The organism is Pseudomonas sp. MLB6B (assembly GCF_054508135.1).
Map to the genome: position 1 here is coordinate 3,867,185 of NZ_CP199313.1, position 56,833 is coordinate 3,924,017.

A 56,833-nucleotide genomic window follows, 5' to 3' on the forward strand; every position below is an offset into this window, starting at 1 on the left:
CATCGGTACGCCCGGCGCACGAGACGCTGATCGGTTCGTCGGCCACCTTTGACAGCGCCTTTTCCAGCGCTTGCTGCACGCTGGCGACGCCGCTGGCCTGACGTTGCCAGCCGCGGTAGCGCGAGCCTTTGTATTCCACGCCCAGGGCGATGCGGGTCATACCTTCGGCGGCTGATTCGGCCGCGTCATTGTCGAAGTTGTTCAAGAAAACCAGACCTGTGGATCGAACGAGCCCCGGATTATATCAGCGACACGCACAAGGGAAACGCTTGCCGGCCAGATCGGGGACAACGCCGATGCCCACGTGCAGGCCCACCGGCATCGGCTGAGCCGATCAGACCAGGCGAGCGAGCAGCTCTTGGGCCTCCTTGCGCTGCCCTTCGTCACCGTCCTTGACCACTTCGTCGAGGATGTCGCGCGCGCCCTGATGGTCACCCATGTCGACGTAGGCACGGGCCAGGTCAAGCTTGGTGGTCACTTCGTCGGTGCCGGAGAAGAAATCGAAGTCGAGGTCGTCGACCGGATCGGCCGCTTGTACGGCGCCCGTGTCCAGCGGCGGCGACTCGAGGTCCTGGGACAGCTTGTCCAACTCGGCATTGACGTCGTCGACCTCCGAAGCGAAGTTGCGCGCCGCTGGCGAATCGTCGTCCAGCGACAGCGACAGATCGAAATCGTCGGACAGGTCGGCAACTGGCTCGGTGCTGGCAGCCGGTGTTTGTGCCTCGGGCGAAGCATTGGCCAGATCGGCCGAATCGGTATCGCTCAGGTCGAAATCGGCAAAATCGTCCAGGGCCAGCGGATCATCGGCGCGTGGCTCCTTATCGGCGACGGGCGCCAGGGCTTCGAGTTGCGCCTGGGCCAACAAGGTTTCGAAATCGTCATCGGCTTGCGCGTCGGCCTTCGCGGCAACAGGCTCGGCCGCCGCGCCCAGCGCCGGCCCGAAGTCGGCGATCGGCTCGACCTCATCCAGGCGGGTGTCTACCGCCGTGGCACTGCTAGCGGAGGTTGCAGGCTTGTCCAGGTTCAGGTCGAAGTCATCGCCTAGTGTTGGGCTGTCTGTGGCATTCGAATTCCGCGCTGCGTCCTGGCCCGGCTCGGCAGTGGCTCGAGCCGCCGCGACAGGCGCCTGAGCCGCTGCTGCCTCGGTTTGCTCATGGAGCAGTTGCTGAACGTACTGCTGGTCCATTTCGGCCGCCAGGGCCGCTGCGCTCAAGCCCGTCGCCAGTGCCAACATGGCCGGGTAACGCGCTTTCAGGTCGTCGACCTCGGCGCGGTGGCGTCCGTCTTTGGGCAGCAGTTGCTCCTGACCCGAGAACGCGTCCTGATCGCCTTGCCGGGCGTAGACCTCCATCAACACCAAGCGCGCTTCGCTGCGCCGCGGATAGTACTGCACCAGAGGCTCGAGCAACTGCGCAGCCTGGTTGAGCTGACCGGCCCTGAGGTGCTGACGTGCCTGGGCGATGGTCTGGCCCACTGGGTCCGGTTCGGCGCCAGGCGCGGCATCGGCCGACGCAGCGGCAGCCGATGCCGCCACCACGGCCGGCGACAGCGTGACGGTAGGAGCGTGCAGCGCATCGTCGTCCAGCGGCATGTCGAAATCGGGGTCGCGCGGCCCTTCCTCTTCTAAGGCACGGGCCATGCGCAGGTGCTTTTCGGCTTCCTGGTCGGCCTTGCGTTTACGCAGCAGCAACAGCACCAGCAACAGCAGCACCAGGAATAGCGAACCTGCGATCAGCCCGAGCAACAACGGGTTGCCAAGCAATTCGTCGAGTGTGTCGCCACGGGCCGACTCCTCGTCCGCGGTGGTGTGTTGTTCGGCATCGGGCGTGGTATCGACCGCAGCCGGGGCGGGTTCGACCACCGGCGCGATCGGCGCTGGATCGGCCACCACCGGCGCCACCTGGCCGGGTGCCGTAGCCTGTGCTTGCACCGTGGCCTGGGCAGGGTCGGTCGCCGGCGCAGCGCCCTGCGCTTCGAGCCGCGCCAGCTGATCATTCTTCAGCGCGATCAGCTTTTCCAGCTTGTCCAGCTGGCTCTGCAGATCGCCCATGCGGCTTTTGAGTTCTTCGTTGTCCCGGCGGCTGGTGTCGAGGCTTTCCTGCGCCACGGCCAATTGGTCGCTGAGCGCTTCGGTGCTGGCGCTGCCTGGCTGGTTGCCCGGTGAGACCAGGCGCAGGTTGTCGCCTTGGGCGATGCGCTCTGGCGTCGCCTGGGCCTCGCCGCGACGGGTGGCGTCCAACTGCCGCGCACGCGGCCCCAGACGCCGGCCTTCGCGCCACGCGGCGTACTGCTCGGCCACTTCGGCCACCGCCTCGTTTTGCGGAATGCTCTGGATCTGCTGCCGGTCGGGCAGGCGCAACACCTGGCCGGTCTTGAGCTGGTTGATGTTGTTGCCGATGAACGCGTCGGGGTTCAGCGCCTGGATGGCCACCATGGCCTGCTGGATCGAGCCGCCGTTGCTGTTGCGCGCGGCGATCTGCCACAAGGTGTCACGGCGCTTGGTGGTGTAATTGGCTGCCTGGCTCTGCGCCGGCGCGATGGCGGCGTCAGCCTTGGGCCGTTCGGCGACCGGACGGTTCAGCGGCAGGTTGTAGTCGCGCAGCAAGCGGCCCTGGGGCCACATGACCTGAACCAGGAAACGTACCACCGGCGCTGGCAGCGGCTGGGTTGAAGTCACTCGCACGATGCTGCGGCCGTTGGGCGTGATGACCGGCGTGAATACCAGATTCTGCAAGTAATCGGGGTAGGCCACGCCGGCTTTGTTGAAGTCTTCGGGCGGCGCCAGGGTCGGGACGATTTCGGCGGCGGTGGTATCGCGCACGTCGAGCAACTCGATCTCAGCGTCCAGCGGCTGGTTCTGCGCCGAGTTCAGGGTCAACTCACCCAGTACCAGGGCGTTGGCCGCACCCGACGACAATGCCGAAGCTGCCGCGATGGCGAGTAACCGTTTGCGAAATCGAAGCATGACCCAGTCCTTGTAAGAATCGTCCCGAAACCCGCGCGGCTTCGAAGCAAAATAGCGATCCAGTATCTTTTACAGCATGTGTTTAAGCAACAATTGGGCAACTTGCACAGCGTTCAGTGCCGCACCTTTGCGTACATTGTCCGTGGTCAGCCAGAGGTTGAGCTGCTCCGGCTCATCGATGCCCAGACGGACCCGTCCAACATAGACCACATCCTGGCCCACCGCGTCGCCGACCGGCGTGGGATAGTCATCGGCCTCGACCCGTTCGATGCTGGCCGCGCCGTCGAGTTCGGCGAGCACGGCAGGCAAATCGACCGGTTGGCGACTCTGCACGCTGACACTGTAGCTATCGCCGAAGAACACCGGGACTTGAATGCAGGTGACCGAGATCTTCAGCGATGGCAGGCCGAGCAGCACGCGCAGCTCACTCACCAAGCGCCGCTCGAGCACGGTATGGCCCTGCCCGTCTTCGGTGCCGACGCGCGGCAACAGGTTGAAGGCCACTTGCCGATCGAAGAACTGCGGCTCCAATGGACGAGCATTGAGCAGCTCGGCCGTTTGCCGCGCCAGCTCGTTGACCGCCTCGCGGCCCTGGGCCGACACCGCCACGCACGCAGTGACCTGCACACGCTCGATGTCCAGTTGCCGCTTGAGCGGCGCCAACGCCACTGCCAGGGCCACGGCGGCGGCGCTCGGGCTGGTGATCCAGGCCGGCTGCGGCAACCCCTCCAGCACTTGGGCATTGGCTTCGGGCACCAGCGGCACGGCACCGGCCAACGCGCCGGACAGGTCGATGACCGCGCAACCCGCTTGCCGGGCCTTTTCGGCGAAGCTATGGCTCACGGCCGCGCCAGCGGCGAAGAACACCAGGCGCACTTGACTGAAATCGAAACTATCGACCTCGCGCACGCGCAGCTTCTTGCCAGCGAACATCACGCTGCTGCCGGCCGATTCCATGCTGGCCAACAGATGCAACGTCGCGACCGGAAAGGCCAGCTCTTCGAGAATCTGTACAAGGGTTTCACCGACGCTGCCGGTGGCGCCGACGACGGCAATGTTGAAAGCGGGGTTCATGCAGGCATGGCCTCTGGCGAAACGGGACCGGCACTGTACCCGCATTGGCCGAACCTAGCCAAGGCAAGGCCCCTATCCTCTGGCGCAGCCCGGCACCGGCCATAAAGAAAAAAACCCGCTCTGGCACTGGCCGGAGCGGGCTTTCTCTACGATGCTAGGCGCTTCGATCAACGCTCCAGCAGGATACGCAGCATGCGCCGCAGCGGCTCGGCCGCACCCCACAGCAGTTGGTCGCCCACGGTGAAGGCACCCAGGTAGTGCGAACCCATGTTCAGTTTGCGCAAGCGCCCTACCGGGACGTTCAGCGTGCCGGTGACCTGAGTCGGCGACAGCTCCTGCATGCTGATGTCGCGGTGGTTGGGCACCAGCTTCACCCAGGGGTTGTGCTGGCTGATCATGCCTTCGATATCGGCCAGCGGCACGTCCTTGTTCAGCTTGATGGTCAGGGCCTGGCTGTGGCAACGCATGGCGCCGATGCGCACACAGATCCCGTCCACCGGAATCGGGTTCTTGAAACGACCCAGGATCTTGTTGGTTTCGGCCTGGGCTTTCCATTCCTCACGGCTCTGGCCGTTGGGCAGCTCTTTGTCAATCCAGGGGATCAGGCTGCCGGCGAGCGGCACACCGAAGTTTTCCGTTGGATAGGCATCGCTGCGCATCGCTTCGGCGACCTTGCGGTCGATGTCGAGGATGGCACTGGCCGGGTTGGCCAGGTCGTCGGCGACCGTGGCGTGGGTCGAGCCCATCTGCAGGATCAGCTCACGCATGTTCTGCGCACCGGCGCCGGAGGCCGCCTGGTAGGTCATGGCGGTCATCCACTCGACCAGCCCTGCCTCGAACAGGCCGCCCAGGCCCATCAGCATCAGGCTGACGGTGCAGTTGCCACCGATGTAGTTCTTGGTGCCGATGTCGAGTTGGTGGTCGATGACCTTGCGGTTGACCGGATCGAGCACGATCACCGCGTCGTCCTGCATGCGCAGCGACGAGGCAGCATCGATCCAGTAACCCTGCCAGCCCGCCTCGCGCAGCTTGGGGAACACTTCGTTAGTGTAGTCGCCGCCCTGGCAGGTCAGAATGACGTCGAGGGTCTTGAGCTCATCAATGCTATAGGCATCCTTGAGCGGGGCGGTTTCCTTGCCGACATTGGGGCTTTGGCCACCCACGTTGGAAGTGGTGAAGAAGACCGGTTCGATCAGATCGAAATCCTGTTCTTCGAGCATCCGCTGCATGAGCACGGAACCGACCATTCCACGCCAACCGATCAGACCAACACGTTTCATCGCAACTACACCTTTGCTAAAAGTGGGCCGCCACCGACAGGGAAGAGGTGGCGGGCCAGAGAGATTACAGATTCCGCAGGGCCGCGACTACTGCATCGCCCATTTCTCGGGTACCGACCTTGCGGCTGCCCTTGGAGAAGATGTCGCCGGTACGCAGACCCTGGTCCAGTACCTGGCTGACGGCCTGCTCGATGGCGTCGGCGGCCTGGGCCTGGTCGAAGCTGTAGCGCAGCATCATCGACACCGACAGGATGGTCGCCAGCGGGTTGGCGATGCCCTGACCGGCGATGTCCGGCGCCGAACCGTGGCAGGGTTCGTACATGCCCTTGTTGTGGGCGTCGAGCGAGGCCGAGGGCAGCATGCCGATGGAGCCGGTGAGCATTGAGGCTTCATCGGAAAGGATGTCGCCGAACATGTTGTCGGTGACCATTACGTCGAACTGCTTGGGCGCGCGCACCAGTTGCATGGCGGCGTTGTCCACGTACATGTGGCTGAGCTCGACGTCCGGATAGTCCTTGGCCACCTCCTCCACCACTTCTCGCCACAATTGGCTGGAAGCCAGGACGTTGGCCTTGTCGACCGAGCAGAGCTTCTTGCCGCGTACGCGCGCCATGTCGAAGCCGACACGGGCGATGCGGCGGATCTCGCTTTCACTGTACGGCAAGGTGTCGTAGGCCTGGCGCTCCCCGCCTTCGAGCTCGCGCTGGCCGCGCGGCGCGCCGAAGTAGATGCCGCCGGTGAGCTCGCGCACGATGAGGATGTCGAGCCCCGAAACGATCTCGGGCTTGAGCGACGACGCGTCGGCCAGTTGCGGATAGAGGATCGCCGGGCGCAGGTTGGCGAACAGACCGAGCTGCGCGCGGATCTTCAGCAGACCACGTTCAGGGCGGATGTCGCGCTCGATCTTGTCCCATTTCGGCCCACCGACCGCGCCCAGCAACACCGCATCGGCGCGACGCGCCCGCTCCAGGGTTTCGTCGGCCAGCGGCACGCCGTGCTTGTCGATGGCCGCGCCACCGATGACATCGTGCTCGAGGGAGAAGCCCAGTTCGAACTTGTCGTTGGCGACGTCCAGCACCTTGACGGCCTCGGCCATGATTTCCGGACCGATGCCATCACCTGGGAGAATCAGAATCTGCTTGCTCATGCGTTCCTCTATGCCTTGGATCGGAGCGGCACAGGTGGCCGCGCCGGGAAAGTCTAGTGCGGTCGACGCCGTCAGCTCTCAGAGCCGAACCGACGCTCGCCGTCGATCTACTGATAGTGCAGTAGCGCTGCGCCCAACGCACGGGGTGGTTGGGCAGGATATGGCGCTGTGTGCAGGCCGCAGTGCGGCATCACGCACGCACCGGTAGCCTTGGAGCCCTCACGCGTCGCGGAACAGCCAAGGCTGGCTGGCGCGGTGTTCGCGCTCGAAAGCCTTGATCGATTCGCTGTCCTGCAAGGTCAGGCCGATGTCGTCGAGGCCGTTGAGCAGGCAGTGCTTGCGGAAGGCGTCGATCTCGAAATGCAGCACCTTGCCATCGGGACGGGTTACGGCCTGCGCCTGCAAGTCGACCACCAATTGATAGCCAGGAGAGGCCTCGACTTGCTTGAACAGCTCATCGACCTCCTCGTCACTGAGAATGATCGGCAACAGGCCGTTCTTGAAGCTGTTGTTGTAGAAGATGTCGGCGAAGCTCGGCGCGATCACGCTGCGGAAGCCGTATTCGTCCAGCGCCCAGGGCGCGTGCTCGCGGCTCGAGCCACAGCCGAAGTTCTCGCGCGCGAGCAAGACGCTGGCGCCTTGGTAACGTGCGTGGTTGAGGACGAACTCGGTGTTCAGCGGACGCTTGCTGTTGTCCTGATAAGGCTGCCCCACGTCCAGATAGCGCCATTCGTCGAACAGGTTCGGACCGAAGCCGGTGCGTTTGATCGACTTGAGAAACTGCTTGGGGATGATCTGGTCGGTGTCGACGTTGGCGCGATCCAATGGCGCGACCAAACCGGTGTGCTGGGTAAAGGCTTTCATGCTGCGCTCCCTTGGATCAACTCGCGGACATCGATGAAGTGGCCGGTCACGGCCGCAGCGGCGGCCATCGCCGGGCTGACCAGGTGGGTACGGCCACCGGCGCCCTGCCGACCTTCGAAGTTGCGGTTGGAGGTGGACGCGCAATGCTCGCCACTTTCCAGGCGGTCCGGGTTCATCGCCAGGCACATCGAGCAGCCCGGCTCACGCCATTCGAAGCCCGCTTCGACGAAGATCTTGTCCAGCCCTTCGCGCTCGGCCTGGGCCTTGACCAGGCCCGAACCTGGCACCACCAGCGCCTGCTTGACGTTGGCGGCCACTTTGCGCCCCTTGGCGATGGCCGCAGCGGCGCGCAGGTCTTCGATGCGCGAGTTGGTGCACGAGCCGATGAACACGCGGTCGAGCTTGATGTCGGTGATCGCCTGGTTAGCGCTCAGGCCCATGTAGCGCAGCGCGCGTTCGATGGAGCCACGCTTGACCAGGTCAGGCTCGGCGGCAGGGTCCGGCACGCGCTGGTCGACGGCCAGGACCATCTCCGGCGAGGTGCCCCAGCTGACCTGCGGCTTGATCTGCGTGGCATCCAATTCGACCACGGTGTCGAACACGGCGTCGGCGTCGGATACCAGACCCTTCCAGGCGGCGATGGCCAACGGCCACTGCTCGCCCTTGGGCGCATACGGGCGGCCTTCGACGTAATCGACGGTGGTGTCGTCGACGGCGACCAACCCAACCCGGGCACCGGCTTCGATCGACATGTTGCAGATGGTCATGCGCCCTTCCATCGACAGATCGCGGATGGCGCTGCCGGCGAACTCCATGGCGTGACCGTTGCCGCCCGCCGTGCCGATTTCGCCGATCACGGCGAGCACGATGTCCTTGGCGGTGACGCCGCCCGGCAACTGGCCTTCGACACGTACCAGCATGTTCTTCATTTTTTTGGCCACCAGGCACTGGGTGGCCAGCACGTGCTCCACTTCGGAGGTGCCGATACCGTGGGCCAGCGCGCCGAAGGCGCCATGGGTGGAGGTGTGCGAGTCGCCGCAGACCACGGTCATGCCCGGCAAGGTGGCGCCCTGCTCGGGGCTGATGACGTGGACGATGCCCTGGCGCTCGTCGTTCATCTTGAATTCGACGATGCCATATTCGTCGCAGTTCTCGTCGAGGGTCTGCACTTGCAGACGCGAGACCTGGTCGGCGATGGCGGCGATACCGCCCTTGCGCTCTGGCGTGGTCGGCACGTTGTGGTCGGGAGTGGCGATGTTGGTATCGATGCGCCAGGGTTGGCGCTTGGCCAGACGCAGGCCCTCGAAGGCCTGGGGCGAAGTCACTTCATGGATGATGTGGCGATCGATGTAGATCAGCGACGAACCATCGTCACGGCGCTTGACCTCATGTGCTTCCCAGAGCTTGTCGTAGAGCGTTTTGCCAGCCATCGGACTGTTCCTCATCAGCGTCTTTCTATGCCAAAGACCACTTGGCTTGTATGGGCGAATGCTATGGGGTTACATTGAATAACTCAAATTCATATTTTTCATACTTTGCATAACCGTTAGGAATTCCGATTTCCATGGACTTGGCCAACCTCAGCGCCTTCATCGCCGTTGCCGAGTGCAGCAGTTTTTCCGGGGCCGGCGAGCGCCTGCACCTCACCCAGCCGGCGATCAGCAAACGTATCGCCGGCCTCGAGCAGCAGCTCGACGTGCGCCTGTTCGACCGCCTGGGCCGCGAGGTGAACCTGACCGAGGCCGGCCGTGCGCTGCTGCCGCGGGCCTATCAGATTCTCAATGTGCTCGACGATACACGACGCGCACTGACCAATCTGACCGGCGAAGTCGGGGGCCGCCTGACCCTCGCCACCAGCCATCACATCGGCCTGCATCGTCTGCCCCCGCTGTTGCGTACGTTCACCCGCCAGTACCCGGAAGTGGCACTGGACATTCAGTTCATGGATTCGGAAGCGGCCTACGATGAAATTCTCCATGGTCGCGCCGAAGTCGCCGTCATCACCCTGGCCCCCGAGCCACACCCACTGGTGCGTGCCGTACCGGTCTGGACCGATGCCCTGGATTTCGTCGCCGCGCCCGAGCATCCGCTGGCGCGCGGCAGAGGGGTCACACTGGCCGAGGTCGCGGCGCATTCGGCGGTATTTCCCGGTGGCAATACCTTCACCCACCACATCGTGCAGCGCCTGTTCGAAAGCCAGGGTTTGGCGCCGAACATCGCCATGAGCACCAATTACCTGGAAACCATCAAGATGATGGTTTCGATCGGCCTGGCCTGGAGCGTGTTGCCCCGCACCATGCTCGACGAGCAGGTCGCCTCCATCGCCTTGGACGGTGTGCAGTTGTCGCGGCGTCTGGGCTATATCCAGCACACCGAACGAACGCTATCCAACGCGGCCAAAGCCTTCATGGCGCTGCTCGACAGCTCTGCCGACGTGGCCTGAACTTCTGCCAGAACGCCATTCACCGCCAGGGACGCCGCTCGGCCAAGGTCTGCTACCGATGCCCAACTCCACCGATCACCTCGTGCGCCTGCCGCGCATCCCCGCCATCGACCCACAGGCCTCGGAGCAAGCCTGGCAGAACGCTCCGCAATTGCTCGCCGCGCTCAACGGCGCGCACCTGGGCGCCTGGCTGTGGGACATCGACAGCGGCCGCGTAAGCTGGTCGCGCGGCACCCATGCGCTGTTCGGCTTCGATCCGCAATGCGCGCTGCCCCACGACCTCGACTACCTCGACCTGCTGCCCGAAGAAGACCGCGAGCGCACCCGCCAGGCGTTCCAGGCCGTGCTCGACGGCCAGCCGGTGCGCCAGGCCATGCGCCACCGCATCCGCTGGCCCGACGGCAGCCTGCACTGGCTGGAAATCAGCGGCAGCCTGACGCTGGACGACAACGGGCGGCGGCAGATGATTGGCGTGGTGCGCGAAGTCACCCGCCAGCGCGAACGCGAAACCGCGCTGATGAATTCGGAAAAGCGCTTCGCTACGCTGTTCCAGCTTAGTCCGGACGTCATCCTGCTCAGCCGCCGCCACGACGGCATGATCTTCGAAGTCAACCAGCACTTTGAACACACCCTGGGCTGGCCGAGCGCCCATGTCATCGGCAGGACCACGTTGGAGGTGGGGCTGTGGGTGGACCTGCGGCACCGCTTGCAAGTACTGGAAGCCACGCGCGACAACAGTGGCCCGGTGACCCTCGAGGTGCAGTTCCGAGCCATGGACGGGCAAGTCCACGATGGCATTCTCTCGACCCAGAGCATCGAACTCGAAGGCGTCACGCACCTGATCAGCACCTTCGTCGACACTAGCGAACGCAAGCGCGGCGAACAGGCTTTGCTGGACAGCCAGGAACGGCTCGACCTGGCACTGGACTCGGCGCAATTGGGCACCTGGGATTGGCACATTCCCAGCGGCCTGCTCTATGGCTCGGCCCGTGCGGCGCAGTTGCACGGGCTCGAGCCGGTGGCGTTCCACGAATCGTTCGAAGCGTTTTTCGAAGGCGTATCCGAGCCTGAGCGCACGGACATGCGCAAGGCCTACCGCAGCCTGCGCGAGGGGCCGGCCGGCAATTACCAGATCACTTACCGCGTGCAACTCCCGCAAGGCGCGTCGCGCTACATCGAAAGCCGCGCGCGGCTGTATCGCGACGACCAGGGCCAGCCGCTGCGCATGGCCGGCACCCTGCTCGACATCACCGAACAGGTGGAGCGCGAGCAGCGCCTTAGCGCTTCGGAGGAAAAATTCGCCAGCCTGTTCCTGGTCAGTCCCGATCCGATCTGCGTCACTCGCCAAGACACGGGCCAGTTCGTCGAAATCAACCCGGCCTTCACCCAGACGTTCGGCTGGCACGCCGACCAGGTGATCGGCCGTACCTGCGAACAACTCGATCTATGGGTGGGTGCGGCGCAGCGCATCGAGCACCGCGAGCGAGCGCTGCTGGGCGAGAAGCTGGACAACGTCGCCGTGCAGGTACATCACCGCGATGGCGCTGCGCTGACCTGCGTGATTTCCAGCCGCTCGATCCGTGTTGGCGACCAACCCTGCCGTGTGACCACCCTACGCGACATCACTCAACAGCAGCGCGCCGAGGCAGCGCTCAAGGCCAGTGAAGAAAAGTTCGCCAAGGCCTTCCACTCCAGCCCTGACGCCATCACCATCACCGAATTCGCCACGGGCCGCTACGTCGAGATCAACGACGGATTCTGCCGCCTGACCGGCTATAGCGCCTACGAAGTGCTCGGTCGCACTGCGCGCGACCTGGGTATCTGGGCCGATGACGAGCAGCGTGCTGGGTTGATCTCCGAAGTGAGAACCAAGGGCCGGGCGCTCAATCGGGAAATGCTGGCGCGCAGCAAACGCGGCGACATCCTCAACGTGGAAGTGTCGGTGGAGCCGATCACGCTCAACGACGTCGAATGCCTGTTGCTGACCGCACGCGACGTCAGCCTGCTGCGCGCGGCCCAGGCGCAGATCCGTCACCTCGCCTACCACGACCCTTTGACCAACCTCCCCAACCGCGCCCTGCTGATGGATCGCCTCAGCCAGCAGATCGCCTGGTTGCGCCAGCGCGACCTGAGAGGCGCCCTGCTGTTTCTCGACCTCGACCACTTCAAGCACATCAACGATTCCCTGGGCCACCCGGTGGGCGATGCAGTGCTCAAGATCATCACCGCTCGCCTGGAAGCCAGTGTGCGCCAGCACGACACGGTCGCACGCCTGGGCGGCGACGAGTTTGTGGTGCTGATCAGCGGACTGCAAGGCTGCCGCGAGACGGTCGAGCGCACCGTCCGAGAGTTGGCTGACACCTTGAGGGGCCTGCTCGCCGAGCCAATGTCGCTCGAAGGCCAGTGCTTGCAGGTGACGCCCAGCATCGGTGTGGCGCTGATACCCGACCATGGCACGACGCCTGCCGACCTGCTCAAACGCGCGGACATCGCCCTCTATCGCGCCAAGGATTTCGGGCGCAACACGACGCAGCTCTTCCACGACACCATGCAAAAGGCCGCCAGCGAGCGCTTGCGCATGGAAAACGAACTGCGCGCGGCGTTGGCCCGGGATGAGCTGGCGCTGCACTACCAGCCCCAGGTCGATGCGCGCGTACAGCGCATCATCGGTGCTGAAGTGCTGCTGCGCTGGCATCACCCGCAACTGGGCCAGCAATCGCCGGGGCAGTTCATTCAGGTGCTCGAAGAGAGCGGGCTGATCGTCGAGGTGGGCCACTGGATTCTCGATCAGGCCTGCGCGGCCTGCGCCGCTCTGGTCGAAGGCGGCCTGGTCGATGCGCAGACGTTCAGCCTGTGCGTGAACATCAGTCCGCGGCAATTCCGCCAAAGCGACTTCGTCGAGCGCGTGTTGCGCAGCCTCGCGGCGTATCGTTTGCCCCCTCGCGTACTCACATTGGAGATCACCGAGGGCATCGTCATCCGCAATCTGGAGGACACCATCGGCAAGATGCATGAACTCAAACGCCAGGGCGTGGGCTTTGCGATGGACGATTTCGGCACCGGCTACTCCTCGCTCACTTACCTCAAGCGCTTGCCCGTCGATGCCTTGAAGATCGATCAGACCTTCGTACGCGACGCAACCACCGACCCCAACGACGCCGAGATCGTCCGGGCCATCGTGGCCATGGCGCACAGCCTGGGCTTGGCAGTCATTGCCGAAGGCGTGGAACAGCCCGAGCAACTGGCCTTCCTCGAGCGTTTGGGCTGTCACTGTTACCAAGGCTACCTGCACAGCCGACCGCTGCCGCTCGAGCGATTCCGCGCCTTGCTCGAACAGACGAGGTACTAGCGGCAATGAAAAAGGGCACCCGAAGGTGCCCTTTCTTGCAGCGTGCTACCGGGAAGCGCTCTACCGGATCAGTTCAGCACGTTGGCCTCACCATTGATCGGGATGCGCTTGGCCTTGGCTTCTTCCGGTACCAGGCGCAGCAGCTCGATATTGAGCAAGCCGTTGGCCAGGCCTGCGGCCTTGACCTCGATGTGGTCGGCCAGGCGGAACGACAGTTTGAAGGCGCGTTGTGCGATGCCTTGGTGCAGGTAGGTCACCTCATTGGCGCCCGCGTCGCGCTTGCTGCCGGTTACCGTAAGCACACCCTTTTCCACTTGCAGGTCCAGGTCTTCTTCGAGAAAACCTGCCGCAGCAATGACGATGCGGTATTGATCGTCACCGTGGCGTTCCACGTTGTAGGGTGGGTAGCTGCTGCCCGACTCATTACGGGCGGCCGATTCGAACAGGTCGTTGAAGCGGTCGAAGCCAACGGAATGGCGGAACAGGGGAGCGAGAGAGAAAGCGGTAGTCATGGTCATAAACTCCTGAGATTCAGCAAGTAAAGTCACTGCGCGACCCGACTTCGGCATCGCGTACTCAAATAGATAGGGGCCGACAAACCGCTTTCAAGGCGTGTGCTGAAAATTTTTTCGCTTGCCCTCAGGCCACATGCATATCGTCGTGGTGCTTGGAAGTGATAGGCAGATCCAACAGCTGGGTGATGGCCTGGCAGTCGTCGCTGCGCCGTACCTGCGCGAACAGCACCACCGCTTCGGGGTAGCTGCGCGTCAGCATGGCCAACCATTGCTTCAACCGGCCTGGCGCATAGCGTGGCGACAATTTGTCCTGGGCCTGCTTCCAGAAGCACTGCAGCAGTGGCAGCAAGGCGGTCCATTGCAGCGGTTCGTAAGCCTGCCCGCTGCGGGCTGCAGCGATCTGCAGGGCAAGGTCCGGACGCGACACCAGGCCACGGCCCAGCATGATGTGCTCTGCGCCACTGACCTCGCGACAGCGCTGCCAATCTTCGACGGTCCAGATTTCGCCATTGGCGAACACAGGCACCCGGACCACGTCCTGCACCCGCGCTACCCACTCCCAATGCGCAGGCGGCTTGTAGCCCTGGACCTTGGTACGGGCATGCACCACCAGGTGCTGCGCCCCGCCCTCCGCCAATGCCGTGGCGCACTCCAAGGCGCCGTCCGGCGTCTCGAAGCCCAAGCGCATCTTGGCCGTGACGGGTATGTGCGAAGGGACGGCGCGGCGCACCTCACGGACGATGGCATGCAGCAGTTCGGGCTCTTTGAGCAGCACGGCGCCACCGCGCGATTTGTTCACCGTCTTGGCCGGGCAACCGAAGTTCAGGTCGATCACCGGTGCACCCAGCTCGCAGGCCAAGGCGGCATTATCGGCCAGGCAAAGGGGATCGGAGCCGAGTAGTTGCACGCGCATGGGCACCCCTGCCGCCGTCTGCGCGCCGTTGCGCAGTTCGGGCGCCAGCTTGTGGAACGAAGATGCCGGCAGCAGACGATCGCTGATGCGGATGAATTCGGTGACGCACCAGTCGACACCCCCGACTCGCGTCAGCACGTCGCGTAGGATGTTGTCGACCAGCCCCTCCATGGGGGCCAAGGCAATTTGCATAAACGACTCTCGGGGAAAAGACGACCGCGCAGGGCAGTCGTTCAAGCACTGGCCATGGCCGGCCCGTAGCCTTCGATGAATTCTTTCGGCATGCGCTTGGGCTTGCCGGTGGACAGCTCGATACAGGCGAATGTGGTTTGCGCACGCAGCAACGTAGCGCCATCACGCGGCCGTTTGAGCTGAAAGCGTCTCTGCATGCGTAAGCGCTGGTCCCATTCGACGATCCAGGTCGCCAGTTGCAGCTCGTCGTCTTCGTAACCGGCCGCCAAGTAATCGATTTCGTGGCGAACCACGGCCATGGCGCGATCCAGCCGACGGTATTCGACCAGGTCCAGACCCAGACGCTGGGAATGGCGCCAGGCGCAACGCTCCAGCCAGGTGACGTAAGCGGCATTGTTGGCGTGGCCGAGGCCGTCGATGTCTTCCGCGCCGATGCGCAGCTCGATGATGAATGGCGTTGGCAAGTCCCAGCTCATGGCGGCTCCGACGATCAGGTGAACGACCGAGTTTAACGGATGTATCTTCGGGTTGCAGACCGCAAGCCAAGGCGGAGGCATGACCGGATGCCGGAAAAAACAAAAGGCCCATTCAATATGCGAATGAGCCTTTGAAGTCTCGCAAAACGCGAGTGAAAATGGCGTCCCCTAGGGGACTCGAACCCCTGTTACCGCCGTGAAAGGGCGGTGTCCTAGGCCACTAGACGAAGGGGACTTGTAACCTTCGTGCAGACGCGTATTCACGCATCCTGGCAGAAATGGTGGAGCTAAGCGGGATCGAACCGCTGACCTCCTGCATGCCATGCAGGCGCTCTCCCAGCTGAGCTATAGCCCCGAAAACAAAAGACTCACTCAATCTGCGAGTGAGCCCCTTTAAGTCCCACAAAACGCGGGAAAAAGTGGCGTCCCCTAGGGGACTCGAACCCCTGTTACCGCCGTGAAAGGGCGGTGTCCTAGGCCACTAGACGAAGGGGACTTGTAACCTTCGTGCAGATGCGCGCTAACGCATCCTGGCAAAATTGGTGGAGCTAAGCGGGATCGAACCGCTGACCTCCTGCATGCCATGCAGGCGCTCTCCCAGCTGAGCTATAGCCCCGGATTTCTAGCCTCTCGGCCCAGCGACGAAACGACCATCGCTTGTGTAAAACTGGCGTCCCCTAGGGGACTCGAACCCCTGTTACCGCCGTGAAAGGGCGGTGTCCTAGGCCACTAGACGAAGGGGACGAACCTTCTTACCTTCAAGACCAGGCGCTGTACCGGGTCTTGCTTCATGGTTTCAATCATGAAGCGGAATGTGGTGGAGCTAAGCGGGATCGAACCGCTGACCTCCTGCATGCCATGCAGGCGCTCTCCCAGCTGAGCTATAGCCCCACAATGTCTCGATCAACCGAACCGCTGGCTGGGTGCCTGGCGCTTCATGGTGGTTCATCGCTGTGGACGGGGCGCATGTTAAGTTCAGAGCGCTAGCCTGTCAAACTTATTTTCGAAAAATATCAAAAAAAATTTCTCAGATAACAGTCACTTACCGCCCTGCCCTAGCGCGAACGCCCTTGGCTGCGCAGACCGCGGCTTTCACCACGGCCTGTTGGGCACAAAGCTCACCTGCATGCATGCCTTCAGGCGATGGTCGCCAGCAGCTTTTCCCACTCCTTGTTCTCTTTCTTGGACACGCCGCCCAGCAGGTCCAACGCCTGGCGCAGGCGATAACGGGTAAGGTCCGGCCCAAGGATTTCCATGGCGTCGAGCACCGAGACCGAACTGGCTTGGCCAGTGATGGCGGCGAACATCAGCGGCATCGCATCGCGCAGCTTCAACGACAATGCCTCGACTACGGCCTGAATGCAGGCGGTGATGCGCTCCTTCTCCCACTGCCGTAAGCCTTCGAGCTTCCACAGAATCAGTTGCACGACCTGGCGGACCTGATCGGCACTGAGTTTCTTGCTTTCGAACAGCCTGGCATCGGGCTTCACGCCACCTTCGAAGAAGAAGCCACCCAGGGGCACGACCTGACTGAAGGTTTCCACACGACCCTGCACGTGCGGAGCGATCTGCATCATGTAGTCGCTGTTGAAGGCCCACTTCTGCAAGCGCGCGGCAAACTGCTCGACCGGCAACTCACGCAGCCACTGACCGTTGAGCCACGACAGCTTTTCGATATCGAAAATCGGCCCGCCCAAGGAAACGCGGGACAGGTCGAAGTGCTCGACCATCTCGGCCAGCGAGAACTTCTCACGCTCGTCGGGCATCGACCAGCCCATACGCCCCAGGTAGTTGAGCATGGCTTCGGGCATGAAGCCCATGCGCTCGTAGAAGGTCACCGACGTTGGATTCTTGCGTTTGGACAGTTTGCTCTTGTCCGGATTGCGCAGCAGCGGCATGTAGCACAGTTTGGGCTGCTCCCAACCGAAGTACTCGTAGAGCTTGATGAGCTTGGGCGCCGAAGGCAGCCATTCCTCGCCACGCAGCACATGGGTGATGCCCATGAGGTGGTCGTCGACCACGTTGGCCAGGAAGTAGGTCGGCAGGCCGTCGTTCTTCATCAGCACCTGCATGTCCATGCGATCCCAAGGGATCTCCACGTCGCCACGCAGCATGTCCGGCACCACGCACACACCTTCGCTGGGCACTTTCATGCGGATCACATGCGGCTCGCCTGCGGCAAGGCGGCGTTGCACGTCTTCTTCGCTCAGTTGCAGGGCGCGACCGTCATAGCGCGGGGTTTCGCCACGGGCCGTCTGTTCGGCACGCATCTGCTCGAGCTCTTCGGCCGTGCAGAAGCAGTAGAAGGCATGCCCGGCATCGACCAGTTGCTTGGCGTAGCGGGCATAGATCTCACCGCGCTCGCTCTGCCGATACGGGCCGTGCGGGCCACCCACGTCGGGGCCTTCGTTCCACTCGATGCCGAGCCAGCGCAACGCGTCGAAAATCTGCTGTTCCGACTCGCGAGTCGAGCGCAGTTGATCGGTGTCTTCGATACGCAGGATGAACTCACCGCCGTGCTGCTTGGCGAAGCAGTAGTTGAACAGGGCGATGTAGGCGGTGCCGACATGAGGATCGCCGGTGGGCGATGGCGCGATACGCGTGCGAACGGTGGTCATGGAAGGTCTCGAAGGGCAATGAAACAAAGGCGCGAATGGTAGCAGGGAGCAGGCATGCTGCTCCAGCCATGGCAGCTTCGGGTCGTGAATGACCCAAACCTTGAGCGGATCTGAAGGGTACAGGGCGGACCGGCGTGGCACGACCCGCCCTGCCCTTCAGTCCATCACGTGGTGATCAACCGATCGCGCAGCTTGCCCACTTCGTCACGCAGCTGCGCCGCGGTCTCGAACTCCAGGTCTCGTGCAGCCTGGAACATGCGCTCCTCGAGCTGCTTGATGCGCTTGGTTATGTCGGCCGGGGTCTTGAGCTCGGCCTCGGCCCGTGCGCTCTCTTCCGCCGCCTTCGCCGCACCCTTGCGCTTCTTGCTACGCGCACCAGGCACGGTGGCGCCTTCGAGGATATCGGTGATGTCCTTGACCACGCCCTTGGGCACGATGCCGTGCGCTTCGTTGAACGCCATCTGCTTCTCGCGCCGCCGCTCGGTTTCATCGATGGCCCGGCGCATGGAACCGGTGATCTGGTCGCCGTACAGAATGGCGCGGCCATTGAGGTTGCGCGCTGCACGACCAATGGTCTGGATCAGCGAGCGATCGGAGCGCAGGAAGCCCTCTTTGTCCGCATCGAGGATCGCCACCAGCGACACCTCCGGCATGTCTAGACCTTCGCGCAGCAGATTGATCCCCACCAGCACGTCGAAGGTACCCAGGCGCAGATCGCGGATGATCTCGACCCGTTCCACGGTGTCGATGTCCGAGTGAAGGTAACGCACTTTGACGCCGTGGTCGGCCAGGTAGTCGGTCAGGTCTTCGGACATGCGCTTGGTAAGCGTAGTGGCGAGTACCCGTTCGCCAATCTCCACGCGCTTACGGATCTCCGACAACAAGTCGTCGACCTGGGTCAGCGCCGAACGCACTTCCACGGGTGGATCGACCAGCCCGGTGGGGCGCACCACCTGCTCCACGACGCGCCCGGCGTGTTCGGTTTCGTAAGGCCCGGGCGTGGCCGAGACGAAGATGGTCTGCGGCGTAATGGCTTCCCACTCGTCGAAACGCATAGGCCGGTTGTCCAACGCCGATGGCAGGCGGAAGCCATACTCCACCAGGGTTTCCTTGCGCGAGCGGTCGCCTTTGTACATCGCGCCGACCTGAGGCACGCTGACGTGCGACTCGTCGATCACCAACAGCGCATCAGCGGGCAGGTAGTCGTACAAGGTGGGCGGCGCAGCGCCCGAAGGGCGCCCGGACAGGTAGCGGGAGTAGTTCTCGATGCCGTTGCAATAGCCCAGCTCCAGCATCATCTCCAGGTCGAAGCGGGTCCGCTGCTCGAGACGCTGGGCTTCGACCAGCTTGTTCTGCTTATGCAGGTATTCGAGCCGGTCCTTGAGCTCGACCTTGATGCCCTCGATTGCCTCCAGCAGAGTGCCACGCGGGGTGACGTAGTGGGTCTTGGGGTAGAAGGTGAAACGCGGCAGCTTGCGGATCACTTCACCGGTCAACGGATCGAAAGCGGCGATGTTCTCCACTTCGTCGTCGAACAGCTCGATGCGGATGGCTTCGAGGTCCGACTCGGCCGGGAATACGTCGATTACATCGCCGCGCACCCTGAACGTGGCGCGAGCGAAGTCGATCTCATTGCGCGTGTATTGCAGGTCAGCGAGACGGCGCAGCAGCGCGCGCTGGTCGAGCTTGTCGCCGCGGTCGATGTGCAGCACCATCTTCAGGTAGGTGTCCGGGCTGCCTAGACCGTAGATGCACGATACCGTGGTGACGATGATGGCATCGCGCCGTTCGAGCAGGGCCTTGGTGGCCGACAGGCGCATCTGCTCGATGTGGTCGTTGATCGAGGCATCCTTCTCGATGAAGGTGTCGGACGACGGCACATAGGCTTCGGGCTGGTAGTAGTCGTAATAGGAAACGAAATATTCGACCGCGTTGTTGGGGAAGAACGCTTTGAACTCCCCGTACAGCTGCGCCGCCAGGGTTTTGTTGGGCGCCAGGATCAGCGTAGGGCGTTTCACCTGGGCGATGACGTTGGCAATGCTGAAGGTCTTACCGGAGCCGGTGACGCCGAGCAAGGTCTGATGCGCAAGCCCGGCGTCGATGCCTTCGACCATCTGGCGGATGGCTTCGGGCTGGTCGCCAGCGGGCTCGAAGCGGGTAACGAGCTGGAACTCGGACATGAGAAACCTCTGCCACCTGTAAATTTAACCAGTAGTTTATACCCATTCGGGCAGGCTGGAGAACCCTTTCCCCAGCCACCCGACCGGTCGCTATGCAGTGGACCGGGCCAACCGATCAATGGTTGGAAAAAAATCGCGTCAAAAGCTGGAAAACCTGCGCCAGACTGTCGCAGTGCAGCAAGGTCATCACTATACTGACTCCCCGTTTGTGCACCGCTTCAGTGCATGTGGGCTGAAGGGTGCGCGTGCTCCCATCCTTCAATCAGAGCCAAGGTAAAATGAGCCTGTTTTCCGCTGTCGAGCTGGCACCCCGCGATCCCATTCTGGGCCTCAACGAAGCATTCAACGCCGACCCCCGCACCGATAAGGTCAACTTGGGTGTAGGCGTTTATTCCGACGAAGCCGGTCGAATTCCGCTGCTGCGTGCCGTGATCGAAGCCGAGCGTCAGCGCACCGAGCAGCAGCTCTCGCGTGGCTACCTGCCCATCGACGGCATCGCCAGCTACGACCAGGCGGTACAGAAGCTGTTGTTCGGCGCCGAGTCGCCTTTGCTGGCCGCCGGCCGGGTCGTCACCGTGCAGGCGGTGGGCGGCACGGGCGCCTTGAAGATCGGTGCCGACTTCCTCAAGCGCCTGAGCCCCGGCGCCGTCGTGGCGATCAGCGATCCAAGCTGGGAAAACCACCGTGCGTTGTTCGAAACCGCAGGTTTCCCGGTGCAGAACTACCGCTACTACGACGCTGCCAGCCACGACGTCAACCGCACCGGCATGCTCGAAGACCTCGAACGACTGCCGTCGGGTTCGGTCATCGTGCTGCACGCCTGCTGCCATAACCCAACCGGCGTCGACCTGAGCCTGGACGACTGGAAAAACGTGTTGGACGTGGTCAAGGCCAAGGGTCATGTGCCCTTCCTCGACATGGCTTATCAAGGGTTTGGCGACGGCATCGACGAAGACGCTTTCGCCGTGCGCCTGTTCGCCGAATCCGGCCTGGACTTCTTCGTGTCCAGTTCGTTCTCCAAGTCCTTCTCGCTGTATGGCGAGCGTGTCGGCGCGCTGTCGATCGTCACGGGCTCGAAGGATGAGGCCACGCGCGTGCTGTCGCAGGTCAAGCGGGTGATTCGCACCACCTACTCCAACCCACCGACCCACGGCGCCAGCGTGGTCGCGGCAGTGCTCAACAGCCCTGAACTGCGGCAGATGTGGGAGACCGAACTGGGTGAGATGCGCCAGCGCATCCACGGCATGCGCAAGCAGATGGTCGAATTGCTGGCCCACTACGGCGCGCAGCGCGATTTCAGCTTCGTCGGCCGCCAGCGTGGCATGTTCTCCTACTCGGGCCTGAGCGCCGAGCAGGTGGCGCGCTTGAAAGAGCAGTTCGGCATCTATGCGCTGGACACCGGGCGCATCTGCGTCGCGGCGCTCAATCAGTCGAACATCCACGTCGTGACCAAGGTCATCGTGGAAGTGCTGTGACGCTAAAAACGCAAAGGGGAAGGTTGACTTCCCCTTTGCAATCAGTAACATACGCATACATTCCGCGATAGCTCAGTCGGTAGAGCAAATGACTGTTAATCATTGGGTCCCTGGTTCGAGTCCAGGTCGCGGAGCCAAACAAAAAACCTCCAGATGCGCACGCACTGGAGGTTTTTTTATGGTCGACCCATGAGTCGCGAGCGTCGGCTCACTCGGTCTCGCCAATCGGATAGAACGTCCCTGAACTCCATACGCCCAGCCATTGCCGACCATCGATGGTCTTGGGTACGGCCAGCTCCACCATCTGATAGAAGACATTGCGATTGATCAGCGCATGCAGGTTGTCGTGCACGCGCAAGTAGGGCGATGGCTCGGCCGAATGGGCATCGACCTTCACCTCTATCGGATGCTCCGGCCCTGCTTCGACCTGCTCGTCGACCTGGGTGGTGAAGCGCAGCACCTGTTGCTCGCCCTGCCCTGTCACCTCGAGCAGCACCGCCACGAAGGGCGCATCGTCGACGCGAATGCCAACCTTCTCGACCGGTGTGACCAGAAAGTAGTCGTTGCCCTCGCGGCGCAGGATCGATGAGAACAAGCGCACCATAGGTTTGCGCCCAATGGGCGTACCCAGGTAGTACCAAGTGCCATCGCGGGCGATGCGCATGTCGATGTCGCCGCAGAAATCCGGATTCCACAGGTGCACAGGCGCACGCGCCTGTCCTTTGGGAATCTGTGCCAGCAATTCACCCGCCTTGTCCGACTCGGTCATCACACCCTCAGCGACTCATGCCCAGAAGGCTTCGAGCGTACTCGCGCATGGGGGCACCGAGCAAATCTTCGGGTTTATTGTCGTGCAGCGTCAACAATCCGCCACGGCTTTTGATGCGCACGGTATCGATCAGGTAACGGGTGCTGGTCTCGATGAGCATCATCTGCACCACGCCCGAATCCCAGCCCAGCCGGTCGACCGCCTGTTCGTCGTACCATTGGTCGCCATTGCCGATACGGTCATCGGTGCGCGCGTAGCGGGTGTAAAGCACGTAATGCGCGCCCAGCGAACGCGCCTGCGCCAGCGCCTCTTCCAGGCCCAGCGGTCCGTCGGCGCGGCGCACCAGGGGGAAATATTCGACGAAGGCTTTGAAAGCCTCTTCAGCCACCACGTTCTGCCGGGGTTGCGGCCCTTTACCGGGCGGCACGAAGGCGCCCTGGCCGATCAGGATGTAGGAATCGGGCTGAAGGCGGATCGACAAGGTACGCCGGGTATCACTGTGATCGAGCAAGCCGGCGTCACTCATGTGATAGCGCACCCCCTCGCCCATGTCGCTCACGTTCATGCAGCCGCTCAACGCACAAAACGCCAGCAGCGAAACCAGACTCCGCATCCTTCCTCTCCCTGCCGGCGTCGAAAACCCGGCGTTCAAGGGTGCAATGCAGCTTTTGCGCCAGGTGTGCGAACGGTGCGCAGGATCAGGCCAGCGGTTCCGGATCGCGCTTGCGCTTGTTGCCCATGCGCACGCCGATGTCCATCAAAAACTGGAAGAACCCTTCCTGATCTTCCAGCACATTGCTCCAGAACGGCGAATGGTACAGAGCCACCGCACCATGGACCAACGCCCAGGCGGCGCAATAATGGAAGTACGGTGGGACGTCTTCAAGCTTGCCCTCGCTGATGCGGCCTTTGATGAGCAAGGTCAGGCGTTCGAAGTTCGAAGCGCGGATGCGGTGCAGCTCCTCGACCATCTCCGGCACTTGGTTGCCTTTGACGACCTTCTCTTCGAGCCGGTCGAACAGGCGGTAACGTTGAGGGTCGCGCATGCGGAATTCGAAATAGGCGCGCGACAAGGCTTCCCGATCGCGGTCGACGTCGTCGGAATGCAACAACCGGTTGAGGTCACCCTCGTAGTCGAGCATCAGCCGCAGGTAGATCTCGGCCTTGGACTTGAAATGCTTGTAGATCGTGCCTTTGCCGATGCCGACGGTGTCAGCGATCAGCTCGACGGTAACGCTGTCTTCGCCTTGCTCAAGAAACAGCTTGAGGGAGGTATCGAGGATTTCCTGCTCGCGGCGGCGAAACTCACGGACCTTACGAGATTCTTTCTGCATGGGGAGGACTGGCTGAAAAACGAAGCGGATTATTATGCCTAACCGTCAGCAAATTGCACGGAACATCGAAATCGACGCCAGTGGGCGATGACCTGGAGCAACCCGCGAAGCTGGCCCTTCTTGCCAAGGCCTGGGCCGACCGTTCGGCGGCACATCGCCCATCTGTTTAAAAAGTGATCACCTTGACTGGCACTGTGCCAATCCTGACCAATACTGATAAAGGCCGACGCCTGGCACCCCCCTGGCCATGCGTCGGCACAGGCGCCATGGACCGAGCGCCTTTTGTTCTACTCCTAATGGTCTTGACCCGGACTCCGCCCCCCCGGACCCGGGTTTTTTTTGCCTGGCTGGCAGGGCCGTCAAGCCACCCGCGCCAGCGGGAACAACCGTTTGAAGTTCTCGGTGGTCTGTTCGGCCAAGCCCTCATAGCTTTCGCCGCGCACCGAGGCGACGAACTCCGCCACCTCACGTACGTATTGCGGCAGGTTGGGCTTGCCACGGTGGGGGATCGGTGCGAGATAGGGCGAGTCGGTTTCCACCAGCAAGCGATCGGCAGGCACCTGCCGTGCGACGTCGCGCAGGGCGTCGGCATTGCGGAAAGTGACGATACCCGAGAGCGATATGTAGTAGCCCAAATCCAGTGCCGCCTTGGCCATCGCCCAGTCTTCGGTGAAGCAGTGCAGAACGCCGGCCTGCGGCAAGCTGAATTCGCGCAGCAGGTCCAAGGTGTCGGCGCGGGCGGCACGGGTGTGCACCACAACCGGCTTGCCTGTCTGCTGCGAAGCTTGCAGATGCAAGCGGAACGAGGCTTGTTGCACTTCGGCAGCCTCGGGTTCGTAGTGATAGTCCAAGCCGGTTTCGCCAATCGCGACGACATGCGGATGGGCCAGCTCGCCCAGCAACCAGTCGAGGGCCGGAGCTTGGCCTGGCGTCACATCGAGGGGATGGATGCCCACGGCGCAATCGACGTCGGCGTACTGCTCGCTGAGCGCCTTGACCGCACCGGCGTTGTCGGCACTGACGCCGATGCACAGGAAGTGCCCTACCCCCCGATCGCGCGCCGCTTGCAACGCGGTATCTAGCGAACCTTGGTGGCTGCTGAGGTCAAGTCGATCGAGGTGGCAATGCGAATCTACGAGCATAGAAAAACAGGTATCCGTCGGAAAATGGGGATTCAGCGCGAAGCGGGCAGTTGCGCGAAGCGGGCCAGCAAGGCCTCGAGCAACAAAGCGCGGTTGAGGTTGGCTTTGCCGAGCACTTTTTGCCGCTGCTCCAGCACCCACACTTGCAGGTCGAGCACGGTGGATTGGCGGCTTTTCTGTGCCAGGTACTGGACGACCTTGCGCATGTCGGCCATGCCCAAGCCTTGTTCGTCCTGGGTCAGCTGATAGCGCAGTACCAGATGCGACCAGTCGCAGAACCAATCGAACAGGCGCAGCAACGGCACGCCGTTCCAGGCTTCAGCCAGTTGGCTAGGCGACTTCTGCTGCTTGAGCAGCTTCTTCACCCCCTCGACCACCAGCGCGCGCTGCTCGCGCACGCCCTGCTCCTGCAAGGTAACGGCCAACAGTGCCGATCCACAGGCCAGGGCCAGTAGTTCTTCACGCTCCTGGGCATCGGCCTCGGGCAGTGCCGTGGCCAGATACGCCTGGCTCTGGGCCTGATCGGGCAGCGGGCAGGCGATCTGCTGGCAGCGGCTCTTGACGGTCGCCAGCAATCGGCTCGGCTGGTGGCTGACCAACACCAGCACAGTATCGCCCGAGGGCTCTTCCAGGCTTTTGAGCAGCGCGTTCGCGGCATTGAGGTTCATCGCCTCGGCCGGTTCGATGACCACCACTTTGCGCCCGCCCAGTTGCGCGGTCTGCACGACGAACGCCACCAGCTCGCGGACCTGGTCGACCTTGATCGGCTTGTCGGCTTCCTCAGGCTGCAAGACGAAGTGGTCGGGGTGCGTGCCGGCCTGCAACAGCAGGCATGACTTGCACTGCCCACAGGCGTCTCCCGCCTGCGGCCGCTGGCATAGCAGCAGCGCCATCAACCGCTCGGCCAGCGCGCGCTTGCCGATGCCCTGCGGGCCATGCAACAGATAGGCATGGGCATGCCGGTCACGGCCCGCCATTTGCTGCCACAACGAGGTCTGCCAAGGGAAGGCTTCAGCCACGGCACCGATCCAGAATGTCGGGCAACAGCCCATCGAGCTGACGCTGCACGCTTTCCAGGGGCTGTGCAGCGTCGATCAGACGGTAGCGCTCGGGAGCCGTGCCAGCGCGTTCAAGGTAGGTGCGGCGCACCGCTTCGAAGAAGTCGCGGCCTTCCTGCTCGAAGCGGTCCAGCCTGCCGCGGGCTGCGGCACGCGCCAGACCCACTTGTACCGGCAGGTCGAAGATCAGGGTCATGTCCGGGCGCAAGGCGCCCTGCACGAAGTCTTCCAGAACGGCGATGCGCGATACGGGCAACCCGCGCCCGCCACCCTGATAGGCGTAGGTAGCATCGGTGAACCGATCGCAGATCACCACCGCGCCGCGCGTCAGCGCGGGCTGGATCACTTGCGCCAAGTGCTGGGCGCGGGCAGCGAACATCAACAACAGTTCGGTATCGGTGGCCATGGCCTCGTTGCCGGGTTCGAGCAGCAGTTCGCGAATACGCTCCGCCAGCGGCGTACCGCCTGGCTCGCGACTCAGCACCACCTCCACACCCTGTTCACGCAAGCGTGTGGCCAGGTATTCACGATTGGTGGTCTTGCCAGCGCCTTCCGGCCCTTCAAGAGTAATAAACAAGCCGCTCACGGGCAGTCCTTAACGAGTAGTGTCGGGCGCCGGCGTCTGCGCAGGCGCAGCCGGTGCAACGGTGTCGGGCTCGGTGCCGACGCCAGGGGGAATGCTTTCTTGGGACGCAGCAGGTGCTGAGTCGGCAGGTACGCTCTGAGCGGGCTCCGGCGTAGAGGTACTCGGCGCCGCAGGGCTGGAGCGATAGTCGGCACGCCGCTTGATCTGGAATTCGCGTACAGCGGAATTATGATCTTCCAAATCGTCGGAGAACACGTGGCTGCCATCGCCGCGCGCCACGAAATACAGGCTGCTGCCGTCGGCCGGGTTGAGCGCGGCATGAATCGCCTCACGCCCGACCATGGCGATCGGCGTGGGTGGCAACCCGGTCATGGTGTAGGTGTTGTAGGGAGTAGGCTCGCGCAGGTCGGCACGGGTGATGCGCCCGTTGTAGCGCTCGCCCATGCCATAGATGACCGTAGGGTCGGTCTGCAACATCATGCCCAGGCGCAGACGGCGGATGAACACGCCAGCGATCTGCCTGCGCTCTTGCGGGATACCGGTTTCCTTTTCCACCAGCGACGCCATGATCAGGGCCTGGTATGGATCACGGTAAGGCAGGCCGGTGGCGCGCTCCGCCCACTCCTTGGCCAGCACCTCGTCCAGACGCTGGTAAGCCTGCTGCAACAATTCGACGTCGGTCATGCCGCGCACGAACCGATAGGTGTCAGGGAAGAAGCGCCCCTCGGGAAACACGCCGGAATGGCCGAGTTTTTCCATCACTTCAGTGTCGCTCAGACCCTCGAGGGTATGCTCGAGGGTGTCATGGCGAGCCAATGCCGAACGCACCTGACGGAAGTTCCAGCCTTCGACCAAGGTGAGCGTGTACTGCACCACATCGCCCCGGCGCCAGGCGCCGAACAATTCGCCCATGGTCATGCCCGGCGTCAGCCGGTATTCGCCGGTGTGCAGGGCGGTGTCGGCCATGTTGAAACGCCAGTACAAACGTAGCCACAGGGCTTCATCGAGCAGCCCTTCGCTCTGCATGCGGTAGAACATGCGGTTGGGCGTGGTGCCGGTGGGGACTTCGAGCATACGTTCTTCGCTCAACCGGAGCGGCTGGTCAACCACCGACTGGACCTTCCAGGCCGCCCAGCCAAACGTCAGGCCGGCTAGAACCAGGCCTATTTCCAGGAGCAGGAGGATTTTACGTCTCACGAATCAGGCTTCCAGTAGCGTACGGGCAAAGGCCTGCAGTTTACGGGTGAGCGGGCCTGGCGACCAGTTCAGCGTATCCAGAGCACGCACCGGCCACACGCCATACACGCTGTTGCAGACGAATACTTCGTCAGCCTGTTCCAGCCCTGGCATCGTGACCTCGCCGACCTGCACGTCGATGCCCTGGGCCGTCGCATGCTCGAGCAAGGCACCGCGCATCACGCCTGCCACACCGCAGCGGGACAGGTCGGCGGTCAGCAGCCGACCATGGCTGACCACGAACAGGTTGCTGTACACACCCTCGACGACCCGACCCTGCATGTCGCGCATCAAGCCTTCGGCGTGCTCGGCGTCCTGCCACTCCGCACGGGCCAGCACCTGCTCCAGACGATTGAGGTGCTTGAGGCCCGCCAACAAAGGTTGCTCGGCCAGGCGCGTGCGGCAGGGGTACAGCCGTACGCCGGCCTCGGCATGGGCCTCGGGATAGTTCGGCAAAGGGGCGCCTTGCAGCAGACGATGCGGTTCGGCGGCCGGCGCGCTGGCATAGCCACGCTGGCTATCGCCGCGCGTGAGGATCAGCTTGGCCACACCCTCGCCGAGTGCGCTGGCATAACGCAGGATTTCTTCGCGTATCAGCGCGATGTCGGCGGGAATGAGCAGGCGCTGGCAGCCCTGCGCCAGCCGCGCGAGGTGTGCGTCGAGCAAACTCGGCCGCCCCCCTCGCACGGCGATGGTCTCGAACAGACCATCGCCGTAGGCCAAACCCCGATTCTGCAGGTTCACTGCAGTCGCCGGCTGACCGTCGATCCAACTGTGCATCAGCCAGGGAACCTGCGGAACACCAGCGAGCCGTTGGTGCCGCCAAAGCCGAAGGAGTTGGACAGCACCACGTCGATCGGCATGCTACGCGCCTGGTGCGGCACGAAGTCCAGGTCGCAACCTTCGTCCGGCTCGTCCAGGTTGATGGTGGGCGGTGCCATCTGGCTGTTGATCGCCAGTACGCTGAAAATCGCTTCCACAGCCCCAGCAGCGCCCAGCAGGTGGCCGGTCATCGACTTGGTCGAGCTGACTGCGACGCTATAGGCATGCTCGCCGAATACCCGCTTGATCGCCGACACTTCGGCGAGGTCGCCGGCAGGTGTCGACGTGCCATGGGCATTGATGTAGCTGACTTCATGCGGCTCTATACCGGCATCGCGCAAGGCATTGGCCATGCAGCGCGCAGCGCCCTCCCCGTCTTCGGGTGGAGAAGTCATGTGGAAAGCATCGCCGCTCATGCCGAAGCCGACCAGCTCGGCATAGATGGTCGCACCGCGCGCCTGGGCATGGCTGAGCTCTTCGAGCACCAGCGCACCGGCACCGTCGGACAGGACGAAACCGTCGCGTCCTTTGTCCCACGGCCGGCTCGCCCGAGTCGGTTCATCGTTGCGCGTGGACAAGGCACGCGAGGCACCGAAGCCGCCCATACCCAAGCCACACGCCGCCATTTCGGCGCCACCGGCGATCATCACGTCGGCTTCGCCATAGGCGATGTTGCGCGCAGCCATGCCGATGCAATGCGTGCCCGTGGTGCAGGCTGTGGAAACGGCGTAGTTAGGGCCTTGCAGTCCCAGATGGATGGACAGAAAGCCCGAGATCATGTTGATGATCGAACCGGGGACGAAGAACGGCGAAATCCGCCGCGGGCCTTGTTCGTGCAAGGTCCGGCTGGTGTCTTCGATGTTGGTCAGGCCGCCGATGCCCGAGCCCATCGCCACGCCGATGCGCTCGCGGTTGTCGTCGGTGATGTCCAGCCCGGCATTGCGCACCGCCTGAAAACCGGCCGCAAGACCATATTGGATGAACAGGTCGAGCTTACGCGCTTCTTTGGGCGACAAGTACTGCTCGACTTCGAAGCCCTTGACCGAACCGCCAAAACGGGTGGAGTAGGCAGACAGATCCGTATGCTCGATCGGACCGATACCACTGCGGCCGGCCAGAATACCCTGCCATGTGCTCGGCACATCGGTGCCCAGTGGCGACAGCATCCCCATACCGGTGACCACGACGCGTCTACGCGACACAGAACTCTCCTTTTGAAATAACTACTGTTCTCGCAAAGAAAAAACCGCACGCCAGTGACGGCAGTGCGGTTTTTCTCGACAAGAAGCGTCGACTACAAACGGCTTAAGCAGCCTGGTGATTATTGATGTAGTCGATGGCAGATTGTACGGTAGTGATTTTTTCAGCTTCTTCGTCAGGAATCTCGGTTTCGAATTCCTCTTCCAGAGCCATCACCAGCTCAACGGTGTCAAGCGAATCGGCACCCAGGTCGTCGACGAAAGACTTCTCGTTGGTCACATCTTCTTCTTTAACGCCCAGTTGCTCGGCAACGATTTTCTTGACGCGTTCTTCGATGGTGCTCATACCTTGTTTTCACTCCTAATGGACATATGTCAGGCAGCTGACCGGTGAGTAATTTTATAGAAAGACGCCTGCTTTTCAAGCTTAATGCGTCACCTCATGGTCACCCGACCCGCTGCCTGGAATCTGGATGCAGCTTTATAACGGATTTTAAGGTCGCAGTCTGGCTATTTTTCTGCGCAATCCATCACATTGAGTTGCTGGTTACATGTACATCCCGCCGTTCACAGGCACGGTAGCACCCGTAACGTAGGCGGCGCCTTCGGACGCCAGGAACGACACCACATTGGCGATTTCCTGTGCTTGGCCCAAGCGGCCCAGAGGAATCTGGGTCTGCAGGGATTCGCGTTGCGCTTCTGGCAATTCACGCGTCATGTCGGTATCGATGAAACCTGGCGTCACCGAATTGACCGTGATGTTGCGCGAGCCGACTTCACGCGCCAGGGCGCGACTGAAGCCTTCGAGGCCCGCCTTGGCAGCGGCGTAGTTGACCTGGCCGGCATTACCCATGGCCCCGACCACCGAGCCGATGCTGATGATACGGCCCCATTTGGCCTTGGTCATGCCACGCAGCACGCCCTTGGACAGACGGTAAAGGCTGTTGAGGTTGGTATCGATAACGTCGAACCACTCGTCGTCTTTCATGCGCAGCATCAGGTTGTCACGCGTGATGCCGGCGTTGTTGACCAGGATGGTCGGCGCACCGAACTGCTCGCCGATGGCGGCCAACACGGAAGCTACGGACTCGTCACTGGTGACGTTGAGCGCCATGCCGGTGCCGGCAACGCCGTGCTCCTTGAGGGTCTCGGCGATGCGCTGAGCACCCGATTCGGACGTGGCCGTACCGATCACAGTGGCGCCCTGGCGGCCCAATTCGAGCGCGATGGCTTGACCGATGCCACGGCTGGCACCGGTGACGAGGGCGACTTTACCTTGCAGGCTCATGCAAGCTTCTCCTAGATCAGGCCAACGCCGCGCGGGTTGCGGCGAAGGCTTCAGGGGTATTGAGGTTGTAGGTGGTCACGCCATCGGCGCACCGTTTGTTCAAGCCGGCCAGGACCTTGCCCGGGCCGCACTCCACCAGGTTGACCGCACCTTGCGCGGCCAGCGTCTGCACGCATTCGACCCAACGCACGGGCTGATAAAGCTGGGCCAGCAGGTCTTGCTTGAGGGTGTCGAGGTCGCGAGGAATGGCTGCGCTGACATTCTGCACCAGGGGAATTGCCGGAGCCTGCCAGTCGATGGCGTTTACCGCTTCGGCGAAACGCTCGGCGGCAGGCTTCATCAACGCACAGTGCGACGGCACGCTGACCGCCAGCGGCAGCGCACGCTTGGCGCCGGCGGCCTTGCACAGCTCGATGGCGCGATCCACTGCGGCCTTGTCGCCCGCAATGACCACTTGCCCTGGAGAGTTGAAGTTGACCGCGCTGACGACCTGACCTTCGGCGGCCTGGGCACATAGCTCGATCACCTTCGCGTCGTCCAGGCCGAGAATCGCCGCCATACCGCCCTGCCCCGCGGGCACGGCGTCCTGCATGAGCTGCCCACGGCGCTCAACCAAACGTACGGCATCGGCCAGGGTCAAGCAGCCAGCCACGACCAGGGCGCTGTACTCGCCCAGGCTGTGGCCGGCGACGAACGCAGGACGGACATCGCACTGTTCTTGCCACAGACGCCACAGCGCGACTGACGCGGCAAGGATGGCGGGCTGAGTCTTGTCGGTTTGCGCCAACTGCTCTTCGGGGCCTTCCTGAATCAGTTCCCACAGGTCGTAGCCCAGCGCGGCCGAGGCCTCCCTGAAGGTTTCGACGATGCAGGGATGCTGCGCACCGAGTTCGGCGAGCATGCCCAGCGACTGGGAACCTTGCCCTGGAAAGACGAATGCGAGGGTTGCAGACATGGAACAGGCCCTTATGAAGAAGTGATCGGTGTACATGATCAGGCGCTTGGCCTGACAATCAGTCTGAAAACTTGGATGTAGAGGTCGACCAAGCGGTCACATTTAATCATTCAGCGATGTCATTGCCTAAGGCAAATGCCTTTCGAGAAGACCCGACAGACGTTGCGGCAGATTCACATGAATTTCGACCAACGCTCGCTCGATCGCGCTTTGAAAGCCCTGTACGCCGGTCGAACCGTGGCTTTTGATCACGATGCCTTGCAACCCCAACAGGCTCGCGCCGTTGTGCCGAGCGGGCGCGAGGTCCGCCCTTAGGCGCTTGAGCAATGGCAAGGCCAGCAGGCCTGCCAGGCGTGCCAGCAGCCCCTGGCGGAACAATGCCTGCAGACGCTCGGCAATCATGCCGACCAAGCCTTCGCTGGATTTGAGCACGGCATTGCCGACGAACCCGTCGCACACCACGACGTCCGCTTCGCCGCGGTACAGCCCATCACCCTCCACGAACCCCACGTAGTTGAGGTTGCCGGCCTCGCCGAGCAATGCTGCGGCTTGCCTGACCTGCTGGTTGCCCTTGATGTCCTCGGTACCACAGTTGAGCAAGCCGACACGTGGCTGCTCGATACCCAACGCCTGCGCCGCTACCGAGCCCATCACGGCGAACTGGTAGAGCTGCTGTGCGGTGCAATCGACGTTGGCGCCCAAATCCAGCAACTGGCAGAAGCCGCCGCGCGTGGGGATGGCCGCCACCATGGCTGGACGGTCGATGCCTGGCAGCGTCTTCAAGACAAACCGCGACAACGCCATCAGGGCACCCGTATTGCCGGCACTGACGCACGCCTGGGCCTTGCCGTCGCGCACCAGCTCCAACGCTACGCGCATCGAGGAATCCGGCTTACCCCGTAACGCCTGGCTGGGCCGCTCGTCCATACCGACCGCTTCGCTGGCTGCGACGATTTGCAGGCGCGCGCGTTCGGCAGCAGGCAGACCACTGACAAGCGATTCGATGAGGGAAGGTTGGCCGACGAGGGCCAGGTGCAGCGAGGGCGTAGCTTTGAGACAGGCGATGCTCGCCTGAACAATGAGACGGGGACCAAAGTCCCCGCCCATCGTATCGATCGCGACGATCGGAGCGGACAAGATTTACTCGTCAGCGCCCTTGTCGATCACTTTGCGGCCACGGTATACGCCTTCTGGCGAAACGTGGTGGCGCAGGTGAACTTCGCCGGTGCTCTTGTCTACCGACAGCGCGTTTTCCGACAGGGCGTCGTGCGAACGGCGCATGTCACGGGCAGAGCGGGATTTTTTGTTCTGCTGAACAGCCATAATTGATTAACTCCTAAACGTTTGGGTCACGCTTTAACTGCGCCAAAACACTGAACGGGTTGGACCGCGATACCTCGTCCTTGCCCGGCTCGGGCTCATCTGCACCGGCCGGCTGCTGGCATTCTTCCGGATGATGAGCAGGCACGATTGGCAGAGCGAGCAACAGCTCTTCTTCGATCAGCGCCTGCAGATCCAAAGGATCTTCGCCCAGTTCCAGCACGTCATAGCCTTTCGGCAACGACTGGGTATTCGCACCCTCCTTCACCACGGCGTAGGTACATTCGCTATGGATCGGCAGGGTGACCAGCTCAAGACAACGCTGGCAAACCATCTTGACTTCGACATCCAGCGCGGTGTGGACAACCACCGTGTGCTGTTCGTCTCGTTCAAAATCGAACTTCGCCTGCACCGTACCGACATCGTCGGAAAGCGGGTCGCAGAGTCTTTCCAAATCAGCGAGTGGCAGCGAACCTTGAAGGGTTACGCCGCGATCGGCCAATTTGCGCGGGTCAACGTGAGGTGGAATCGGGTCATTCAACATAGGCGCAGCATTCTAGGGACGCCCCCTACTCCTGTCAAAGGAAATTAGGCGGCATGTCGTATGTTAGGATCGGCCACCCGCTTCGGAGACCACCATGCTTCCTTTATTACTGGCTTCCAGCTCGCCCTATCGCCGCGAACTGCTGCAACGCCTGCGCCTGCCGTTCACCTGCGCGAGCCCCGACCTGGACGAGCGCCGCCTCGATCAGGAGCCAGCCGCCGCGCTGGTCCAGCGACTGGCCCAGGCCAAAGCGCGCGCCTTGGCCGACAGCCATCCGGACCACCTGATCATCGGCTCCGACCAGGTCGCAGTGCTGGGCGAGCAGATTCTGGGCAAGCCCCACACCGTCGAACGCGCCTGCGAGCAGTTGCTCGCAGCCAGCGGCCGCTCGGTCACCTTTCTCACAGGCCTGGCCCTGCTAAACACGGCGACCGGCCACTGCCAGGTCGACTGCATCGCTTTCACGGTCATCTTCCGCACCCTGGATCGCGCACGTATCGAGCGCTATGTCGAAGCCGAGCGTCCGCTCGATTGCGCTGGCAGCTTCAAAGCCGAAGGCCTGGGCATCAGCCTGTTTCAACGCATGCAGGGGGACGATCCGACGAGCTTGATCGGCCTGCCGCTGATTCGCCTGGTGGACATGCTGCTGGCTGAACAGGTACGCCTTCCCTGAATACGAAACGGGACGCGCCGTGATGACGACGCGCCCCGCTCATGAAGCCTTTTCTACCCTCAGCGCAAGGTCGGCCCTTGCAAGCCCATCCACAGCGCCAGGCGCTCGGCCATGCTGGTGCCGATGCGCTTGGAGAAGCGGTCGAACGGCGACTCCTGCACGGTAAAGTCGACCAACTCCTTCTCGCCTACCACCTCGCGCGCCACATAGCCGGCACTGCCCAGGCCATCCACCAGGCCCAGCGCCTTGGCCTGCTCGCCGGTCCAGACCAGGCCGCTGAACAGCTCGGGATGCTCCTTGTCCTTGAGCCGATCACCCCGACCTTGCTTGACCATGGCGATGAACTGCTGGTGCGTGGTGCTCAGCACGCCTTGCCAGAAGGCCGTCTCGTCCGGCTTTTGCGGCGAGAACGGATCGAGAAAGGCCTTGTGCTCGCCTGAGGTATACAGCCGCCGCTCGACGCCCAGCTTTTCCATGGTGCCGACGAAACCATAGCCCGCCGCGGTAACGCCGATCGAGCCGACCAGGCTAGCCTTGTCGGCATAGATCTCATCGGCCGCACTGGCAATGTAGTACGCCCCGGAGGCGCCCAGATCGGCGATCACCGCATATAGCTTGATGTCAGGATGCTCGCCGCGCAGTCGGCGGATTTCGTCGTATACATAGCCCGACTGCACTGGGCTGCCGCCTGGGCTGTTGATACGCAGCACCACGGCTTTGGTATTGGCATCCTCGAACGCCTCGCGCAGGCCTTTGACCAGATTGTCGGCACTGGCCGGCTCCCGATCGGCGATCACGCCTTGCAGCTCCACCAGCGCGGTATGGCTGGCACTGCGCTTGGAGGCGCCGTCGAAATCCAGCAGCGGCGTGAACAGCGCCAGCAGGCCGAACAGGTAGGCGAAAGTCAGAAGCTTGAAGAAGATGCCCCAGCGTCGCGCGCGCCGCTGTTCCTGCACACTGGCGAGCAGGGTCTTCTCCAGAAGCTTCCAGCTTTTGCGGTCCTCGTCGCCTTGCGACTCAGGAGATTTCCAAAGATCGGGCATGCCTACCTACCTTGAGCGTCAGCGGTGCTGGCCGGCCAGCCACTCGCGCAATTGGGAAAAATGACTGATGCACACCTGCGGGCCGAACTCGGCCAGCGCCTGCAACGACATAGCGCCATAGCCGACCGCTACCGAGTGCATGCCGGCGTTGCTGGCCATCTGCAAATCGAAAGCCGAGTCACCTACCATCAGCGCGCGCTCGGCAGGCACGGCGCAATGGCTCAGGATCTGCTCCAACATCAACGGGTGCGGCTTGCCGCGAGTCTCGTCCGCAGCACGGGTGATGTCGAAGTAATCCCCCCAGCCATTGGCCAGCAGCACGCGATCCAGGCCGCGGCGCGCCTTGCCGGTCGCCACCGCCATGCGATAGCCCTCGGCGCGAAAGGCGTCGAGCGACTCCACCACGCCGTCGAACAATGGCGAAGGCTGCTGGTCAAGGGCGATGTAGACGTCAGCATAGTGCTGGCGAAAGCGTGACACCTGTACGACATCCAGGTGGGGATACAAGGTACTGATCGCCTCGTCCAGCGCCAGGCCGATGATGCCCTTTACCGCTGCGTCATCGCTGCGCGGCTCACCCGCCCGATCGGCGGCCTCGGCCATTGATTGCACGATGCGCCCGATCGAGTCGGCCAGCGTGCCGTCCCAGTCGAAGATCAGCAGGTCATAGTCACGGCGCACTGAGACGCTCCACGGTCTGCGACCAGACGTCGTCGACCGGCGCTTCGAGCTTGAGCTCGCCACCGTCGGGCAGCGGTACGGTCAGCGCATAGGCATGCAGGAACAGGCGCTTGCCGCCCAGGTCGCGGATCTCCCGACTGAAGTCTTCGTCGCCGTATTTGCTGTCGCCGGCAATCATGTGCCCGGCATGCAAGGTGTGCACACGGATCTGGTGAGTGCGCCCGGTGATTGGCCGCGCTTCGACGATCGTGGCGAACTCGCCGAAACGGCGCAGTACGCGGAACATCGTCAGCGCATCCTTGCCCTCTTCGTTGACCTCGACCATACGCTCGCCCGAACGCAGGTTGCTTTTGAGCAGCGGCGCGTTGACCTGCTTCTTGGAGGTCGGCCAGTGGCCACGCACCAGCGCCATGTAACGCTTGTCGACGCCGTCGCCGCGCAACGCGGCGTGAAGGTGGCGCAGCATGCTGCGTTTCTTGGCGATCATCAGCAGGCCGGACGTATCGCGGTCCAGGCGGTGCACCAGCTCCAGCTCCTTGGCATCGGGACGCAATTGACGCAGCGCTTCGATCACGCCGAAGCTCAGGCCGCTGCCGCCGTGCACGGCGATGCCCGCCGGCTTGTTCATGACGATCAGCGCCTTGTCTTCGTAGACGATGGCTGCCTCAAGCCGCTGCAACAGGCCCTGGGCTACCGGCGCCGGCGCGTCACGCTCGGGCAGGCGCACCGGCGGAACGCGCACGATGTCGCCGGCCTGAAGCTTGTATTCGGGCTTGATTCGGCCTTTGTTCACACGCACTTCGCCCTTGCGCACGATGCGGTAGACCAAGGTCTTGGGCACGCCTTTGAGGGCGGTGATGAGGAAATTGTCGATGCGTTGGCCGGCAAGCTCCGGCGGAACTTCGATCAGCTGGACGCCGGAAGTCGGGGGGGTATTGGTTGTCATGGCGCGATCATAACAATTTGATGGATTTGAAGCACTTAATCATTGCTGATATAGTCGCGAGCGTCGCCATAAGCGGCAGATTGGCGGTAGATATGCAGTACGTAGCCGTACGGCAGCCCCAATCTTCGCAATTCTCGAGGACGCGAGGCCGTCCTACGGGGCTTTCGCCAGTTGTACGAACTGCCTGGAATCGCCACTCAGCGCTGTGTAGAGAAGACTGAAAATAAACGACGAGCGCGGCATCATGCCTGCTTCCCGATTCTTTTCGCATCACTCCCCCTCTGCCCTCCGCGTCGCTTCCCTGCATCGCCCGGCGAGGGTCTCGGAAATACCTGCCTCAGACATGAAATGGCGTCAGCTTTCTAGCGAAGCTGGCGAAAAATGCAACCCGTTGCGGATTCAGCGCGCGGCAGCACCCGAGTTTTCAAGGGATACGTGCAGGGTGGAGATGCATAGCCGCCGGACTGTGTAGATGCCAGGTTGGCGTCCACGGCCGGCGACTGATTCCTCCTCCTGACTGAGTGCACAGGGTTTGTTCGAGACGTCGCCCAGCGACGGTCAGGTGAGGTGATACAGGCGCAGAACGCGGACCATGCCGGCGACAACGGGCATGCCGGGCCTGACTTCAACGCAGCCTGACCGACACGCAAGCACTTATCGCCCACGCCCGACCTGCAAGGTTGATCCGCAGACCGCAGGCCACGTGGCACCACAGCAATCAGGACGCGTCGTCGCGACCACGGCAGGCTGGGCAACCGGCTGGTGTCGAATGTCGCTAGACACGGGGGTAGCCCGCTACCCTTTGCGCACCCAGGCACCGACCATGGAAAGTCGTGTGTGCCGAACGCCGTTTCCGGCAGCCCGGAAACCGACGGTACAACATGAAAAGAATGCTGATCAACGCGACTCAACCCGAAGAGTTGCGTGTAGCACTGGTAGATGGCCAGCGCCTCTATGACCTGGACATCGAGTCCGGTGCCCGCGAGCAGAAAAAGGCCAACATCTACAAAGGCCGCATCACCCGCATCGAGCCCAGCCTCGAAGCCGCCTTCGTCGACTTCGGCTCCGAACGTCACGGCTTCCTGCCGTTGAAGGAAATTTCCCGCGAGTACTTCAAGAAGACCCCCGAAGGCCGCGTCAACATCAAGGAAGTGCTGAGCGAAGGCCAGGAAGTCATCGTCCAGGTCGAGAAGGAAGAGCGCGGCAACAAAGGCGCAGCCCTCACCACCTTCATCAGTCTGGCCGGGCGTTACCTGGTGCTGATGCCCAACAACCCCCGCGCTGGCGGCATCTCGCGCCGCATCGAAGGCGAAGAGCGCAACGAGCTGCGTGAAGCGCTCAACGGCCTGACCATCCCCGCCGACATGGGCCTGATCGTGCGCACCGCAGGCCTTGGCCGCAGCAGCGAAGAAATGCAGTGGGACCTGGACTACTTGCTGCAACTGTGGACTGCCGTCAAGGAAGCTTCGCTCGACCGCAAGGCGCCGTTCCTGATCTACCAGGAAAGCAACGTCATCATCCGCGCCATCCGCGACTACCTGCGCCAGGACATCGGCGAAGTGCTGATCGACAGCATCGAAGCCCAGGAAGAAGCCCTGACCTTCATCCGCCAGGTGATGCCGCAGTACGCCAGCAAGGTCAAGCTGTACGAAGACAGCGTGCCGCTGTTCAACCGTTTCCAGATCGAAAGCCAGATCGAAACCGCCTTCCAGCGCGTGGTCGAACTGCCATCGGGTGGCTCGATCGTCATCGACCCCACCGAAGCCCTGGTCTCGATCGACATCAACTCGGCGCGCGCCACCAAAGGCAGCGACATCGAAGAAACCGCGCTGCAGACCAACCTGGAAGCTGCGGAAGAGATCTCCCGTCAGTTGCGCCTGCGTGACATCGGCGGCCTGATCGTCATCGACTTCATCGACATGACCCCGGCGAAGAACCAGCGCGCCGTCGAAGAACGTGTGCGCGAGTGCCTGGAAGCCGATCGCGCCCGTGTGCAAGTGGGTCGCATCTCGCGTTTCGGCCTGCTGGAAATGTCCCGTCAGCGTCTGCGCCCTTCGTTGGGCGAAAGCAGCGGCATCGTCTGCCCTCGCTGCTCGGGCACCGGCATCATCCGTGACGTCGAGTCGCTGTCGCTGGCGATCCTGCGCCTGATCGAAGAAGAAGCGCTGAAGGACCGCACCGCCGAAGTGCGCGCGCAAGTGCCGATTCCGGTCGCCGCATTCCTGCTCAACGAGAAGCGTAACTCGATCACCAAGATCGAACTGCGTACTCGCGCCCGCATCATCATCCTGCCGAACGACCACCTGGAAACGCCGCACTTCGAAGTGCAGCGCCTGCGTGACGACAACCCGGAAGTGCTGAACAACCTGTCCAGCTACGAAATCGCCACCACCGAAACCGAAGAAGTCCAGCCGCAAACCGCCACGCGCACCCTGGTACGCCAGGAAGCAGCGGTCAAGACCGCACCGCCGCGTACCAGCGCGCCCGTGCCAAGCACGCCGGAAGCACAGCCCGCCGCTACCGCAGCGCCGGCAGCTCCCGTGCAGAGCGCGCCAGAGCCAAGCCTGTTCAAGGGCCTGGTGAAATCTTTGGTCAGCCTGTTCGCCGGCAAGGAGGAGCCTGCACCGACGCCGGTCGCCGCGCCCGAGAAGCCAGCCAGCGAGCGCCCGCAGCGCAACGAAGAGCGCCGCAATGGCCGTCAACAGAGCCGCAACCGCGGTGGCCGTCGTGACGAGGAGCGCAAGCCCCGTGAAGAGCGTGGCGAGCGCCAGTCGCGCGAAGAGCGCGCCCCTCGTGAAGAACGCGCACCGCGCGAAGAACGTGCCGCACGTCAGCCGCGCGAAGATCGCCGCGGTAATCGTGAAGAGCGCCCGGTCCGCGAGCTGCGCGAGCCATTGGACGCCGCACCTGTAGAGCGTGAAGAACGTGCGCCTCGCGAAGAACGCGCCCCACGCGAAGAACGCGCACCTCGTGAAGAGCGTGCTCCACGCGAAGAACGTACGCCTCGCGAAGAACGTGCGCCTCGTGAAGAGCGTACTCCACGCGAAGAGCGCGCACCTCGTGAAGAGCGTGCTCCACGCGAAGAGCGCGCACCTCGTGAAGAGCGTGCTCGACGCGAAGAACGCGCACCTCGTGAAGAGCGCACTCCACGCGAAGAGCGTGCCGCTCGTGAAGAGCATGTTCCTCGTGAAGAACGCGCCCCTGTAGAGCCGGTCGATGCACAGGCTGTCGAGACCGCCCCAGCGCAAACCAGCCTCGAACCGCAAGCCCCTGCTGCGCTCGAAGAGCAGCAATCGCGCGCGCCGCATGAAGAACGCGAACCTCGGGTGACCGAGCAGTCTGCCGATAACGCTGACGAGCAGGCTTCGAACGAAGACGCTCAAGCCGAGCAGGAAGGCAACGACGAGGAGCGTCCACGTCGCCGTTCGCGCGGTCAACGCCGTCGCAGCAATCGTCGCGAGCGTCAGCGTAACGGCAACGGCGAGTTGATCGAAGGCGAAGAAGAAGGCAACGACGAGCCATCGTCCGAGCAAGTCGAAGCGCCCGCTGTAGCCGAAGCGCCAGCTGCAACCCCAGCCACGGCCGCCGAGCTGGCTGCAGGGCTTGCCGTGACCGCCGCCGTCGCCAGCAGCAACATCAGCGCCAACGCCGAAGCCCAGGCACAACAGCAGGCCGAGCGTGCTACCGATGCCGTGAGCGAAACCCGTGTGCAGGCGCCCCAGGACCAGGTAGCTCCCAGCAAGATCGCTATCGAAACCGAAACCGCTGCCATCGCGCCTAGCGTCGAACAGTCGGCCGAGCCGGTACTGGAAGTGAACCCTGGCATCGCCCCTGTGGTGGAAGTCGTGCCTGCGCACGAGCCTGCCACACCTGCCGCCCAAGACGGCGAAGCCAAGCAGTCGGCAGCGCCGGCCGCACAGGCCGAGCAACCGGTCGTGGTTCAGCCGACGGTCGAGATCATCGATCTGGTCACCCCGGTGCAAGCGCCTGCCGCAGCCGAAAGCGAAGCTGCCAAGCCTGCCGAAGCAGCGGTCGAAACGCAGTTGCCACCGGTGGCCGTAGAAGCCGAGCCCGTGGCCGAAAGCCGCGAACCTTCCGAGCAGCCTGCGCAAACCGAGCCCGTGGTCGTCGACCCTGCCGCCGCGCAAGCGCCTGCAAGCGAGCCGGTCGCAGTCGAGCCTGCGACGGTCATGCTGTCGAACGGTCGCGCGCCGAACGACCCGCGTGAAGTTCGCCGTCGCAAGCGTGAGGCCGAAGCTGCCGCCGCCGCAGCCCAGGCTGCTGCGGATGCCGCCACCCGCCACACCGCGCTTGCCCCTGAATCGACCGACGTGCCTAAACCGCACCAAGGCTGATTCATCGGCTGACTAAAAAGCCCCGCCAGTGCGAACTGGCGGGGCTTTTTCATGGCTGCTATAAAGCGCTTGGGATAGCCCTCAGTAGAGATTGGGCTCCATCTCCAATTCGACGCCGAAACGCGCGCGAATGTCGCTCTGGATCTTGCTGGCCAGGGCGTGCAGTTGAGTACCACTGGCCTGGCCGTAATTGACCAATACCAACGACTGCAAGCGGTGCACACCGGCATCGCCCTCGCGATAGCCCTTCCAGCCAGCCCGTTCGATCAGCCAACCCGCAGCCAGCTTCACGCCCTCCTCGCCTTGCGGATAAGCCACGAGATCGGGATAGGCGGCACGAATTCGGTCGGCGCACGCACTGGATACCACCGGATTTTTGAAGAAGCTACCGGCGTTGCCCAGGACGGCAGGGTCCGGTAATTTTTCCCGACGGATGCTACAGATCGCCTCACTGATGGCCTGGGCAGTCGGCTGCTCCACGCCTTGCTCCTGCAAGCGCTGACGCACAGGCCCATAGCCCAGGTGCGGATCGAGGGTACGCGTCAACGCGAAGCGCACGCGCAGAATCAGCCAACGCCCTGGGTTGGCCTTGAATACGCTGGCACGGTAGGCGAACGCGCATTCTTGCAGGCTGAACTCGCGCACGGCGCCGGACTGCCGGTCCAGCGCGGTCAGGCCGGCGAAGACGTCCTTGATCTCGACGCCATAGGCGCCGATGTTCTGCATGGGCGCGGCACCGACGGTGCCGGGGATCAAGCTGAGGTTCTCCATGCCGCACAAGCCTTGGGCGATGGTCCACTGCACGAAGGGGTGCCAGGGTTCGCCCGCTTCGGCCTCGACGACCACATGCTCGCCGTCGTCGGCGACGATGCGCCGTCCACGACTGGCCATGTGCAGGACCAACGCATCGACGTCCTGGGTCAGCAACAAGTTGCTGCCCCCGCCGAGCACCAGCACGTCCAGCTCACGTTCTGCCGCCTGGGTCAGCGCTTGCAACACATCGGCATCATCGTGCGCCTGCACCAGGTAGCGGGCCTTGACGTCGATGCCGAAGGTATTGAGAGGCTTGAGCGATACGTTCGTTTGCCATGACGCCGTCATAGGCGCCCCTTGATTTCGACCAGCAAGGCCTGGCAAGCGTCTTCGATCAGGTCGAGTACCTGCTCGAAGCCTTCGGCACCGCCATGGTAGGGATCGGGCACGTCGTCGACCCCTGCGCCATAGCGGCGCAGAAACAGGTCCAGCTCGCCCTTGGCATGGCTCGGACGTAACGCTTGCAAGTCGCGCAGGTTGTTCGAATCCATGGCCAGCACCAGATCGTAATCGGCGAAATGCGCTGGGGTGACTTGCTGGGCGCGTTGGCGCGACAGGTCGTAGCCGCGCGCCAAGGCGGCGCGGCAGGTACGCTGGTCGGGTCCCTGCCCTACATGCCAGTCGCCAGTGCCAGCGGAAGCCACCTCGACTCGATCGGCAAGTCCGGCATGCTGCAGATGCTGACGCAGTACGCCTTCGGCAGTCGGCGAGCGGCAGATGTTGCCCAAACACACGAACAGAATGCGCATCAGTGCTCCAGCAGGCGACGAACGCGCTCGAGGTCTTCCAGGGTATCGACGCCTACGGCAGGGGCCTCGAGCGCATCGGCCACGTGGATGCGCACACCGTGCCAAAGAGCTCGCAACTGCTCCAGCGCCTCGGTCTGCTCCAGCCAGCATGGGCCCCAGGTGACGAAGTCTTGCAGAAAGCCCACACGGTAGGCGTACATGCCGATGTGACGGCGATACGGCACGCCCTCAGGCAACTGGTCCTGCCGCTTGGCGAACAGGTCACGCGCCCATGGCAACGGCGCTCGGCTGAAGCTCAGAGCCAAGCCGTTTTTGTCGCTGACCACTTTCACCGCGTTGGGATTGAACACAGACTGCGGCTCATGTATGGCTTCGGCCAGGGTGGCGATGCCGGCCTCGGGGTGCGTCGCCAGGTTGTTGGCCACTTGGTCGATGATCACCGGTGGAATCAATGGCTCGTCACCTTGCACATTGACCACGATGGCGTCGGCGGCCAGCCCAAGCAATGCGGCCACTTCGGCCAGACGGTCGGTGCCCGATTCGTGTTCCGCGCGAGTCATCACCACTTCGGCACCGAATGCCTTGCAGGCGTCCAAAATGCTGATGTCGTCGGTCGCGATGACCACCCGCGCAGCGCCGCTTTTGCAGGCTTGTTCCCAGACGTGCTGCACCATCGGCTTGCCGGCGATGCTCAGTAGAGGCTTGCCGGGCAAGCGGGTGGAGCGCAAGCGGGCCGGGATGACCACGGTGAAGTCGAGGCTCATTTGTCCAGGCGCTCCTCGTCGGTCAAGGTGCGCGCTTCGGTTTCGAGCATGACGGGAATGCCGTTGCGAATCGGGTAGGCCAACCCGGCGCTCCTGCTGATCAGTTCCGTTTTATCGGCGCTGAGCTTGAGCGGGCTCTTGGTGATCGGGCAAGCCAGGATGTCGAGCAGTTTGGTGTCCATGAGTACGTCCTAGGGGCCAGGGGGCCAAAGGTGGCTGAGAGTCAGAGCAGGCGCTGCAATTGGGCGTCGAACCAGGCGCTGAAAGCGGGGCTGGGCTGGGCGTCGACCGCCAGGTACCACCAGTCGGGCTGAGCAAAGGCGCGGCATTTGACCGCGTCTTTTTCGGTCATGACCAATGGCAACGACGGGCTGAAGTTCAGCGCTTGCGGGCTGAACTGGGCATGGTCGGCGAAGGGATGGGCCAGCGGCAGCCAGTCTAGCGCTTGCAGGGTATCGAAGAAACGCTGGGGGTTGCCGATGCCGGCCACGGCGTGCAATGCCTGGCCGGCAGGAAAGTGGTGCAGGGGGCGACGTTCGCCGGTGCACAGGTTGACCAGCGCGCTGGGCAGCAACTTGAACGCGAAACCAGGCGCAGGATCGCTGGCGGCACCGTTGTACAGCAAGGCGTCAACGGTTTGCAGGCGCTCGACCGGCTCACGCAACGGGCCTGCCGGCAGGCAACGCCGGTTGCCCAGGCCGCGGGCGGCATCGATCAGCACCAGCTCCAGGTCGCGCGCCAGCCGGTAATGCTGCAAGCCGTCATCGCTGAGGATCAGATCGAGCGGCTCGGCCGCGAGCAGTGCCTTGACCGCACGCCCGCGGTCAGGGTCGATCATCAGCGGCACGCCGGTACGCTGCACGATCAGCAGGGGTTCGTCGCCGGCCTCTTCTGCCGTCTGTTGCGCGTCGACCCGCCAGGGCAGCGTCGGCGGCTTGGCACCGTAGCCGCGGCTCACTACGCCCACACGCAGGCCCCGCTGACGGCAGCGCTCGATCAACCAGAGGATCATCGGCGTCTTGCCAGTGCCGCCGACGGTGACGTTGCCAACCACGACCACGGGTACGGGCGCGCGATAGCTGGCCGTCGCGCCGGAAAGAAACTGCGCTCGCTTGCGCCGGACCACGTGCCGGTACAACGCCTCCAAGGGGCGCAACAGCACCAGCGCCGGGTGACCGGCGTACCAGGCATGCAACAGGCGGTCGGCCAGGCTCATCACGGCGTGCCCTGAACCGCCTCGACGGTGGTCATGCGCAACTGGCTGAAGCCCAACTTGCCGGCCGCATCCATGGCGGTGACGACCGACTGGTGAGGCGTCTTGCCATCGGCGCTGATCAGCAACGGCAACTTGTTGTCGCCATCGGAAGCGCGCTGCACGGCCTCGATGAGAGTGTCGAGGTCACTGCGCGGCAACAGGTTGTTGTTGACCGAATAGACACCTTCGGCACTGATGGTGATTTCCACTTGCCGCCCAGATTCGGCCGTGGGCGGCGTGGCACTGACCGATTCGGGCAGCTCTACCCGCAATTGGTTTTCCCGGGTGAAGGTGGTGGTAACCACGAAGAACAGCAGCAGGACGAACACCACGTCGATCAACGACGCGAGGTTGATGTCGACGCTCTCGCGACGACGGTTGCGCCGGAACTTCACGCCTTGGCCCCGCTGATTTCGACTTCGCGGTCGCCCTGTAGCACTTCCACCAGTTTGATCGCCTCCTGCTCCATGCCCACCACCAACTCGTCGATGCGGCGCAACAGGAACCGGTGGAAGAATACGGCCGGGATACCCACCATCAGGCCGGCGGCCGTTGTCACCAGTGCCTTGGAGATCCCGCCGGCGAGCACGGCCGCGTTGGCGGTCATCTGCGAGCCCATGAAGGCGCTGAAGATGTCGATCATGCCCAGCACGGTGCCCAACAGACCCAGCAGTGGCGCCATGGCCGCGATGGTGCCCAAGGTACTGGTATAACGCTCCAGCTCATGGATGACCCGCGAAGCTGCTTCCTCGATGCACTCTTTCATGATGTCGCGCCCGTGCCTGGAGTTGGCCAGACCCGCAGCGAGGATCTCGCCCAGCGGTGAGTCGGCGCGCAGCGCCTTGAGCTTGTCGCCGGTCAGTTGCTTGTCCTTGATCCACATCCAGACCTGACCCAGCAGGTGCGGCGGGGTCACACGGCTGGCGCGCAAGGTCCACAGACGCTCGGCGACGATCGCCAGGGCGACGATGGAGCTCAGAATGATCGGCAGCATCATCCAACCGCCCGACTTGACCAATTCCCACACGTGAGTCACCCCCTCGAAAAAAGGCCGTTACTCTACCATAGGTAGCGTTACCACTGGCTTGCCCCGAGCGATCGGTGTCAGCACTCAACGCAGGGCCTGTTCAACGGGTGGCGGATCGCGCCAGAAGCGCCGTTCGGCCCGCAGCCGGCGCACCTCGCCATGGCTGCCCAGGCGTAGCATCAAAGCGCCATGCAACGCGGTATCGTGCACCCGCATGCGGTGGCGTTGGTAGCGCGCCAGCACCTGCGGATGGGGATGGCCGAAGCGGTTGCCGCGGCCCCTGGAAACCAAGGCGCCGCGCGCTGCCAAGGCGCGCAGGAACGGTTCGCTGGAGGAACTGCGGCTGCCATGGTGGGGCGCCTGCAGCCAGTCGACGGTGGGCGGCGCGGGTTGGGCGAGCCAGGCCCGTTCCGCTCCTCGCTCCATGTCGCCGGCTAGCAGCAGGCGCTCGCCTTGGGCCTCGACCAGCAGCACGCAGGAGCGTTCGTTGCTGCTGGCAGCCCCCGACCAATGCCAGAGCGAGAATTCGACGCCGTCCCAGGCCCAACGCTCGCCGGTGCGACAAGGCTCGGCCTCCATGCCGCCAGGCAGTTCACTGGGTTCACCACTGATCACCCGACCTATCGGAAGGCCTCGTTGCAGCGCGCTGGCGCCGCCCGCATGGTCGACGTGGGCGTGACTGATCAGCATCAGATCAAGTTGCCTGATGCCCAGCCTGCGCAGGGTCGGCAGCACCACCTGCTCACCCAGGTCCAATTCGCCGAATGCCGGGCCGGCATCGTACAGCAGAGCGTGATGGCGGGTCCGTACCAACACCGCAAGGCCTTGGCCTACATCCAGATGCAGCACTTCGGCCTGGCCTTGCGGAACGCTCGGCACTGGCGCCCAAAGCGCCAGCAGCATCACCGCGCCAAGCCCCCGCAGCGGCACCCCGCGCGGCAGCAAGAGCACCAGCACACCGGTCAGCACCAACAGCCAGGCCCACATCGGCAGCGCCGACGGCTGCCAGGCCGGTCGCCACAGCGCCGCGAGACCGAGCGCTTCGAACAGCACCCTCAGCCCACCACCGGCCAGCCATAGCAGCCACTCGCCCAGACTGCCGAGCCCGAGCAAGCCGGTGCCCAGCAGTGCCAGGGGCAAGACGATGAAACTGATCCAAGGTACCGCCAGCAGGTTGGCCAGCGGCGCGCTCAGGCTCACGGGCAAGCCCAATGCCAGCAGCACTGGCAGCAGCCCCACGGCGATCACCCATTGCGCACGGCTCCAGGCCTGCCAAGGTCGCCAGCCGCCAAGCCGACCGGCAAAGCAATAGATCAGCACCGCTACCGCTGCGAAAGACAGCCAGAACCCTGGCAACAAGCTGGCCAACGGCTCTATCAGCAACACACCGTTCAACGCCAGCAGCCACGGCATGCTTGCGCCCATGTGACGAAAGCGCAAGCGCCACAGCAGGACCATCGCCAGCATCAAACAAGCACGCTGCACGGGCACCTGGAAACCCGCCAGCCAGCCATAGCCCAGCGCCGCCAACAGCGACAGCCCGCAAGCCCAAGGCAGCCAGGGCAACCGCAAGGGCCATACGCCCAGGCGCGCGAGCCCCGCGACCAAGCCATACACCAGTCCTGCCAGCAGCCCGATGTGCTGACCGGAGATCACCAGCAGGTGCACCGTGCCCGTGTCGCGAAGCACCTGCCACTGCGCTTGTCCCAGACCGCTGCCATCGCCCAGCACCAACGCCACCACCGCAGCCTGCTGCCCCTGGGCATCGACACCGAGTAGGCGCTGGCGCAGCGCTTCGTGCCAGCCGGGCGTCAAACTCTGCAATCGCTCGCCAGCCTTGACCGTGCCGGTGGCACCGATGCGCCGGGCTAGCAGGCTGGCCTCACGATCGGGACCGTGTGGGTTGAGCAGCCCATGCGGCCGCTTGAGCGTCACGGACAGGCGCCACCGCTCTCCCGCCAATACGGACGGCCCGTCGAACCAGCTCAGTTGCACTCGCTTGGGCAGATCGCCACGGCGCGAGGTCGCGCTTTGCAACTCGAAACGCACCCCTTGTGCCGAATGGGCTGGCAGCCCGACCACTTCCCCCTCCAGCCACAACGTACGGCCATCGAGTTCAGAGGCTAGTCGATCCGCCAGCGCCAAATGCGCCGAGGCGCAGGCCCAGCTCAGCCCGAACAACAACAAACCGGCGAACCTACGTTGCGCGTACAGGCAAACGATGGCTAAGAACGACCCTGCCAGCAACCAACCGACCGACGGCAATGCGGGTAGAAAACGCAGTGACAACAGGCCCAGGGCCAGCGCGAACATCCCTGTGCGCATGGTTCGAGGCTCCCCCTGATGAACGAGCCATTAGCAATAGCCCACGGGGAAGCGCTGCTCGCTTAACAATTGTCACAAACTCTGAACGAGACGGCCGAAAGATGCGGGCATACTGCACCGTCCAACGCCCGGGGGCCGCCATGCCGCGTCGTCTGTTCAAACGCTACTTGCCCGATTCGACCAGCATCCGTGAACACAAGAGCTTACGTTTTTTCGGTCGGCTTCTGCATGACCCGAACCTCTGGCACCTGAACCGCCACTCGGTGTCACGGGCAATGGGTATCGGGCTGTTCGCCGCGCTGATCCCCATTCCCATGCAGATGCTGCTGGCGGCAGCGCTGGCCATCCCAGCACGAGGTAACCTGCCGATTGCGGTCAGCCTGGTATGGCTGACCAATCCGCTGACCATGCCGCCGGTATTCTTCGTCACCTACATGACCGGCGCCTGGTTGTTGCAGGTGCCGCCACGCAGCCTACCCGAAGACATCACCGTCGATTGGGTCACCGGGCAGTTGGCGACCCTCTGGCAACCTTTCCTGCTAGGTTCGGTGGTGTGCGCGGTCGTATTGGGCCTGCTCGGCTACTGCACCACCCTGCTCTACTGGCGCTGGTGGGTAGGCCGGCAGTGGCGCCGACGCACGCACAGAATCTCAGGCGCGCATGCCACGCCCACTGACCAACAGGCGCACACACACCACATACAGCACCACAGTGGCGACCAGCATGAAGGTGATGGCCGTGCCGATGCTGATGTCCGAAACGCCGAGAATGCCGTAACGGAACGAGTTGACCATGTGCAGCACGGGGTTGGCCAACGAGACGGTTTGCCAGAACGGCGGCAGTAGATTGATCGAATAGAACACACCGCCCAGGTAGGTCAGGGGCGTCAGCACGAAGGTCGGAATGATCGAAATGTCGTCGAAGTTGCGCGCGAACACCGCGTTGACGAAGCCCAACAGCGAAAAGATGGTGGCCGTCAGCAGCACCACCAGGACCGTAATGCCCAAGTGGTGAACCTGCAGGTGGGTAAAGAAGAACGACAGCAAGGTCACGATCACGCCCACCGCCAGGCCACGCAACACGCCGCCCAGGACATAGCCGATGAGAATGGTGTGCGGCGACACCGGCGACACCATCAGTTCCTCGATGGAGCGCTGAAACTTCGCTCCGAAGAAACTCGACACCACGTTGCCATAGGAATTGGTGATCACCGACATCATGATCAGCCCTGGCACGATGTACTCCATGTAGGTGAAGCCGCCCATGTCGCCGATCTGCCGGCCGATCAAGTTCCCGAAGATGACGAAGTACAGCACCATCGTGATCGCCGGCGGCAGCAAGGTCTGCGGCCAGATGCGCAGAAAACGTCGTACTTCGCGATAGACGATGGTATTGAGGGCCACCCAGTTGGTGCTCAGTTCGACGCTCATACCGCCACCTTCGACAAGTTCTTCTCCACCAGTGACACGAACAGTTCCTCCAGCCGATTGGTCTTGTTGCGCAGGCTCTGCACTTCGAGGTTTTGCAGCGCCAATTGAGCGAACAACGCCGTGATGCCGACGTCTTTGTCGACCTGCACTTCCAGGGTATGCGGCGTCACCAAGCGCGCCGGGTAGCCTTGCAGCGTGGGCGCCACGGTCAGTGACTGCTTGATGTCCAGCAGGAACGTCTCAACATGCAGTTTGCCCAACAACTGACGCATGCTGGTGTTTTCGACGATGGTGCCGTGGTCGATGATACCGATGTTGCGGCACAACTGTTCGGCTTCTTCCAGATAGTGCGTGGTGAGGATGATGGTCACCCCTTTCTGGTTCAGCTCGGTGAGGAAAGTCCACATGGAGCGACGCAGCTCGATATCGACGCCTGCGGTAGGCTCGTCGAGAATCACCAGACGTGGTTCGTGGATCAGCGCCCGGGCGATCATCAAACGGCGCTTCATGCCACCGGAGAGCGAACGCGATGGCACGTCGCGCTTGTCCCACAAGCCCAGCTGGGTGAGGTATTGCTCGGCACGCTCTTTTGCCAGCGCGGGCTTGATGCCGTAGTAACCGGCCTGGGTCACGACGATGTCGAAGGTCTTCTCGAACTGGTTGAAGTTGAACTCCTGCGGCACCACGCCCAGGTTGCGCTTGAGCGCGGCCGGCTCGCGATCGAGGTCGTGGCCGAACACGCTGACAGTGCCGCTGGTCTTGTTCACCAGCGTCGAGAGAATGCCGATGGTCGTGGATTTGCCAGCGCCGTTGGGGCCGAGCAGAGCGAAGAAGTCGCCTTCGGCCACGTCCAGGTCGATGCCACTGAGGGCCTGGAAGCCATTGCCGTAGGTCTTGGTCAGCTGCCGGATGGACAGGGCAGAACTCATAGAAGATCGATTACCGAGAAAGGAAGTCGGAGCGCGCCAGGACAGGACACCGGCGCAATGAGTGCCGGCATGGTGCAAGGCCATGCCGCGCAAGTACAGTCATGCGTATCGATAGTGACTATCGAAAGCGTCGAGGTGTTCGATCAGGTCAGCGCGCTCATCACGCCTGCCTGGTAGGCCGGGCGCTGCGTCAGGCGCGCGTACCAGGCTTCGAGGTGGCGCAGCGGCGGGCGTTCGATGGGCAACTCGAACCAGGCGTAGGCGAAGCTGCCCAAGGGCACGTCGCCCATTCCGAGGGTGTCCCCCGACAGATAGGGCTGTGTGGCCAATGCCTGGTCGGCCATCGAAAACAGCTGGGCGCATCGCTTGTGCGCTGCATTGATGGCCAGCCAGTCGCGCTGCGCTTCGGGCGTGCGCAGCAGCCCCCAGAACAATGGCTTGAACGGCCCGGCCAATGCCGAGGTGGTCCAGTCCATCCATTTGTCGGCTGTGGCACGCTGACGTGGATCGTCCAGATACCACCCCTGTGCGCGGCCGTATTCGGCGCACAGGTAGCGGACGATGGCGTTGGATTCCCACAGTGTCAGCTCGCCATCTTCGAGCATGGGCACCAGACCATTGGGGTTCTTGGCGCGGTATTCGGGCTGGCCCACTACACCGAAGGCACCGCCCGCATCGATCGAGGTGAAATCCAGACCCAATTCATGGGCGACCCACAGCACCTTGCGTACGTTGCTCGAATTCTTGCGGCCCCAGATCTTCAGCATGGCGATGTCCTTGTTCAATGCACGAGGCTGGCCAGTGTACGCCACCCTCACGGCCAGGTGCGTGCAGCCGGCATGAAAGACGGAGGCTTGGCAGCGGGAACGAACTCCCCGGTACACAACCTGTCACTGCTCTGATGAGGGCCAGCGCCCCAGGCAAGCTACGCTCTAAGGTTTAGGCCTATACCCACGTTCCACGGAGGAAACGCTCATGTTGCTGTTGTGGCTGGTAGTGCTGGTGCTCGGCGTCGCGTATCTCACGCACCGTCGTCTGGCGCCGTTGCAGATTGTCGCGGCGGTCGCCGCCTATACGGTGCTCATGGGCATCTTCAGCAAGGCGCCAGGTTGGTTGCTGATACTACTATGGGTCTTCATCGCGCTTGGTACCGCAGTTCTGGTGCTGCCCGAGTGGCGCCGCAAGACCATCAGCGGGCCGACGTTCAACTGGGTGCGTCGGACTCTGCCGCCCATGTCGCAAACCGAACGCGAAGCCATCGACGCCGGCACGGTGTGGTGGGACGGCCAACTGTTTAGCGGCCGCCCGGACTGGAACACCCTGCTCGCCTACCCTACCCCGCGCCTGACCGAAGAGGAGCAGGCGTTCATCGACGGGCCGACCGAAGCGTTGTGCGCCATGGTCAGCGACTGGCAGATCGGCCAGGACATGGACCTTCCGCCCGAAGCCTGGCAGCACATCAAGGATCACGGCTTCTTCGCCCTGATCATTCCCAAGGAATATGGCGGCAAGGGCTTCTCGGCCTATGCCCATTCGCAAGTCGCCATGAAGCTGGCGACCCGAAGCGGCGATCTGGCCTCGACCGTGATGGTGCCCAACTCGCTCGGCCCTGCCGAACTGTTGCTGCACTACGGCACCGACGAGCAACGCAACCACTACCTGCCCCGCCTGGCACGCGGCGATGACATTCCCTGCTTCGCCCTCACCGGCCCCCACGCAGGTTCCGACGCAGGCGCCATGCCCGACACGGGGATCATCTGCAAAGGGCAGTGGAACGGTGAGGAGGTGCTGGGTCTACGCCTGACCTGGGACAAGCGCTACATCACCCTCGGGCCGGTCGCCACTTTGCTGGGTTTGGCTTTCAAGGCCTATGACCCTGAGCATCTGCTAGGCGACCAAGAGGAGCTGGGCATCAGCCTGGCGCTAATCCCCACCGATACCCCCGGCGTCGAGATCGGCCGCCGCCATCTGCCGCTGGGCGCTGCCTTCATGAACGGGCCCAACAGCGGCAAAGACGTCTTCGTCCCGCTGGACTTCCTGATCGGCGGTCAGGCCATGCTTGGCAAAGGCTGGATGATGCTGATGAACTGCCTGTCGGTGGGCCGCTCCATCTCCCTACCGGCGGTGGGCACGGGCGCTGCCAAGTACACGAGCCTGGTCACAGGCCAATACGCCAACGTCCGCGAGCAGTTCAACGTGCCGCTGGCGGCCTTCGAAGGCATCCAGGAGTCGCTCGCGCGCATCGGCGGCAACGCCTGGCTGATGGACAGCGCCCGCCTGCTCACCGCGCAAGCGGTGGATCTGGGCGAAAAGCCTTCGGTACTGTCGGCCATCCTCAAATACCACCTGACCGAGCGTGGTCGTGAATGTATTCAGCACGCCATGGACGTGCACGGTGGCAAGGGCATCATCATGGGCCCGAACAACTATTTGGGCCGCAACTGGCAAGGCGCGCCGATCTTCATTACCGTCGAAGGCGCAAACATCCTGTCACGCAACCTGATGATCTTCGGCCAGGGAGCCATTCGCTGCCACCCCTTCGTGCTCAAGGAAATGGCGCTGGCGGCACAGCCCGACCACGAAGAGGCGCTGAAGGCGTTCGATCCGTTGCTGATGCAGCACGTTGGCTTCGCACTGAGCAATGCGGCCAGCACTTTCGTGCTGGGTCTGGGCCTGGGTCGCTTCGAAAAAACCCCTGGTGACAGCCTGAGCCAGGGCTATTTCCGCGCCCTGAACCGACTGGCAGCTGCCTTTGCCATGATGGCGGACCTGTCGATGATGCTATTGGGCGGCTCACTCAAGCGCCGCGAACGATTGAGCGCTCGTCTAGGCGATGTGCTGAGCTATCTGTATCTGGCCTCGGCCTCGCTCAAGCGGTATCACGATCTGGGTTCACCCGAATACATGCGTGTGCTGCTGCGTTGGGCGATGGAAGAAAGCTTGGGCAAGGCCGAATGCGCGCTCGATCAATTGCTCGACAACTTCCCTCAACGAGGAGTGAGCTGGGCACTGCGCTTGCTGGTCTTCCCATTCGGCCGCCAGCACACAGGGCCCAGCGACGAGCTCGATGCAGCGGTAGCGGCACTGATAGGTCGCGCCAAAGGCGATCCGGCATTGGAAGAGCTGCTCGCCGGATGCTTCAGACCCCAGGCCGACGGCGATCCGGTGGCTGCCTTGCAACGAGCCAGCGATCTCTTGGCACAGACTTCGGCTCTGTACAAAACGTTGCGTGAAGCGATCAAACAGGGGACTGTCCGACCCGCCCCGGGTCAATCGGCGATAGATGCGGCCCTGGAAAGCGGCGTATTGGAGCCGCAAGAGGCTCGCCAACTGCATGAAGCCGAGCGGGCTCGCAAAGTGGTGATCGACGTCGACGCGTTCGATAAAACGCAGATACTGCCTGTACAAGACAACGTGCGCTGAACCAGAAACGGACGCCCACGCGCGGCAAGGTGTCCGTCTTCATTCGCAACGATGCCATCTTGCGTATTGCGAGACATGGCATCGCCTTTGCGATTGGGCGAAGCCATGCAATACCTCCGTGGGTCGGTAGGGTCCGCAGATACCGCACCTAGCCTGATACGCATCCGAGTCACCTGCTCAGCCGATCCTGGGCGCGCCATTGCAAACCATCCTCTTACGTTTTAGACGCTGGGGCGGCGTATACTCCGCCCTCGTTTCATAGCACCTGGAGTATCGTAATGACCAACCCCCACTTGGCATATCACCTGCAACTGCTGGCTCACCTTCGCACCATTTTGGTAGCTCTGGGTGATGCCGAGCAGGTACCGGAGGAAAGCCATGCACTGTTTCTCGAGCGCTACGACGAACTTCTGGCCCAACTACCGACCCACCCACTGGACAGCCAGTATTTAGGCCAAGATCTACTCTGCCAGATCATCCAGCGGTATCCACAAATCGCTCACTTGGTGCCACGCGATCTACTTTGGTTCTTCGGCGGCGACTGCCTTCATTACATGCCTGACGAGGAGCTGGACCTTTACCAACAGTTGGAGGAGCGGCGCTACGAAGCGCAGCAACAGGGTCAGCCTTTCGACTGGCATGCAGAAAAACAGCTTTTAAGCGCAACGGACGACCGCCAACGCCATTGAGATTCATTGCTGCTCGATTGTGAAACTCGTCGAAGATTCGTCACACCTCATTGCTTTCTTCCTACAGTCGCATTCCCCACATATTCATACGATGAGCGCCGTTTCAAGAGCGCTCAAGAAACTTGAAATGCTGCGTGCCGAGCACGCAGCAATGCCAACTTTTCAACGTATGGATCAACCATGAAAAAAATCCTCCTGATGCTCGCGCTGGGCATGGCAAGCAATGCGGCGATGGCTGCCACCGAAACCGGTAAGATTCTCTTCAAAGGGCATATCAACGGCGGCAGCACTTGCCCGATCGAAGTAGTAGAACCCGCGTTGGGCGGCTTGGGTTGGGTAGACTTGGGTGTTTATCCGGTCAAGTATTTCGCTGCGCAAAACTCCACGACCGATGTTGCGTTCGCCTTGCGAGTCGAGGCGGATGCCACCTGCGTCATCGCGCCAAATACGAAAGCGAAAGTGAAGTTCGACTCCGTAGCGGGCGATGCGGGTAGTACGGGCCAGTACTACGCCATTCGCACCGCAGGCGCCGAAGGCATTGCCTTGGAGATCAAGGACGAAGACTACGCCTCGATCAAGCCTAGAACCGATTCTAAAGAATACGACATAGCCTCCACCGGAACGACCGACATGAAGTTCTATGCCTCGTTGACCAAAACCGGAACCGTGACCGACGGCGCTGCCAATGCGGATGTGAACTTCACCGTCACATTGCCCTGATGCCTTGCCAGGTGCCATTGCGCACCTGGTTTCCCGTTTCCAGCCATTCGGTCATTTCTTCATGCCTCCCCTCATTTGCAACTTGAGGCTGTTTGGCGGCTGCCTGCTGCTTACGGCCTGCATGCTCAACAGCGCCCACGCTGCGCTCACCATCAGCAGCACACGCATCGTGTATGACAGTAGCCAGCGCAGTGCTTCGGTCGTGGTCACCAATCCCAGCCAACGCCCCTTTGCCGCACAGGCCTGGATCAACACCGAGGCCGACGACACCACTACGGCCGTACCCTTCATGACAGCCCCGGCGCTGTTCAGGCTCGGGGCCGGCAAGGAACAGTCGGTACAGATCAGCGCGTTGCCCAACGACCTGCCACAAGACCGCGAGTCGCTGCTGTTTTTCAACCTGCAGGAAATTCCTCAGGCGATCGGCGATCAGCGTAATGCCTTGAACATCGCTCTGCGCACACGGATCAAGCTGTTCTACCGCCCTGTGCAAGTCCAGGGCAATCCGGTGGACAGGCTCAAGGAACTGCGCCTGAGCAGAATGCAATGCGATGGCCGTCCACGCCTGACCCTGGAAAACCCCACGCCCTACCACTACACGTTCAGCCGCCTGGATCTGATCGAGGGCAAACGACAGAAGGCCCTCCCCGGGTCGGACATGCTAGCGCCGCTGTCCACGCTCGACGTCGCGCTGCCAAGCGGTATGGACGGCAGCGATCTGCAGGCCGTCGTCACGGTCATCAACGATTACGGTGGCACCAGTAAACCGCTGACCCTCCCAGTGCACGACTCCCACTGCACCCAGCGCTAACGCCTAAGGAAATCCTATGACCCTGCGACCCCACGGGTGCAGGCGGCCTCGCCTGCGCCTCTTTTGCCCGACCGCCTTATGCCTCTGGGCCGGTGCAGTGCTCGCGAGCACCGATCCTCAGGCGGATACCGAGTTTCAGGCCAGCTTTCTGTATCTGTCGCCAGGACAACCGCGAGCGAATGCCGCCCATGCCTTGCGTGGACTGTCCGAACACAAGGAGCTGCCACCGGGCCGCTATCCTGTAGAAGTGCTCGTCAACCTGAGTGTCGTGGGTGTCCATGAGCTCGACTTCGAGGCCGCGCCTCCAGATGGGCCATTGCAGCCGTGCCTTGCGCCCGACCTGTTGAGCGAGTTGGGGCTGCGCCTGGAAGCCATCGCCGACGCCTCAGCCGCTGCAAGCGCCTGCCTGGACCTGCCCAGGCTGGTACCCGGTGCTCAGGTCGACTTCGATCCAAG

The 56,833-nt window shown here is 62.9% G+C and carries 51 protein-coding genes, 7 tRNA genes and 1 pseudogene (2 of these 59 cut by a window edge); 12 read left to right on the forward strand and 47 right to left on the reverse strand.

The window, feature by feature from the left end; genetic code table 11:
- The 7 genes from truA to leuC form a co-directional block, all read right to left on the reverse strand.
- A protein-coding gene (gene truA, locus ACSMEV_RS17050; protein ID WP_459208375.1) for a tRNA pseudouridine(38-40) synthase TruA crosses the window boundary here: on the reverse strand, positions 1-160 show its 5' end (the start). The gene continues 650 nt to the left of window position 1, outside the view; only the first 160 of its 810 coding nucleotides appear in the window; the start codon lies at positions 158-160; the stop codon falls past the left edge of the window.
- Positions 161-334: 174 nt separating this feature from the next.
- Positions 335-2,965 (reverse strand): FimV/HubP family polar landmark protein, encoded by a 2,631-nt coding sequence (locus ACSMEV_RS17055; RefSeq protein WP_459206195.1) that lies wholly within the window; start codon positions 2,963-2,965, stop codon positions 335-337.
- Positions 2,966-3,034: 69 nt separating this feature from the next.
- The gene (locus ACSMEV_RS17060; protein ID WP_459206196.1) at positions 3,035-4,039 is read right to left on the reverse strand and encodes an aspartate-semialdehyde dehydrogenase; all 1,005 of its coding nucleotides are present in this window, start codon (positions 4,037-4,039) and stop codon (positions 3,035-3,037) included.
- Between the two features lie 167 nt (positions 4,040-4,206).
- Entirely contained in the window at positions 4,207-5,319 is a 1,113-nt protein-coding gene (asd, locus tag ACSMEV_RS17065) for an aspartate-semialdehyde dehydrogenase (protein ID WP_459206197.1), read from the reverse strand.
- A gap of 64 nt (positions 5,320-5,383) precedes the next feature.
- Positions 5,384-6,466 carry a 3-isopropylmalate dehydrogenase gene (gene leuB, locus ACSMEV_RS17070; RefSeq protein WP_459206198.1) on the reverse strand — a complete coding sequence of 361 codons (1,083 nt, stop codon included), beginning with the start codon at positions 6,464-6,466 and terminating at the stop codon, positions 5,384-5,386.
- Positions 6,467-6,685: 219 nt separating this feature from the next.
- The gene (leuD, locus tag ACSMEV_RS17075; protein WP_459206199.1) at positions 6,686-7,330 is read right to left on the reverse strand and encodes a 3-isopropylmalate dehydratase small subunit; all 645 of its coding nucleotides are present in this window, start codon (positions 7,328-7,330) and stop codon (positions 6,686-6,688) included.
- On the reverse strand, positions 7,327-8,760 hold the full coding sequence (leuC, locus tag ACSMEV_RS17080; protein WP_459206200.1) for a 3-isopropylmalate dehydratase large subunit: 1,434 nt from the start codon (positions 8,758-8,760) through the stop codon (positions 7,327-7,329). The genes leuD and leuC overlap by 4 nt, the downstream gene beginning before the upstream one ends.
- Positions 8,761-8,894: 134 nt before the next feature.
- Between leuC and ACSMEV_RS17085 the strand changes: the two genes are divergently transcribed.
- A complete protein-coding gene (locus tag ACSMEV_RS17085; RefSeq protein WP_459206201.1) occupies positions 8,895-9,773 on the forward strand; it encodes a LysR family transcriptional regulator in 879 nt (292 codons plus the stop codon).
- Positions 9,774-9,831: 58 nt separating this feature from the next.
- The gene (locus tag ACSMEV_RS17090) at positions 9,832-13,122 is read left to right on the forward strand and encodes a sensor domain-containing protein (protein WP_459206202.1); all 3,291 of its coding nucleotides are present in this window, start codon (positions 9,832-9,834) and stop codon (positions 13,120-13,122) included.
- A 68-nt stretch (positions 13,123-13,190) separates the two neighbouring features.
- Here the strand turns inward: ACSMEV_RS17090 and ACSMEV_RS17095 are convergent, their stop codons facing one another.
- The 11 genes from ACSMEV_RS17095 to uvrB all read right to left on the reverse strand — a co-directional run bounded on the left by ACSMEV_RS17095 (position 13,191) and on the right by uvrB (position 20,016).
- A complete protein-coding gene (locus ACSMEV_RS17095; RefSeq protein ID WP_296268738.1) occupies positions 13,191-13,634 on the reverse strand; it encodes an Hsp20 family protein in 444 nt (147 codons plus the stop codon).
- Positions 13,635-13,761: 127 nt separating this feature from the next.
- On the reverse strand, positions 13,762-14,742 hold the full coding sequence (locus ACSMEV_RS17100; RefSeq protein ID WP_459206203.1) for a tRNA dihydrouridine synthase: 981 nt from the start codon (positions 14,740-14,742) through the stop codon (positions 13,762-13,764).
- Between the two features lie 41 nt (positions 14,743-14,783).
- Positions 14,784-15,218 (reverse strand): acyl-CoA thioesterase, encoded by a 435-nt coding sequence (locus ACSMEV_RS17105; protein ID WP_459206204.1) that lies wholly within the window; start codon positions 15,216-15,218, stop codon positions 14,784-14,786.
- A gap of 159 nt (positions 15,219-15,377) precedes the next feature.
- A tRNA-Glu gene (locus tag ACSMEV_RS17110) sits at positions 15,378-15,453 on the reverse strand.
- A 44-nt stretch (positions 15,454-15,497) separates the two neighbouring features.
- A tRNA-Ala gene (locus tag ACSMEV_RS17115) sits at positions 15,498-15,573 on the reverse strand.
- Positions 15,574-15,638: 65 nt separating this feature from the next.
- Positions 15,639-15,714: transfer RNA gene (locus ACSMEV_RS17120), tRNA-Glu, on the reverse strand.
- A gap of 44 nt (positions 15,715-15,758) precedes the next feature.
- Positions 15,759-15,834 (reverse strand) — tRNA-Ala (locus ACSMEV_RS17125).
- Positions 15,835-15,886: 52 nt separating this feature from the next.
- Positions 15,887-15,962: transfer RNA gene (locus tag ACSMEV_RS17130), tRNA-Glu, on the reverse strand.
- 71 nt (positions 15,963-16,033) lie between these two features.
- Positions 16,034-16,109: transfer RNA gene (locus ACSMEV_RS17135), tRNA-Ala, on the reverse strand.
- A gap of 245 nt (positions 16,110-16,354) precedes the next feature.
- On the reverse strand, positions 16,355-17,836 hold the full coding sequence (gltX, locus tag ACSMEV_RS17140) for a glutamate--tRNA ligase (protein WP_459206205.1): 1,482 nt from the start codon (positions 17,834-17,836) through the stop codon (positions 16,355-16,357).
- A 164-nt stretch (positions 17,837-18,000) separates the two neighbouring features.
- Positions 18,001-20,016 carry an excinuclease ABC subunit UvrB gene (uvrB, locus tag ACSMEV_RS17145; RefSeq protein WP_459206206.1) on the reverse strand — a complete coding sequence of 672 codons (2,016 nt, stop codon included), beginning with the start codon at positions 20,014-20,016 and terminating at the stop codon, positions 18,001-18,003.
- Positions 20,017-20,294: 278 nt separating this feature from the next.
- Between uvrB and ACSMEV_RS17150 the strand changes: the two genes are divergently transcribed.
- A complete protein-coding gene (locus tag ACSMEV_RS17150; RefSeq protein WP_459206207.1) occupies positions 20,295-21,491 on the forward strand; it encodes an amino acid aminotransferase in 1,197 nt (398 codons plus the stop codon).
- Positions 21,492-21,552: 61 nt separating this feature from the next.
- Positions 21,553-21,628: transfer RNA gene (locus ACSMEV_RS17155), tRNA-Asn, on the forward strand.
- 71 nt (positions 21,629-21,699) lie between these two features.
- Here ACSMEV_RS17155 and ACSMEV_RS17160 read toward each other — a convergent pair.
- The 15 genes from ACSMEV_RS17160 to ACSMEV_RS17230 form a co-directional block, all read right to left on the reverse strand.
- Positions 21,700-22,260, reverse strand: a complete 561-nt coding sequence (locus ACSMEV_RS17160; RefSeq protein WP_459206208.1) for a DUF1285 domain-containing protein — start codon at positions 22,258-22,260, stop codon at positions 21,700-21,702.
- Between the two features lie 7 nt (positions 22,261-22,267).
- Positions 22,268-22,873 carry a DUF4823 domain-containing protein gene (locus tag ACSMEV_RS17165; protein WP_459206209.1) on the reverse strand — a complete coding sequence of 202 codons (606 nt, stop codon included), beginning with the start codon at positions 22,871-22,873 and terminating at the stop codon, positions 22,268-22,270.
- An 85-nt stretch (positions 22,874-22,958) separates the two neighbouring features.
- Entirely contained in the window at positions 22,959-23,594 is a 636-nt protein-coding gene (locus tag ACSMEV_RS17170; RefSeq protein ID WP_459206210.1) for a TetR/AcrR family transcriptional regulator, read from the reverse strand.
- Positions 23,595-23,953: 359 nt separating this feature from the next.
- Positions 23,954-24,736 (reverse strand): TatD family hydrolase, encoded by a 783-nt coding sequence (locus ACSMEV_RS17175; RefSeq protein ID WP_459206211.1) that lies wholly within the window; start codon positions 24,734-24,736, stop codon positions 23,954-23,956.
- A gap of 32 nt (positions 24,737-24,768) precedes the next feature.
- Positions 24,769-25,755 carry a DNA polymerase III subunit delta' gene (locus tag ACSMEV_RS17180; RefSeq protein ID WP_459206212.1) on the reverse strand — a complete coding sequence of 329 codons (987 nt, stop codon included), beginning with the start codon at positions 25,753-25,755 and terminating at the stop codon, positions 24,769-24,771.
- On the reverse strand, positions 25,748-26,380 hold the full coding sequence (tmk, locus tag ACSMEV_RS17185) for a dTMP kinase (protein ID WP_459206213.1): 633 nt from the start codon (positions 26,378-26,380) through the stop codon (positions 25,748-25,750). Before tmk ends, ACSMEV_RS17180 begins: the two co-directional genes overlap by 8 nt.
- Positions 26,381-26,389: 9 nt before the next feature.
- The gene (gene mltG / locus ACSMEV_RS17190; protein WP_459206214.1) at positions 26,390-27,577 is read right to left on the reverse strand and encodes an endolytic transglycosylase MltG; all 1,188 of its coding nucleotides are present in this window, start codon (positions 27,575-27,577) and stop codon (positions 26,390-26,392) included.
- A gap of 3 nt (positions 27,578-27,580) precedes the next feature.
- Positions 27,581-28,396, reverse strand: a complete 816-nt coding sequence (gene pabC, locus ACSMEV_RS17195) for an aminodeoxychorismate lyase (protein WP_459206215.1) — start codon at positions 28,394-28,396, stop codon at positions 27,581-27,583.
- Positions 28,396-29,640: a beta-ketoacyl-ACP synthase II gene (fabF, locus tag ACSMEV_RS17200; RefSeq protein WP_459206216.1), complete on the reverse strand. Its 1,245-nt coding sequence runs from the start codon at positions 29,638-29,640 to the stop codon at positions 28,396-28,398. The genes pabC and fabF overlap by 1 nt, the downstream gene beginning before the upstream one ends.
- Before the next feature lie 103 nt (positions 29,641-29,743).
- Positions 29,744-29,983, reverse strand: coding sequence for an acyl carrier protein (gene acpP / locus ACSMEV_RS17205; protein WP_459206217.1), 240 nt, complete (start codon positions 29,981-29,983; stop codon positions 29,744-29,746).
- A 201-nt stretch (positions 29,984-30,184) separates the two neighbouring features.
- A complete protein-coding gene (gene fabG / locus ACSMEV_RS17210; protein WP_459206218.1) occupies positions 30,185-30,925 on the reverse strand; it encodes a 3-oxoacyl-ACP reductase FabG in 741 nt (246 codons plus the stop codon).
- Positions 30,926-30,941: 16 nt separating this feature from the next.
- A complete protein-coding gene (fabD, locus tag ACSMEV_RS17215; RefSeq protein WP_459206219.1) occupies positions 30,942-31,880 on the reverse strand; it encodes an ACP S-malonyltransferase in 939 nt (312 codons plus the stop codon).
- Positions 31,881-32,006: 126 nt separating this feature from the next.
- On the reverse strand, positions 32,007-33,017 hold the full coding sequence (gene plsX / locus ACSMEV_RS17220) for a phosphate acyltransferase PlsX (RefSeq protein WP_459206220.1): 1,011 nt from the start codon (positions 33,015-33,017) through the stop codon (positions 32,007-32,009).
- Between the two features lie 3 nt (positions 33,018-33,020).
- Positions 33,021-33,203 carry a 50S ribosomal protein L32 gene (gene rpmF, locus ACSMEV_RS17225; RefSeq protein ID WP_085675542.1) on the reverse strand — a complete coding sequence of 61 codons (183 nt, stop codon included), beginning with the start codon at positions 33,201-33,203 and terminating at the stop codon, positions 33,021-33,023.
- A 13-nt stretch (positions 33,204-33,216) separates the two neighbouring features.
- The gene (locus ACSMEV_RS17230) at positions 33,217-33,744 is read right to left on the reverse strand and encodes a YceD family protein (RefSeq protein WP_459206221.1); all 528 of its coding nucleotides are present in this window, start codon (positions 33,742-33,744) and stop codon (positions 33,217-33,219) included.
- Positions 33,745-33,838: 94 nt separating this feature from the next.
- Between ACSMEV_RS17230 and ACSMEV_RS17235 the strand changes: the two genes are divergently transcribed.
- On the forward strand, positions 33,839-34,417 hold the full coding sequence (locus tag ACSMEV_RS17235; protein WP_459206222.1) for a Maf family protein: 579 nt from the start codon (positions 33,839-33,841) through the stop codon (positions 34,415-34,417).
- Between the two features lie 59 nt (positions 34,418-34,476).
- Here ACSMEV_RS17235 and ACSMEV_RS17240 read toward each other — a convergent pair whose 3' ends face one another.
- The 3 genes from ACSMEV_RS17240 to rluC are packed head-to-tail and all read right to left on the reverse strand — an operon-like array spanning position 34,477 to position 37,087.
- A complete protein-coding gene (locus tag ACSMEV_RS17240; protein ID WP_459206223.1) occupies positions 34,477-35,460 on the reverse strand; it encodes a S49 family peptidase in 984 nt (327 codons plus the stop codon).
- Positions 35,461-35,478: 18 nt separating this feature from the next.
- Positions 35,479-36,141, reverse strand: coding sequence for an HAD family hydrolase (locus ACSMEV_RS17245; RefSeq protein WP_459206224.1), 663 nt, complete (start codon positions 36,139-36,141; stop codon positions 35,479-35,481).
- Entirely contained in the window at positions 36,131-37,087 is a 957-nt protein-coding gene (rluC, locus tag ACSMEV_RS17250) for a 23S rRNA pseudouridine(955/2504/2580) synthase RluC (RefSeq protein ID WP_459206225.1), read from the reverse strand. The genes ACSMEV_RS17245 and rluC overlap by 11 nt, the downstream gene beginning before the upstream one ends.
- Before the next feature lie 881 nt (positions 37,088-37,968).
- On the opposite strand from rluC, the gene rne reads away from it, so the two are divergent.
- Positions 37,969-41,442 carry a ribonuclease E gene (gene rne, locus ACSMEV_RS17255; protein WP_459206226.1) on the forward strand — a complete coding sequence of 1,158 codons (3,474 nt, stop codon included), beginning with the start codon at positions 37,969-37,971 and terminating at the stop codon, positions 41,440-41,442.
- A gap of 81 nt (positions 41,443-41,523) precedes the next feature.
- Here rne and murB read toward each other — a convergent pair whose 3' ends face one another.
- From murB to ACSMEV_RS17295, 8 genes are all read right to left on the reverse strand, one after another.
- Positions 41,524-42,543, reverse strand: coding sequence for a UDP-N-acetylmuramate dehydrogenase (gene murB / locus ACSMEV_RS17260; protein WP_459206227.1), 1,020 nt, complete (start codon positions 42,541-42,543; stop codon positions 41,524-41,526).
- Positions 42,540-43,004, reverse strand: coding sequence for a low molecular weight protein-tyrosine-phosphatase (locus ACSMEV_RS17265; protein WP_459206228.1), 465 nt, complete (start codon positions 43,002-43,004; stop codon positions 42,540-42,542). The genes murB and ACSMEV_RS17265 overlap by 4 nt, the downstream gene beginning before the upstream one ends.
- Positions 43,004-43,768, reverse strand: coding sequence for a 3-deoxy-manno-octulosonate cytidylyltransferase (gene kdsB / locus ACSMEV_RS17270; protein ID WP_459206229.1), 765 nt, complete (start codon positions 43,766-43,768; stop codon positions 43,004-43,006). The genes ACSMEV_RS17265 and kdsB overlap by 1 nt, the downstream gene beginning before the upstream one ends.
- A complete protein-coding gene (locus tag ACSMEV_RS17275) occupies positions 43,765-43,950 on the reverse strand; it encodes a Trm112 family protein (RefSeq protein ID WP_459206230.1) in 186 nt (61 codons plus the stop codon). The genes kdsB and ACSMEV_RS17275 overlap by 4 nt, the downstream gene beginning before the upstream one ends.
- Before the next feature lie 41 nt (positions 43,951-43,991).
- Positions 43,992-44,984: a tetraacyldisaccharide 4'-kinase gene (gene lpxK / locus ACSMEV_RS17280; RefSeq protein WP_459206231.1), complete on the reverse strand. Its 993-nt coding sequence runs from the start codon at positions 44,982-44,984 to the stop codon at positions 43,992-43,994.
- Positions 44,984-45,418: an ExbD/TolR family protein gene (locus ACSMEV_RS17285; RefSeq protein ID WP_459206232.1), complete on the reverse strand. Its 435-nt coding sequence runs from the start codon at positions 45,416-45,418 to the stop codon at positions 44,984-44,986. Before ACSMEV_RS17285 ends, lpxK begins: the two co-directional genes overlap by 1 nt.
- Positions 45,415-46,050 carry a MotA/TolQ/ExbB proton channel family protein gene (locus ACSMEV_RS17290; RefSeq protein ID WP_459206233.1) on the reverse strand — a complete coding sequence of 212 codons (636 nt, stop codon included), beginning with the start codon at positions 46,048-46,050 and terminating at the stop codon, positions 45,415-45,417. Before ACSMEV_RS17290 ends, ACSMEV_RS17285 begins: the two co-directional genes overlap by 4 nt.
- Before the next feature lie 84 nt (positions 46,051-46,134).
- A complete protein-coding gene (locus tag ACSMEV_RS17295; protein ID WP_459206234.1) occupies positions 46,135-48,375 on the reverse strand; it encodes a DNA internalization-related competence protein ComEC/Rec2 in 2,241 nt (746 codons plus the stop codon).
- 140 nt (positions 48,376-48,515) lie between these two features.
- Between ACSMEV_RS17295 and ACSMEV_RS17300 the strand changes: the two are divergent.
- A pseudogene (locus tag ACSMEV_RS17300) lies at positions 48,516-49,022 on the forward strand (DUF2062 domain-containing protein); the annotation flags it as partial.
- A 3-nt stretch (positions 49,023-49,025) separates the two neighbouring features.
- On the opposite strand, the gene ACSMEV_RS17305 reads toward ACSMEV_RS17300, so the two are convergent.
- The 3 genes from ACSMEV_RS17305 to ACSMEV_RS17315 form a co-directional block, all read right to left on the reverse strand.
- Positions 49,026-49,805: an ABC transporter permease gene (locus ACSMEV_RS17305; RefSeq protein WP_459206235.1), complete on the reverse strand. Its 780-nt coding sequence runs from the start codon at positions 49,803-49,805 to the stop codon at positions 49,026-49,028.
- Positions 49,802-50,734, reverse strand: a complete 933-nt coding sequence (locus ACSMEV_RS17310) for an ABC transporter ATP-binding protein (RefSeq protein ID WP_459206236.1) — start codon at positions 50,732-50,734, stop codon at positions 49,802-49,804. Before ACSMEV_RS17310 ends, ACSMEV_RS17305 begins: the two co-directional genes overlap by 4 nt.
- Before the next feature lie 143 nt (positions 50,735-50,877).
- Positions 50,878-51,501, reverse strand: a complete 624-nt coding sequence (locus ACSMEV_RS17315; RefSeq protein WP_459206237.1) for a glutathione S-transferase — start codon at positions 51,499-51,501, stop codon at positions 50,878-50,880.
- A 208-nt stretch (positions 51,502-51,709) separates the two neighbouring features.
- Between ACSMEV_RS17315 and ACSMEV_RS17320 the strand changes: the two genes are divergently transcribed.
- From ACSMEV_RS17320 to ACSMEV_RS17340, 5 genes are all read left to right on the forward strand, one after another.
- On the forward strand, positions 51,710-54,157 hold the full coding sequence (locus tag ACSMEV_RS17320) for an acyl-CoA dehydrogenase (protein WP_459206238.1): 2,448 nt from the start codon (positions 51,710-51,712) through the stop codon (positions 54,155-54,157).
- 278 nt (positions 54,158-54,435) lie between these two features.
- Positions 54,436-54,846, forward strand: a complete 411-nt coding sequence (locus ACSMEV_RS17325) for a PA2817 family protein (protein ID WP_459206239.1) — start codon at positions 54,436-54,438, stop codon at positions 54,844-54,846.
- Positions 54,847-55,026: 180 nt separating this feature from the next.
- Entirely contained in the window at positions 55,027-55,566 is a 540-nt protein-coding gene (locus ACSMEV_RS17330) for a fimbrial protein (protein WP_314494022.1), read from the forward strand.
- 61 nt (positions 55,567-55,627) lie between these two features.
- Positions 55,628-56,377, forward strand: coding sequence for a fimbrial biogenesis chaperone (locus tag ACSMEV_RS17335; protein ID WP_459206240.1), 750 nt, complete (start codon positions 55,628-55,630; stop codon positions 56,375-56,377).
- Positions 56,378-56,393: 16 nt separating this feature from the next.
- Positions 56,394-56,833, forward strand: the beginning of a protein-coding gene (locus tag ACSMEV_RS17340) for a fimbria/pilus outer membrane usher protein (RefSeq protein ID WP_459206241.1). It continues 2,059 nt past the right edge of the window; 440 of the gene's 2,499 nt are visible here — the first part of the coding sequence; its start codon is at positions 56,394-56,396; its stop codon lies off the right edge, out of view.

Excerpts from the sequence above, each read along its gene's own strand:
- ACSMEV_RS17055 (WP_459206195.1), bottom strand. The coding sequence starts at position 2,965 with ATGCTTCGATTTCGCAAACGGTTACTCGCCATCGCGGCAGCTTCGGCA.
- ACSMEV_RS17060 (WP_459206196.1), bottom strand. The coding sequence starts at position 4,039 with ATGAACCCCGCTTTCAACATTGCCGTCGTCGGCGCCACCGGCAGCGTC.
- asd (WP_459206197.1), bottom strand. The coding sequence starts at position 5,319 with ATGAAACGTGTTGGTCTGATCGGTTGGCGTGGAATGGTCGGTTCCGTG.
- leuB (WP_459206198.1), bottom strand. The coding sequence starts at position 6,466 with ATGAGCAAGCAGATTCTGATTCTCCCAGGTGATGGCATCGGTCCGGAA.
- leuD (WP_459206199.1), bottom strand. The coding sequence starts at position 7,330 with ATGAAAGCCTTTACCCAGCACACCGGTTTGGTCGCGCCATTGGATCGC.
- leuC (WP_459206200.1), bottom strand. The coding sequence starts at position 8,760 with ATGGCTGGCAAAACGCTCTACGACAAGCTCTGGGAAGCACATGAGGTC.
- ACSMEV_RS17085 (WP_459206201.1), top strand. The coding sequence starts at position 8,895 with ATGGACTTGGCCAACCTCAGCGCCTTCATCGCCGTTGCCGAGTGCAGC.
- ACSMEV_RS17090 (WP_459206202.1), top strand. The coding sequence starts at position 9,832 with ATGCCCAACTCCACCGATCACCTCGTGCGCCTGCCGCGCATCCCCGCC.
- ACSMEV_RS17095 (WP_296268738.1), bottom strand. The coding sequence starts at position 13,634 with ATGACTACCGCTTTCTCTCTCGCTCCCCTGTTCCGCCATTCCGTTGGC.
- ACSMEV_RS17100 (WP_459206203.1), bottom strand. The coding sequence starts at position 14,742 with ATGCAAATTGCCTTGGCCCCCATGGAGGGGCTGGTCGACAACATCCTA.
- ACSMEV_RS17105 (WP_459206204.1), bottom strand. The coding sequence starts at position 15,218 with ATGAGCTGGGACTTGCCAACGCCATTCATCATCGAGCTGCGCATCGGC.
- gltX (WP_459206205.1), bottom strand. The coding sequence starts at position 17,836 with ATGACCACCGTTCGCACGCGTATCGCGCCATCGCCCACCGGCGATCCT.
- uvrB (WP_459206206.1), bottom strand. The coding sequence starts at position 20,016 with ATGTCCGAGTTCCAGCTCGTTACCCGCTTCGAGCCCGCTGGCGACCAG.
- ACSMEV_RS17150 (WP_459206207.1), top strand. The coding sequence starts at position 20,295 with ATGAGCCTGTTTTCCGCTGTCGAGCTGGCACCCCGCGATCCCATTCTG.
- ACSMEV_RS17160 (WP_459206208.1), bottom strand. The coding sequence starts at position 22,260 with ATGACCGAGTCGGACAAGGCGGGTGAATTGCTGGCACAGATTCCCAAA.
- ACSMEV_RS17165 (WP_459206209.1), bottom strand. The coding sequence starts at position 22,873 with ATGCGGAGTCTGGTTTCGCTGCTGGCGTTTTGTGCGTTGAGCGGCTGC.
- ACSMEV_RS17170 (WP_459206210.1), bottom strand. The coding sequence starts at position 23,594 with ATGCAGAAAGAATCTCGTAAGGTCCGTGAGTTTCGCCGCCGCGAGCAG.
- ACSMEV_RS17175 (WP_459206211.1), bottom strand. The coding sequence starts at position 24,736 with ATGCTCGTAGATTCGCATTGCCACCTCGATCGACTTGACCTCAGCAGC.
- pabC (WP_459206215.1), bottom strand. The coding sequence starts at position 28,396 with ATGCACAGTTGGATCGACGGTCAGCCGGCGACTGCAGTGAACCTGCAG.
- acpP (WP_459206217.1), bottom strand. The coding sequence starts at position 29,983 with ATGAGCACCATCGAAGAACGCGTCAAGAAAATCGTTGCCGAGCAACTG.
- fabG (WP_459206218.1), bottom strand. The coding sequence starts at position 30,925 with ATGAGCCTGCAAGGTAAAGTCGCCCTCGTCACCGGTGCCAGCCGTGGC.
- fabD (WP_459206219.1), bottom strand. The coding sequence starts at position 31,880 with ATGTCTGCAACCCTCGCATTCGTCTTTCCAGGGCAAGGTTCCCAGTCG.
- rpmF (WP_085675542.1), bottom strand. The coding sequence starts at position 33,203 with ATGGCTGTTCAGCAGAACAAAAAATCCCGCTCTGCCCGTGACATGCGC.
- ACSMEV_RS17230 (WP_459206221.1), bottom strand. The coding sequence starts at position 33,744 with ATGTTGAATGACCCGATTCCACCTCACGTTGACCCGCGCAAATTGGCC.
- ACSMEV_RS17235 (WP_459206222.1), top strand. The coding sequence starts at position 33,839 with ATGCTTCCTTTATTACTGGCTTCCAGCTCGCCCTATCGCCGCGAACTG.
- ACSMEV_RS17240 (WP_459206223.1), bottom strand. The coding sequence starts at position 35,460 with ATGCCCGATCTTTGGAAATCTCCTGAGTCGCAAGGCGACGAGGACCGC.
- rluC (WP_459206225.1), bottom strand. The coding sequence starts at position 37,087 with ATGACAACCAATACCCCCCCGACTTCCGGCGTCCAGCTGATCGAAGTT.
- rne (WP_459206226.1), top strand. The coding sequence starts at position 37,969 with ATGAAAAGAATGCTGATCAACGCGACTCAACCCGAAGAGTTGCGTGTA.
- murB (WP_459206227.1), bottom strand. The coding sequence starts at position 42,543 with ATGACGGCGTCATGGCAAACGAACGTATCGCTCAAGCCTCTCAATACC.
- ACSMEV_RS17265 (WP_459206228.1), bottom strand. The coding sequence starts at position 43,004 with ATGCGCATTCTGTTCGTGTGTTTGGGCAACATCTGCCGCTCGCCGACT.
- kdsB (WP_459206229.1), bottom strand. The coding sequence starts at position 43,768 with ATGAGCCTCGACTTCACCGTGGTCATCCCGGCCCGCTTGCGCTCCACC.
- ACSMEV_RS17275 (WP_459206230.1), bottom strand. The coding sequence starts at position 43,950 with ATGGACACCAAACTGCTCGACATCCTGGCTTGCCCGATCACCAAGAGC.
- lpxK (WP_459206231.1), bottom strand. The coding sequence starts at position 44,984 with ATGAGCCTGGCCGACCGCCTGTTGCATGCCTGGTACGCCGGTCACCCG.
- ACSMEV_RS17295 (WP_459206234.1), bottom strand. The coding sequence starts at position 48,375 with ATGCGCACAGGGATGTTCGCGCTGGCCCTGGGCCTGTTGTCACTGCGT.
- ACSMEV_RS17305 (WP_459206235.1), bottom strand. The coding sequence starts at position 49,805 with ATGAGCGTCGAACTGAGCACCAACTGGGTGGCCCTCAATACCATCGTC.
- ACSMEV_RS17310 (WP_459206236.1), bottom strand. The coding sequence starts at position 50,734 with ATGAGTTCTGCCCTGTCCATCCGGCAGCTGACCAAGACCTACGGCAAT.
- ACSMEV_RS17315 (WP_459206237.1), bottom strand. The coding sequence starts at position 51,501 with ATGCTGAAGATCTGGGGCCGCAAGAATTCGAGCAACGTACGCAAGGTG.
- ACSMEV_RS17320 (WP_459206238.1), top strand. The coding sequence starts at position 51,710 with ATGTTGCTGTTGTGGCTGGTAGTGCTGGTGCTCGGCGTCGCGTATCTC.
- ACSMEV_RS17325 (WP_459206239.1), top strand. The coding sequence starts at position 54,436 with ATGACCAACCCCCACTTGGCATATCACCTGCAACTGCTGGCTCACCTT.
- ACSMEV_RS17330 (WP_314494022.1), top strand. The coding sequence starts at position 55,027 with ATGAAAAAAATCCTCCTGATGCTCGCGCTGGGCATGGCAAGCAATGCG.
- ACSMEV_RS17335 (WP_459206240.1), top strand. The coding sequence starts at position 55,628 with ATGCCTCCCCTCATTTGCAACTTGAGGCTGTTTGGCGGCTGCCTGCTG.